General features: G+C 57.3%; 50 protein-coding genes, 4 tRNA genes and 1 pseudogene (2 of these 55 only partly in view). 36 read left to right on the forward strand and 19 right to left on the reverse strand.

Annotated elements, in window-relative coordinates:
* The 6 genes from katB to yjiA all read left to right on the forward strand — a co-directional run.
* A protein-coding gene (gene katB, locus AOC04_RS00280) for a catalase KatB (RefSeq protein WP_060690645.1) crosses the window boundary here: on the forward strand, positions 1-1208 show its 3' portion. 334 nt of this gene lie to the left of the window's left edge; the window shows 1208 of its 1542 coding nt (coding positions 335-1542); the start codon falls outside the window, past its left edge; its stop codon occupies positions 1206-1208.
* Positions 1209-1344: 136 nt separating this feature from the next.
* Positions 1345-1857 (forward strand): ankyrin repeat domain-containing protein, encoded by a 513-nt coding sequence (locus tag AOC04_RS00285; RefSeq protein WP_418054957.1) that lies wholly within the window; start codon positions 1345-1347, stop codon positions 1855-1857.
* Positions 1858-1902: 45 nt separating this feature from the next.
* The gene (gene radA, locus AOC04_RS00290) at positions 1903-3270 is read left to right on the forward strand and encodes a DNA repair protein RadA (RefSeq protein WP_060690647.1); all 1368 of its coding nucleotides are present in this window, start codon (positions 1903-1905) and stop codon (positions 3268-3270) included.
* Positions 3271-3485: 215 nt separating this feature from the next.
* Entirely contained in the window at positions 3486-5552 is a 2067-nt protein-coding gene (locus AOC04_RS00295; protein ID WP_060690648.1) for a carbon starvation CstA family protein, read from the forward strand.
* Positions 5553-5567: 15 nt separating this feature from the next.
* Positions 5568-5765, forward strand: coding sequence for a YbdD/YjiX family protein (locus AOC04_RS00300; protein ID WP_007937254.1), 198 nt, complete (start codon positions 5568-5570; stop codon positions 5763-5765).
* A 91-nt stretch (positions 5766-5856) separates the two neighbouring features.
* Entirely contained in the window at positions 5857-6819 is a 963-nt protein-coding gene (gene yjiA / locus AOC04_RS00305; RefSeq protein WP_060690649.1) for a GTPase, read from the forward strand.
* Between the two features lie 168 nt (positions 6820-6987).
* Here yjiA and glyA read toward each other — a convergent pair whose 3' ends face one another.
* Together glyA and AOC04_RS00315 are read right to left on the reverse strand one after the other, a co-directional pair.
* Positions 6988-8241 (reverse strand): serine hydroxymethyltransferase, encoded by a 1254-nt coding sequence (glyA, locus tag AOC04_RS00310; protein ID WP_060690650.1) that lies wholly within the window; start codon positions 8239-8241, stop codon positions 6988-6990.
* A 118-nt stretch (positions 8242-8359) separates the two neighbouring features.
* Positions 8360-12232 (reverse strand): sensor domain-containing protein, encoded by a 3873-nt coding sequence (locus AOC04_RS00315; protein ID WP_060696829.1) that lies wholly within the window; start codon positions 12230-12232, stop codon positions 8360-8362.
* 281 nt (positions 12233-12513) lie between these two features.
* Here AOC04_RS00315 and ettA point away from each other — a divergent pair, with 281 nt between their 5' ends.
* Together ettA and gdhA are read left to right on the forward strand one after the other, a co-directional pair.
* Positions 12514-14181 (forward strand): energy-dependent translational throttle protein EttA, encoded by a 1668-nt coding sequence (gene ettA, locus AOC04_RS00320; RefSeq protein WP_003443957.1) that lies wholly within the window; start codon positions 12514-12516, stop codon positions 14179-14181.
* A 298-nt stretch (positions 14182-14479) separates the two neighbouring features.
* Positions 14480-15817 carry an NADP-specific glutamate dehydrogenase gene (gene gdhA, locus AOC04_RS00325; RefSeq protein ID WP_060690651.1) on the forward strand — a complete coding sequence of 446 codons (1338 nt, stop codon included), beginning with the start codon at positions 14480-14482 and terminating at the stop codon, positions 15815-15817.
* On the opposite strand, the gene AOC04_RS00330 is transcribed toward gdhA, so the two are convergent.
* The 4 genes and pseudogenes from AOC04_RS00330 to AOC04_RS00345 all read right to left on the reverse strand — a co-directional run bounded on the left by AOC04_RS00330 (position 15814) and on the right by AOC04_RS00345 (position 19200).
* Positions 15814-16308 carry a GreA/GreB family elongation factor gene (locus AOC04_RS00330; RefSeq protein ID WP_060690652.1) on the reverse strand — a complete coding sequence of 165 codons (495 nt, stop codon included), beginning with the start codon at positions 16306-16308 and terminating at the stop codon, positions 15814-15816. The two genes, gdhA and AOC04_RS00330, sit on opposite strands and share 4 nt — an antisense overlap.
* Before the next feature lie 157 nt (positions 16309-16465).
* Positions 16466-16764 (reverse strand): annotated as a pseudogene (locus tag AOC04_RS00335) (chorismate mutase).
* 15 nt (positions 16765-16779) lie between these two features.
* On the reverse strand, positions 16780-18633 hold the full coding sequence (locus AOC04_RS00340; protein WP_060690653.1) for an Lnb N-terminal periplasmic domain-containing protein: 1854 nt from the start codon (positions 18631-18633) through the stop codon (positions 16780-16782).
* Between the two features lie 78 nt (positions 18634-18711).
* Positions 18712-19200, reverse strand: coding sequence for a DUF3015 domain-containing protein (locus tag AOC04_RS00345; RefSeq protein WP_003443943.1), 489 nt, complete (start codon positions 19198-19200; stop codon positions 18712-18714).
* A gap of 271 nt (positions 19201-19471) precedes the next feature.
* On the opposite strand from AOC04_RS00345, the gene AOC04_RS00350 reads away from it, so the two are divergent.
* Both AOC04_RS00350 and AOC04_RS00355 read left to right on the forward strand, forming a co-directional pair.
* Positions 19472-21910 carry a Lon protease family protein gene (locus AOC04_RS00350; RefSeq protein WP_060690654.1) on the forward strand — a complete coding sequence of 813 codons (2439 nt, stop codon included), beginning with the start codon at positions 19472-19474 and terminating at the stop codon, positions 21908-21910.
* Between the two features lie 182 nt (positions 21911-22092).
* Positions 22093-22410 (forward strand): PA4575 family protein, encoded by a 318-nt coding sequence (locus tag AOC04_RS00355; protein WP_060690655.1) that lies wholly within the window; start codon positions 22093-22095, stop codon positions 22408-22410.
* A gap of 9 nt (positions 22411-22419) precedes the next feature.
* On the opposite strand, the gene AOC04_RS00360 is transcribed toward AOC04_RS00355, so the two are convergent.
* Positions 22420-24252 carry a hypothetical protein gene (locus AOC04_RS00360; RefSeq protein ID WP_060690656.1) on the reverse strand — a complete coding sequence of 611 codons (1833 nt, stop codon included), beginning with the start codon at positions 24250-24252 and terminating at the stop codon, positions 22420-22422.
* 143 nt (positions 24253-24395) lie between these two features.
* On the opposite strand from AOC04_RS00360, the gene AOC04_RS00365 reads away from it, so the two are divergent.
* Both AOC04_RS00365 and AOC04_RS00370 read left to right on the forward strand, forming a co-directional pair.
* Positions 24396-24884 (forward strand): TIGR00645 family protein, encoded by a 489-nt coding sequence (locus AOC04_RS00365; protein ID WP_003443930.1) that lies wholly within the window; start codon positions 24396-24398, stop codon positions 24882-24884.
* Positions 24885-25032: 148 nt separating this feature from the next.
* Positions 25033-25650: an FKBP-type peptidyl-prolyl cis-trans isomerase gene (locus tag AOC04_RS00370; protein WP_003443927.1), complete on the forward strand. Its 618-nt coding sequence runs from the start codon at positions 25033-25035 to the stop codon at positions 25648-25650.
* A 62-nt stretch (positions 25651-25712) separates the two neighbouring features.
* Here the strand turns inward: AOC04_RS00370 and AOC04_RS00375 are convergent, their stop codons facing one another.
* From AOC04_RS00375 to AOC04_RS00385, 3 genes are all read right to left on the reverse strand, one after another.
* Entirely contained in the window at positions 25713-25985 is a 273-nt protein-coding gene (locus tag AOC04_RS00375) for a PA4570 family protein (RefSeq protein WP_060690657.1), read from the reverse strand.
* A 198-nt stretch (positions 25986-26183) separates the two neighbouring features.
* Complete coding sequence (locus AOC04_RS00380; protein WP_060690658.1) at positions 26184-26525, reverse strand: zinc ribbon domain-containing protein YjdM; 342 nt, start codon at positions 26523-26525, stop codon at positions 26184-26186.
* 118 nt (positions 26526-26643) lie between these two features.
* Positions 26644-27612, reverse strand: coding sequence for a polyprenyl synthetase family protein (locus tag AOC04_RS00385; protein ID WP_060690659.1), 969 nt, complete (start codon positions 27610-27612; stop codon positions 26644-26646).
* A 241-nt stretch (positions 27613-27853) separates the two neighbouring features.
* Here AOC04_RS00385 and rplU point away from each other — a divergent pair, with 241 nt between their 5' ends.
* The 5 genes from rplU to AOC04_RS00410 all read left to right on the forward strand — a co-directional run bounded on the left by rplU (position 27854) and on the right by AOC04_RS00410 (position 31620).
* Positions 27854-28168: a 50S ribosomal protein L21 gene (gene rplU, locus AOC04_RS00390; RefSeq protein ID WP_003443915.1), complete on the forward strand. Its 315-nt coding sequence runs from the start codon at positions 27854-27856 to the stop codon at positions 28166-28168.
* 34 nt (positions 28169-28202) lie between these two features.
* The gene (gene rpmA, locus AOC04_RS00395; protein ID WP_003443913.1) at positions 28203-28478 is read left to right on the forward strand and encodes a 50S ribosomal protein L27; all 276 of its coding nucleotides are present in this window, start codon (positions 28203-28205) and stop codon (positions 28476-28478) included.
* A gap of 197 nt (positions 28479-28675) precedes the next feature.
* On the forward strand, positions 28676-29902 hold the full coding sequence (gene cgtA / locus AOC04_RS00400) for an Obg family GTPase CgtA (protein WP_060690660.1): 1227 nt from the start codon (positions 28676-28678) through the stop codon (positions 29900-29902).
* 123 nt (positions 29903-30025) lie between these two features.
* Positions 30026-31144 (forward strand): glutamate 5-kinase, encoded by a 1119-nt coding sequence (gene proB, locus AOC04_RS00405; protein WP_060696830.1) that lies wholly within the window; start codon positions 30026-30028, stop codon positions 31142-31144.
* Positions 31145-31158: 14 nt separating this feature from the next.
* Positions 31159-31620, forward strand: coding sequence for a CreA family protein (locus AOC04_RS00410; protein ID WP_060690661.1), 462 nt, complete (start codon positions 31159-31161; stop codon positions 31618-31620).
* 276 nt (positions 31621-31896) lie between these two features.
* Here AOC04_RS00410 and rpsT read toward each other — a convergent pair whose 3' ends face one another.
* Entirely contained in the window at positions 31897-32175 is a 279-nt protein-coding gene (gene rpsT / locus AOC04_RS00415; protein WP_003443902.1) for a 30S ribosomal protein S20, read from the reverse strand.
* A gap of 250 nt (positions 32176-32425) precedes the next feature.
* Between rpsT and murJ the strand changes: the two genes are divergently transcribed.
* The 6 genes from murJ to ispH all read left to right on the forward strand — a co-directional run bounded on the left by murJ (position 32426) and on the right by ispH (position 39812).
* Entirely contained in the window at positions 32426-33964 is a 1539-nt protein-coding gene (gene murJ, locus AOC04_RS00420) for a murein biosynthesis integral membrane protein MurJ (RefSeq protein WP_060690662.1), read from the forward strand.
* Positions 33965-34082: 118 nt separating this feature from the next.
* The gene (gene ribF / locus AOC04_RS00425; RefSeq protein ID WP_060690663.1) at positions 34083-35033 is read left to right on the forward strand and encodes a bifunctional riboflavin kinase/FAD synthetase; all 951 of its coding nucleotides are present in this window, start codon (positions 34083-34085) and stop codon (positions 35031-35033) included.
* Positions 35030-37861 carry an isoleucine--tRNA ligase gene (gene ileS / locus AOC04_RS00430; RefSeq protein WP_060690664.1) on the forward strand — a complete coding sequence of 944 codons (2832 nt, stop codon included), beginning with the start codon at positions 35030-35032 and terminating at the stop codon, positions 37859-37861. The genes ribF and ileS overlap by 4 nt, the downstream gene beginning before the upstream one ends.
* Positions 37854-38369, forward strand: coding sequence for a signal peptidase II (gene lspA, locus AOC04_RS00435; RefSeq protein WP_060690665.1), 516 nt, complete (start codon positions 37854-37856; stop codon positions 38367-38369). Before ileS ends, lspA begins: the two co-directional genes overlap by 8 nt.
* Positions 38362-38799 carry an FKBP-type peptidyl-prolyl cis-trans isomerase gene (gene fkpB / locus AOC04_RS00440; RefSeq protein ID WP_060690666.1) on the forward strand — a complete coding sequence of 146 codons (438 nt, stop codon included), beginning with the start codon at positions 38362-38364 and terminating at the stop codon, positions 38797-38799. Before lspA ends, fkpB begins: the two co-directional genes overlap by 8 nt.
* A 65-nt stretch (positions 38800-38864) precedes the next feature.
* A complete protein-coding gene (ispH, locus tag AOC04_RS00445; protein WP_060690667.1) occupies positions 38865-39812 on the forward strand; it encodes a 4-hydroxy-3-methylbut-2-enyl diphosphate reductase in 948 nt (315 codons plus the stop codon).
* On the opposite strand, the gene AOC04_RS00450 is transcribed toward ispH, so the two are convergent.
* Positions 39809-40324 (reverse strand): GspH/FimT family pseudopilin, encoded by a 516-nt coding sequence (locus AOC04_RS00450; RefSeq protein WP_060690668.1) that lies wholly within the window; start codon positions 40322-40324, stop codon positions 39809-39811. The two genes, ispH and AOC04_RS00450, sit on opposite strands and share 4 nt — an antisense overlap.
* Before the next feature lie 241 nt (positions 40325-40565).
* Between AOC04_RS00450 and pilV the strand changes: the two genes are divergently transcribed.
* The 5 genes from pilV to thiO are packed head-to-tail and all read left to right on the forward strand — an operon-like array spanning position 40566 to position 43830.
* Positions 40566-41030, forward strand: a complete 465-nt coding sequence (pilV, locus tag AOC04_RS00455) for a type IV pilus modification protein PilV (protein ID WP_060690669.1) — start codon at positions 40566-40568, stop codon at positions 41028-41030.
* Complete coding sequence (locus AOC04_RS00460; RefSeq protein ID WP_060690670.1) at positions 41027-41722, forward strand: PilW family protein; 696 nt, start codon at positions 41027-41029, stop codon at positions 41720-41722. Before pilV ends, AOC04_RS00460 begins: the two co-directional genes overlap by 4 nt.
* Positions 41723-41730: 8 nt before the next feature.
* Complete coding sequence (locus AOC04_RS00465) at positions 41731-42273, forward strand: pilus assembly PilX family protein (RefSeq protein ID WP_060690671.1); 543 nt, start codon at positions 41731-41733, stop codon at positions 42271-42273.
* A gap of 37 nt (positions 42274-42310) precedes the next feature.
* Positions 42311-42685 (forward strand): type IV pilin protein, encoded by a 375-nt coding sequence (locus AOC04_RS00470; RefSeq protein ID WP_418054938.1) that lies wholly within the window; start codon positions 42311-42313, stop codon positions 42683-42685.
* Between the two features lie 32 nt (positions 42686-42717).
* The gene (gene thiO / locus AOC04_RS00475) at positions 42718-43830 is read left to right on the forward strand and encodes a glycine oxidase ThiO (RefSeq protein WP_060690673.1); all 1113 of its coding nucleotides are present in this window, start codon (positions 42718-42720) and stop codon (positions 43828-43830) included.
* Positions 43831-43892: 62 nt separating this feature from the next.
* Here the strand turns inward: thiO and AOC04_RS24055 are convergent, their stop codons facing one another.
* Positions 43893-44123, reverse strand: a complete 231-nt coding sequence (locus AOC04_RS24055; protein WP_073509463.1) for a PP0621 family protein — start codon at positions 44121-44123, stop codon at positions 43893-43895.
* Between the two features lie 119 nt (positions 44124-44242).
* Positions 44243-45256 (reverse strand): outer membrane protein assembly factor BamD, encoded by a 1014-nt coding sequence (locus AOC04_RS00480; RefSeq protein ID WP_060690674.1) that lies wholly within the window; start codon positions 45254-45256, stop codon positions 44243-44245.
* A 148-nt stretch (positions 45257-45404) separates the two neighbouring features.
* Here AOC04_RS00480 and rluD point away from each other — a divergent pair, with 148 nt between their 5' ends.
* The 7 genes from rluD (at position 45405) to AOC04_RS00515 (ending at position 50503) form a co-directional block, all read left to right on the forward strand.
* On the forward strand, positions 45405-46367 hold the full coding sequence (gene rluD / locus AOC04_RS00485) for a 23S rRNA pseudouridine(1911/1915/1917) synthase RluD (RefSeq protein WP_003443864.1): 963 nt from the start codon (positions 45405-45407) through the stop codon (positions 46365-46367).
* Positions 46364-47095 (forward strand): peptidoglycan editing factor PgeF, encoded by a 732-nt coding sequence (pgeF, locus tag AOC04_RS00490; protein WP_060690675.1) that lies wholly within the window; start codon positions 46364-46366, stop codon positions 47093-47095. Before rluD ends, pgeF begins: the two co-directional genes overlap by 4 nt.
* 124 nt (positions 47096-47219) lie before the next feature.
* The gene (gene clpB / locus AOC04_RS00495; RefSeq protein ID WP_060690676.1) at positions 47220-49787 is read left to right on the forward strand and encodes an ATP-dependent chaperone ClpB; all 2568 of its coding nucleotides are present in this window, start codon (positions 47220-47222) and stop codon (positions 49785-49787) included.
* Between the two features lie 301 nt (positions 49788-50088).
* Positions 50089-50164, forward strand: a tRNA-Asn gene (locus tag AOC04_RS00500).
* 9 nt (positions 50165-50173) lie between these two features.
* Positions 50174-50250, forward strand: a tRNA-Pro gene (locus AOC04_RS00505).
* Positions 50251-50255: 5 nt separating this feature from the next.
* A tRNA-Lys gene (locus AOC04_RS00510) sits at positions 50256-50331 on the forward strand.
* A 95-nt stretch (positions 50332-50426) separates the two neighbouring features.
* Positions 50427-50503: transfer RNA gene (locus tag AOC04_RS00515), tRNA-Pro, on the forward strand.
* A 213-nt stretch (positions 50504-50716) separates the two neighbouring features.
* Here AOC04_RS00515 and AOC04_RS00520 read toward each other — a convergent pair.
* Together AOC04_RS00520 and glsA are read right to left on the reverse strand one after the other, a co-directional pair.
* Positions 50717-52246: an amino acid permease gene (locus AOC04_RS00520; protein ID WP_060690677.1), complete on the reverse strand. Its 1530-nt coding sequence runs from the start codon at positions 52244-52246 to the stop codon at positions 50717-50719.
* Positions 52247-52274: 28 nt separating this feature from the next.
* Positions 52275-53219, reverse strand: coding sequence for a glutaminase A (gene glsA, locus AOC04_RS00525; RefSeq protein WP_060690678.1), 945 nt, complete (start codon positions 53217-53219; stop codon positions 52275-52277).
* Between the two features lie 174 nt (positions 53220-53393).
* On the opposite strand from glsA, the gene AOC04_RS00530 reads away from it, so the two are divergent.
* Positions 53394-54791 (forward strand): glutamate decarboxylase, encoded by a 1398-nt coding sequence (locus tag AOC04_RS00530; protein WP_060690679.1) that lies wholly within the window; start codon positions 53394-53396, stop codon positions 54789-54791.
* A gap of 85 nt (positions 54792-54876) precedes the next feature.
* Here AOC04_RS00530 and AOC04_RS00535 read toward each other — a convergent pair whose 3' ends face one another.
* From AOC04_RS00535 to AOC04_RS00545, 3 genes are all read right to left on the reverse strand, one after another.
* A complete protein-coding gene (locus tag AOC04_RS00535) occupies positions 54877-56178 on the reverse strand; it encodes an NAD(P)/FAD-dependent oxidoreductase (RefSeq protein WP_060690680.1) in 1302 nt (433 codons plus the stop codon).
* A gap of 63 nt (positions 56179-56241) precedes the next feature.
* A complete protein-coding gene (locus AOC04_RS00540; RefSeq protein ID WP_060690681.1) occupies positions 56242-56415 on the reverse strand; it encodes a DUF3094 family protein in 174 nt (57 codons plus the stop codon).
* 55 nt (positions 56416-56470) lie between these two features.
* A protein-coding gene (locus AOC04_RS00545) for an MOSC domain-containing protein (RefSeq protein ID WP_060690682.1) crosses the window boundary here: on the reverse strand, positions 56471-56962 show its 3' portion. Its footprint extends 36 nt past the window's final position; 492 of the gene's 528 nt are visible here — the last part of the coding sequence; the start codon falls outside the window, past its right edge; its stop codon occupies positions 56471-56473.

A 56962-nucleotide genomic window follows, 5' to 3' on the forward strand; every position in this document is an offset into this window, starting at 1 on the left:
CGCCGGTGTTTGTACGTTTTTCGGCCGTGGTGCATGGCAACCACTCGCCGGAAACCCTGCGTGACCCGCGAGGTTTTGCCACCAAGTTTTACACCGCAGACGGCAACTGGGACCTGGTAGGCAATAACTTCCCGACCTTCTTTATCCGCGATGCAATCAAATTTCCGGACATGGTGCATGCCTTTAAGCCGGACCCGCGTACCAACCTTGACGACGACTCACGGCGCTTCGACTTCTTCTCCCACGTGCCGGAAGCGACCCGCACCCTGACCGAGTTGTACTCCAACGCCGGTACGCCGGCCAGCTACCGTCAAATGGACGGCAATGGTGTACACGCCTACAAACTGGTGAACGCCAAGGGCGACGTGCGCTATGTGAAGTTCCACTGGAAAAGCCTGCAGGGGCTTAAAAATCTGGATCCCGGGCAAGTCGCCCAGGTTCAGGGCCGTGACTACAGCCACCTGACCCATGATCTGGTCACGCATATCAACCAGGGCGATTTCCCCAAGTGGGATTTATACGTGCAGGTGCTCAAGCCTGAAGAGCTGAAATCGTTCGATTTCGACCCTCTGGATGCAACCAAAATCTGGCCGGGCATACCTGAGCGCAAAGTCGGGCAGATGGTGTTGAACCGTAATCCGGCCAATGTGTTTCAGGAAACCGAGCAGGTAGCGATGGCACCGGCCAATCTGGTGCCGGGTATCGAGCCTTCCGAAGACCGCCTGCTGCAAGGCCGGGTGTTCTCGTATGCCGATACGCAGATGTACCGCCTCGGTGCCAATGCCATGCAATTGCCGATCAATGCCCCGCGTACTGCCGTGAATAATAGTAACCAGGACGGCGCGATGAATATCGGCCATACCAGCACCGGGGTGAATTATCAGCCGAGCCGCTTGATGCCGCGCGAAGAGCCACAAGCTGCGCGTTACAGCGAATTGCCGCTGTCGGGTACTACCCGGCAGGCGAAGATTGAGCGTGAGCAAAACTTCAGGCAGGCGGGTGATCTTTACCGCTCGTTCAGCAACAAAGAGCGTCAGGACCTGATTGCAAGCTTCGGTGAGTCGCTGGCCACAACTGACGATGAAAGCAAGCACATCATGCTGTCGTTTCTGTACAAGGCTGACCCTGAATACGGCACCGGCGTGACCAAAGTGGCCAAGGGTGACCTGAGCCGCGTCAAGGCACTGGCCGCCAAACTGGTCGACTGACAGTCAGGAAAATCTTTGTGGGAGCTGGCTTGCCAGCGATAGCATCAACAAGGTCTGAAATTAAAACTGTGTTGCCCGCATCGCTGGCAAGCCAGCTCCCACTGTAAGGGGATTAATTATGCGTGTTGTCGTTTCTATGGCTCTGCTTATTGTCAGCGGGCTTGCCCTGGCCGCCGAACCCGATGTACAGGCCGAACTCCAGAACTACTACTTCGACGCGGCACGCCGTGGTGACGTGCCGATGCTCGATACCTTTATCGAGTCCGGCTACACCCTCAACGTACAAGACAGCAAGGGCTACACCGCGCTGATCCTTGCGGCCTATAACGGTCAGGGTGAGGCGGTTGAGCACTTGCTGAAGGCCGGCGCGAACGCGTGTGTACAAGACAAACGCGGCAATACAGCCCTGATGGGCGCAATTTTCAAGGGCGAAGTGCAGATCGCCCGACGGTTGCTGGCCACGGAGTGCAACCCGGATCAGCGCAACGGCGCCGGCCAGACCGCTGCCATGTATGCCGGGCTGTTCAAACGGGCTGAATTGCTCAAGGACTTGTCACGCAAGGGGGCCGACCTGAGTGCCGAAGATGCATTGGGCAACAGTGCCGCCCGGCTGGCCAATGGCGAAATCCGCATGCCGGTATCGCACTAACCCGGGTTCGCTGGGCTATCATCGCGGTTTTTCCGTGGAGTTCAGATGGCCAAGCCCAAGCGCATATACGGCTGCACCGAGTGCGGCGCAACTTTCCCCAAGTGGGCCGGGCAGTGCGGTGAGTGCGGCGTCTGGAACACCCTGGTTGAAACCATTGTCGAAAGTGGTGCCGCCGCCCCACCCAGCGGGCGCACCGGCTGGACCGGGCAACAAGCCCAGATCAAAACCCTGGCTGAAGTCAGCATCGCTGAAATCCCGCGCTTCTCCACCGCTTCCGGCGAGCTGGACCGGGTGCTTGGTGGCGGTCTGGTGGACGGTTCGGTGGTGCTGATCGGCGGTGACCCCGGTATCGGTAAATCGACCATCCTCCTGCAAACCTTGTGTCATATGGCCACGCGCATGCCTGCGCTGTATGTCACCGGCGAGGAATCGCAGCAGCAAGTGGCGATGCGTGCCCGACGCCTGGGCTTGCCGCAGGATCAGCTCAAGGTCATGACCGAGACCTGCATCGAAAGCATCATCGCTACCGCCAAGCTGGAAAAACCCAAGGTCATGGTGATCGACTCGATCCAGACCATCTTCACCGAGCAACTGCAATCTGCCCCCGGCGGCGTTTCGCAAGTGCGTGAAAGTGCGGCATTGCTGGTGCGCTACGCCAAGTCCAGCGGCACCGCGATCTTCCTCGTGGGCCACGTGACCAAAGAGGGCGCGCTCGCAGGTCCAAGGGTGCTGGAGCACATGGTCGATACCGTGCTGTATTTCGAGGGCGAATCCGACGGTCGTTTGCGTTTGTTGCGGGCGGTAAAAAACCGCTTCGGTGCGGTCAACGAACTGGGCGTGTTCGGCATGACCGACAAAGGCCTGAAAGAAGTCTCTAACCCGTCTGCGATTTTCCTTACTCGCGCGCAGGAAGAAGTACCGGGCAGTGTGGTCATGGCCACCTGGGAAGGCACCCGCCCGATGCTGGTGGAGGTTCAGGCGTTGGTGGACGACAGCCACATGTCCAACCCGCGCCGGGTCACCCTCGGTCTGGACCAGAACCGGCTGGCCATGTTGCTGGCGGTCCTGCATCGACATGGCGGAATTCCGACCCACGATCAGGATGTATTCCTCAACGTGGTGGGCGGGGTCAAGGTGCTGGAGACCGCGTCAGATCTCGCATTGATGGCCGCCGTGATGTCCAGCCTGCGCAACAAACCATTGCCCCATGATTTGCTGGTGTTCGGTGAAGTGGGGCTGTCGGGTGAAGTGCGGCCGGTGCCGAGCGGTCAGGAGCGTCTGAAGGAAGCAGCCAAGCACGGTTTCAAACGTGCCATCGTGCCCCAGGGCAACGCGCCCAAAGAGTCGCCGCCGGGGCTGAAGGTGATTGGCGTGACCCGTCTGGAGCAAGCGCTGGATGCGTTGTTTGAATAGGCGTTCGAATGGCTGACAGAGTCGGCAGGGGTTGAGCGCGCAATCGGCTCAATAGCCCGGGTCAGACGGCGGCGCCATGTTGCGCAAAAGGCCAGCGTCGCCAGCCACAAATCCGCAAAAGAAGGCTCTAGACCAAGGTAAGGGGCTGGTCTTTAAAGCTGGGGGCGCTAAACTCCGGGGGCAATCTTTCTTGTCCAACTGGCCGGAATATAAAAATGAATAATAAAAATAGCCTGCTACGCCACATCCCGTGGCTGGTGCTGGCAATTGTAGGAGCCTGCGCCCTTGGCGTAGTGGCCTTGCGCCGAGGCGAGGCGATCAACGCCTTGTGGATCGTAGTGGCCTCCGTTGCCATCTATCTGGTCGCTTACCGTTATTACAGTCTGTTTATCGCCACCCGGGTGATGCAACTGGACCCACTGCGTGCAACACCGGCCGTGGTCAATAACGACGGTCTGGACTACGTACCGACCAACAAACACATTCTTTTCGGTCACCACTTTGCCGCCATCGCTGGCGCCGGCCCTCTGGTCGGCCCTGTACTGGCCGCGCAAATGGGCTACCTGCCGGGCACGCTGTGGCTGATTGCCGGTGTGGTACTGGCCGGTGCGGTACAGGACTTCATGGTGCTGTTCATGTCCACCCGCCGCAACGGTCGCTCCCTGGGTGATATGGTGCGCGAGGAAATGGGCAAGGTGCCTGGCACCATCGCACTGTTTGGCTGCTTTCTGATCATGATCATCATCCTCGCGGTGCTGGCACTGATTGTGGTCAAGGCCCTGGCCGAGAGCCCGTGGGGCATGTTCACGGTAATGGCAACCATCCCGATCGCGATGTTCATGGGCATTTATATGCGCTACATCCGTCCGGGCCGCATCGGGGAAATCTCGATAGTCGGTGTGCTGCTGTTGCTCGGCTCCATCTGGCTGGGAGGCCAGATTGCGGCCAGCCCTGAGTGGGCGCCGGTCTTCACGTTCACCGGTACGCAAATCACCTGGATGCTGATCGGTTACGGCTTTGTAGCTGCGGTGTTGCCGGTGTGGCTGGTGCTTGCGCCCCGCGACTACCTGTCCACCTTCCTTAAAATCGGCACCATCATGGCGCTGGCGATCGGCATTCTGGTGACCATGCCCGAGCTGAAAATGCCGGCCCTGACCCAGTTTGTTGACGGTACCGGTCCGGTCTGGAAAGGCGCGCTGTTTCCCTTCCTGTTCATCACCATTGCCTGCGGCGCGGTGTCGGGTTTCCACGCGCTGATTGCCTCGGGTACTACCCCGAAACTGCTGGATAACGAATGCAACTCCCGCTACATCGGCTACGGCGCGATGCTGATGGAGTCCTTCGTGGCCATTATGGCAATGGTTGCCGCATCGGTGATCGAGCCTGGCGTGTACTTCGCCATGAACAGCCCGGCGGCCATTGTCGGCGGTGACGTGGTGACGGTGGCCCAGACGGTCACCAGCTGGGGCTTTGCAATTACCCCGGACGCACTGACTGCTCTGGCCCATGACATCGGTGAAACCACCGTTCTGGCCCGTGCCGGCGGCGCACCTACCCTGGCAGTGGGGATCGCGCAGATCCTGCACAACGTGTTGCCGGGCGAAAACACCATGGCGTTCTGGTATCACTTCGCCATTCTGTTTGAAGCCCTGTTCATTCTGACCGCCGTGGATGCGGGTACGCGTGCCGGACGTTTCATGCTGCAGGATTTGCTCGGCAGCTTCGTACCTGCACTCAAACGCACCGAATCATGGACTGCCAACTTGTTGGCAACCGGCCTGTGCGTGGCAATGTGGGGTTATTTGCTGTACCAGGGCGTCATCGATCCGCTCGGCGGCATCAACACCTTGTGGCCGCTGTTCGGTATCTCCAACCAGATGCTGGCAGGGATTGCGTTGATGCTGGCGACAGTCGTGCTGATCAAAATGAAGCGCCAGCGCTACATTTGGGTGACCATGATGCCGGCGATCTGGCTGCTGATCTGCACCACCTACGCGGGCTTTATCAAGCTGTTCGACGCCAACCCGGCGGTGGGCTTCCTGGCCCTGGCGAAAAAATACAGCACCGCACTGGATGCTGGCCAAGTGATTGCCCCGGCGAAAAACATCGACCAGATGCAGCACGTGATCATCAACGCTTACACCAACGCCGGTCTGACCGTGCTGTTCCTGTTCGTGGTGTTCAGCATTCTGTTCTATGCCGTGAAAGTCGGTGCGGCGGCCTGGGGCCGTAAAGAACGTACGGATAAAGAAGCGCCGTATCACTCCGTACCGGATGCATGACAGAGGATTGCAATCATGTTCAATGACCTGAGTCGCCTCGGTAAATACCTCGGTCAGGCCGCGCGCCTGATGGTCGGCATGCCCGACTACGACAACTACGTCGAGCATATGCAAACCAAACACCCGGACAAGCCGGTAATGAGCTATGAGGCGTTCTTTCGGGAACGCCAGGAGGCGCGTTACGGCGGCAAGGGCGGGCCCAAGTGCTGTTGACCCGCTAAGGGCGGGTTGTATCTGACTGTGGGAGCGGGCTTGCCTGCTCCCACAGTCGTTTTGGCAGCCTCATTTTTCAAGGAGACTCTGCATGTCCTCCCCCATTCCCGTCACCATCCTCAGCGGGTTTCTCGGTGCCGGTAAAACCACGTTGCTGCGCCATCTGCTCAAGGCCGAACACGGGCTGAAAATTGCCGTGATCGAGAATGAATTCAGCGATGCCGGGATCGATACCCAATTGCTGGGCGATGAACCGGTGCAAGTCATGACCCTGTCCAATGGCTGTGTTTGCTGCACCATCCACACGGACCTGACCAAGGCTCTGTACCTGCTGCTTGAACGTCTGGACAGCGGTGAAATTGCCTTCGACCGGTTGGTCATCGAATGCACAGGCCTGGCTGATCCGGCCCCGGTGGCACAAACCTTCTTTATTGACGAAGAGCTGCGTGAGCGTTATCTGCTGGACGGCATCATTACGTTGGTGGATGCCGCCCATGCCGACGTCCACCTGAGCCAGACCATCGCCCAGGCGCAAATCGGCTTTGCCGACCGGTTATTGGTGAGCAAGCGGGATCTGGTGGATGAAGCTACTTTTGACGCACTGTGCCAGCGTTTGACCCGGATCAACCGTCGGGCGCCGATCCGTGTGGTGGAGCACGGCAGGATTGAGCTGGCCGAACTGCTGGATGTGCGCGGGTTTAATCTGAACGCCGATTTGGGTGGCGGGTTGAACTTGCGTCCGGTACAGCCCGCGGCTTCTGTGGATCGTATTTCCAGCCTGGTACTGCGCACCGACAAGCCGCTGGATATCGACAGCCTCAGCGGGTTCATGAACGAACTGCTGGAAGAGCACGGCAAACAACTGCTGCGTTACAAAGGCGTGTTGAATATTGCGGGTGAAGACCGGCGCCTGGTGTTTCAGGGCGTGCTCAAGCTTTACGGTTTTGACTGGGACACCGAGTGGGCCCAAGGCGAGCCCCGAGAAAGCGTGATGGTATTTATTGCCGATGATTTACCGGAAGCCAAAATCCGCGAAGGTTTTGCACGGCTCTGACACCGCGCCGTCATATTTTTGCAGGAGCGAGCTTGCTCGCGAGCTGTTTATGGCTTCAAGAAGCTCGCTCCTGCAGGGGACGTGTATCCATAAGGGGTTTCGTGTATCCGCAGGGCGCCCACAAAAAAGCCCGGCTTGAAAGCCGGGCTTTTTTTCAGCTGTTTACTATCAGTTGCCGTAAACAGGCAGCTTGGCGCAAATGGCTTTTACCTTCTCGCGAACAGCATCAATAACGGCTTCGTTGTTGATGTCGTCCAGGATGTCGCAGATCCAGCCAGCCAGTTCGCGGCACTCTTCAACCTTGAAGCCGCGAGTGGTGACAGCCGGAGTACCGAAACGCAGACCCGAGGTGACGAACGGGGAGCGTGGATCGTTAGGTACGGAGTTTTTGTTCACGGTGATGAAGGCTTTGCCCAGAGCGGCGTCAGCGTCTTTACCGGAGATGTCCTGCTTGATCAGCGACAGCAGGAACAGGTGGTTTTCAGTACCGCCCGATACCACGTCAAAACCGCGCTCGATGAACACCGAAGCCATGGCTTGAGCGTTCTTGACCACTTGTTGCTGGTAAGCCTTGAACTCAGGCTGCAAAGCTTCCTTGAAGCACACGGCCTTGGCCGCGATAACGTGCTCCAGCGGGCCGCCCTGGGAACCCGGGAAAACGGCCGAGTTCAGCTTCTTCTCGATGTCGGCGTTGGCTTTGGCCAGGATCAGGCCGCCACGTGGACCGCGCAGGGTTTTGTGAGTAGTGGTAGTCACTACGTCAGCAAATGGAACCGGGTTCGGGTAAACACCAGCTGCAACCAGACCGGCTACGTGAGCCATGTCGACGAACAGGTAGGCGCCGACCTTGTCTGCGATAGCGCGGAAACGCGGGAAGTCGAGGATCTGCGAGTAGGCAGAGAAACCGGCCACGATCATTTTTGGCTTGTTCTCAACGGCCAGACGTTCAACTTCGTCGTAGTCGATCAGGCCATTGGCGTCGATACCGTACTGGATGGCGTTGTACAGCTTGCCCGAAGACGAAACGCTGGCGCCGTGGGTCAGGTGACCACCGTGGGCCAGGCTCATGCCGAGAATGGTGTCGCCGGCCGACAGCAGGGCCAGGTACACAGCGCTATTGGCCTGGGAGCCAGCGTGCGGCTGAACGTTGGCGTAATCGGCGCCGAACAGTTCTTTTGCACGGTCGATGGCCAGTTGCTCAACCACGTCGACGTATTCGCAGCCGCCGTAGTAACGCTTGCCCGGATAACCTTCGGCGTACTTATTGGTCAGAACCGAGCCTTGAGCTTCCATGACCGCTGGGCTGGTGTAGTTTTCCGAAGCGATCAGCTCAATATGTTCTTCCTGGCGCTGAGCTTCTTGCTCCATGGCGGCAAAAAGGTCGGCGTCGAACTTGGCAAGTGTCAAATCACGGCTGAACATGGCGGTCCTCAAGGATCGGGGGCAGAAAAGGAGGGCATTCTAACTCAATGGGTTTTATCTGGCATATGAAAGCGATTCACGGCGTTCCTGAACAAACTGCAAGCAGCAAAGGGTGACGTCAAATGTGTAACTCGTCACTTGCCGCGTGCATCTGCTTGGCCAGCAGCAGCTTCTCTAACTGACGTGCCGGCATCGGTCGTCCCAGCAGATAGCCCTGGACTTCGTCGCAGCCATGCTCGCGCAGGAAGTCCAGCTGTTCGTGGGTCTCGACGCCTTCGGCGATGACCGCCAGGTTCAGGCTGTGGGCCATCGCAATAATGGCCCGGGCGATCTGGGCGTCCTGCTCGCCGCAGGGCAGACCGTCGACAAAGGTACGGTCGATCTTCAACACGTCGATCGGGAATTGCTTGAGGTAGTTGAGCGAGGAATACCCGGTGCCGAAGTCGTCGACGGCAATACTCAGGCCGAGATTTTTGAGGCTGGCCAGAATTTGCAGGGCTTCGCTGACTTCACGCATCAGGATACTTTCGGTCAGTTCGAGCTCCAGGCAGGCCGGGGGCAACCCGGTGTCCTTGAGGATATTGGCAATCCGCGTACCCAGCTGGCCGTCCGAAAACTGGCGCGCCGAAATATTGACCGACACTTTGGGTACGCGCACTTTGGCCTGATGCCAGTGTTTGAGCTGGCGGCAGGCCTCGGTCAGGACCCAGTCCCCGACATCGACCACCAGCCCCAGTTCTTCGAGCACCGGGATAAAGTCGCCCGGCGGCACCAGCCCGCGGCGCGGGTGATTCCAGCGCAATAGCGCTTCAACCCCGGTCAGGCGCTTGCCGTCGCCGCTGAACTGGGGCTGGTAAAAGAGGATGAACTCTTCCTGCTCCAGTGCATGGCGCAAATCGCTTTCCAGCTCCAGACGCTCCAGGGCGCTGGCGTTCATGTCGGCCTGATAGAACTGGAAGTTATTCTTGCCGCGCTCTTTGGCGTGGTACATCGCCGTGTCAGCGTTCTTCATCAACTGACTGAGTTCGTTGCCATCTTGCGGGCTCAGGGCAATACCGATACTGGCCGTGACGAAGAACTCACGGCTTTCGAGGACAAAGGGTTGTACCAGGCTGGCAAGGATTTGTTCGGCCACGCTGATGGCCCGGTTCAGGGCCAATTGACGTGTGGTGCGGGGTTGCAGGAGCAAGGTGAACTCATCACCGCCCATGCGCGCGACGGTATCGTCGTCGTCAACACAGGCCAGCAGGCGGATCGCCATGTCTTTGAGCATGCGATCGCCTGCGGCGTGGCCCAAGGAGTCATTGATCGGTTTGAAGCGGTCGAGGTCGAGGAACATTAACACCACCCACGATTTGTTCCGGTCGCCCTGTTGCAGTGCGGTGTGCAAGCGGTCCTGGAACAATGTGCGGTTGGGCAGGTGGGTCAGGGCATCGTAATAAGCCAGCCGGTGGATGCGCTGTTCACTGGCTTTGCGTTCGCTGATGTCACTGAAAAAACACACATAGCTGGCCAGATCGCCTTCATCGTCCAGCACTGCGGTAATCCCGACCCACGCTGGGTAGTGTTCGCCGTTGCGGCGCTTGAGCCACACCTCACCTTCCCAGGAACTGTGCTGATTGAGCTGCTTGATCACGTAACGCAGATGCGCCTGCTGCTGTTCATCCACCGTTAGCATGCTTGGCAATTGGTCGAGCACTTGCGCCACGGCATAGCCGCTGACCCGGCTGAAGGCTTCGTTGGCTTGAACGATATAGCCGGCAGGGTCGGTTATCAGGATTGCCGAGGTGGAGTGTTCGAATACTGTGGCGGCCATGCGCAGGTCTTTTTCCGCGCGGCGCTGCTGACTGATGTCGCGGCCCACCCCCAGGATGCCTTCAAACGTATCGTTCTCATCCCACACCAGTACCAGACGCAACTCCATGGGGATTTTGCGTCCGTCGGCCCGCAAACAGTCGAGCAGGAATAACTGGCTTTGTAGTTGGCTGCGCAGAGCCGTCAGTTGCTCGGGGTTGTCCAGTGCGGCAGTGACCCGCTCCAGCAGGCTGGAGATATTGGCAAGCTGTTGCGGGTTGGCGATGGTCGATTGCCAGCCATTGTCGAAAACCCAGGCCGCGTCGTAGCCGAGCACGGTCTGTATGGAAGGGCTGACATAATTCAGGCGCAGTAAACGGTCAGTTGAGAAAATGACATCGCTGATGCTCTCAGCCAGCATCCGGTAGCGCTGCTCGCTGTCGCGCAGCGATTCGCTGGCTTCGATCTGGTCCGTAATATCTTTGGCAACCCCGACAATTCGCGTGACCTGGTCCCCTGTTCCAAGGGCCAGCGCCTGTTCGCGGATTTCAAAACTGCGCCAGGCGCCATTGCGATGACGAAAGCGCAGCTGGCATTGCAGCCGATGCAGATACTCGCCGTCACGTTGCTGCAGGCGTAGTTGGTGATAGTGCTCTGCGTCGTCGGGATGCAGCAGGAACTCCCAGAAATACGGCCCCATTTGCTGCAACTCGCAGGCGTTATAGCCCAGGGTGTGGCCCAGGTGATAGTTGCTGAAAATCATCATCTGGCTGATGACATCCTGCACATAGAGGTGGTCCGGTACGGTACGTACCACGTCGGACCAGAAGCTTTCGCGTTCCTGCAAGGACAGCTCGATCAGCTTGCGATTGGTAATGTCGGTAATGCTCAGGATGACCGCGTGATAGTCCTGGCGAGTATCGGGCAGGCGCAGCACCAGCCATAAATGCAGGTCTTGCCCCCGGGCGTCGGCCAGTTTGATTTCCAGCTCAAGCTGCTGCAGTTGGTCGAGTACCGCCTCTACCAACGGATAACCGATGGCCGGGCCGGTTTGCGGACAGTCGCTGATCAGTTTTAACCACGCGCCGTCCTCTGATTCGACCTCCAGCAATTGCATGGCGACCTGGTTCACTTCAGTGATGCGCAATTGTTCAAGTAACTGGTGAGGGTGATGCGGCTGGTTGTTCAGCCATTGCTTGAGCGTGTGGCTGTCGCGAATTTTTTCGCGCTCGAGAAACCCCGGCAAGCTGGACAAGTCGAGTACGCAGAGGGCAACTCCGGTGCCTTCGAAAATATCGTGATAACGACGGCGCCCTTCGTGCAGTTGGCGTTGGCGGCGGCGCATATTGAACAGGGCGACCACCGGCAGCATGGAAAACAACAAGCCGAGCAGACTTTTGCCAATCAGTCCGGGGAGCAAGTGCTCAGCCGCCAGCCTGTCATTGAACAGCCCGCGCAACTGCCAGTCGCTGTTGCTCAAGGGAGTCAGCAGTACTGTGTCATCGACGTCCTGAGGATCGACGGCCGATACCGGAGCAAGAGGGGGGGCGCTGCGGCTCAGCGTTCTGCCGGTCTGTGTGTTTTCGATCAGCCATCGGGGGCGGTTGTTGACGGTATTGCGTGCCAGGTCTTGTAGCAGATCCGGATTCATGCGCAGCAACCAGTAACCGTTGGTCGTACCGCCAGGGTGGCGCAACATCAGATAGGCAACAGTGCCATCACTGTTGTTGCTGTAATAGTAGCCGGCTGTGCGCTTGTGCAACCGGGTGCTTTTTATCCAGTCGGCAAGGTAGGCGGCGTCGGGACTGACCCCCGTACTGTCGAGCAGCACTTGGCCGGTGGCGCTCAACAAGGCCAGGCTTTGCAGGGCCGGCAAGGATTGGCGCAGCCGGGTGAGCAGTTCCTGTAGCTGGTGCGGGGCTTTGGGTTGCGCGTAGGTGGGTAGCTGGTTGAGGGCCGTTTCAGCCCTGAGCGCCATGCTCAGATTGATATTGTCGGCCAGGTCTGCGCTGTAATTGATACTCGATAAGCGCTCCTGCTGGATCGTGTGCCGGAACTGTTCAACCAATAGCCAGAACAGCATTGCCAGCAGTATCAGGACCAGCGTGGCCAGCGCGCCTTTTAACGTGCCGCGCACAGGTGTGCCAAGGAATTGGCCTGGTATGCGGGTCAGTGTTGGCGGGGTGACATTGGGCAAGCTGTGATCCTGCGATTTGGCAAACAAGGCGCGCGCGCACTATAAGCCGGACGCCCAGAGGGCGCCTAGCATGCCTTGGGTTGTGGCAAAGTGCCAGCCCTGCGCTTTGCGCTGGTTTGCCCTGATCAACGCATTCAGGTAGCTTTGCCGGTTATTCGAGCGCCTACACTCAGGCTTTTACGATCAGCAGGTATTGATGCACATCAGTCCCTGACTTTCTTCTATGGCCTGATCGGGCAATGCTCGCGCCTTATTCATCAGTCACTGACGCTAGGTTCTCCATGGCTCAATACGTTTTCACCATGCATCGGCTGAGCAAAGTTGTTCCGCCGAAGCGGGAAATCCTGAAAAACATCTCCCTGTCGTTTTATCCGGGCGCCAAGATTGGCGTGCTCGGTTTGAACGGTTCGGGTAAATCCACCCTGTTGAAAATCATGGCTGGCGTAGACACCGAGTTCGACGGCGAAGCTCGCCCGATGCCGGAACTGAACATCGGTTATCTGCCGCAAGAGCCACAGCTGGACCCGAACAAGACCGTACGCGAAGTGGTTGAAGAAGCCGTTAGCGTGATCAAGGATGCGCAGGCGCGTCTGGATCAGGTTTACGCTGAATACGCCGACCCGGACGCCGACTTCGACAAGCTGGCTGCAGAACAGGCCAAGCTGGAGTCGATCCTGCAAGCCAGTGACGGTCATAACCTTGAGCGCCAGCTGGAAGTGGCTGCCGATGCTCTGCGTCTGCCCGCCTGGGATGCCAAGGTTGAACACCTGTCCGGTGGTGAAAAGCGTCGTGTGGCCCTGTGCCGCCTGCTGCTGTCGGCTCCCGACATGCTGCTGCTCGACGAACCGACCAACCACCTGGACGCAGACTCCGTGGCCTGGCTGGAGCACTTCCTGCACGACTTCCCGGGTACCGTGGTTGCGATTACGCACGACCGTTACTTCCTGGATAACGTGGCTGGCTGGATTCTGGAACTTGACCGCGGTGCGGGCATTCCTTACGAAGGCAACTATTCGGGCTGGCTTGAAGCCAAGTCCGATCGTCTGGCTGCTGAATCCAAGCAGCAGTCGGCCCATGAAAAGGCCATGAAAGACGAGCTGGAATGGGTCCGTAAAGGCGCCAAGGCCCGTCAGTCAAAATCCAAGGCCCGACTGCAACGCTTCGAAGAACTGCAATCGCAGGAATTCCAGAAGCGCAGCGAAACCAACGAAATCTACATCCCGGCCGGTCCGCGCCTGGGTGACAAGGTTATCGAATTCAAGAACGTCTCCAAGGGTTACGGCGATCGCGTGCTGATCGACAACCTGTCGTTCTCCATGCCTAAAGGCGCCATCGTTGGCGTGATCGGCGGTAACGGTGCCGGTAAGTCGACCCTCTTCCGCATGCTGATGGGCAAGGAACAACCGGATTCGGGCAGCATTGAAATCGGCGAAACCGTGCAGCTGGCATGTGTGGACCAGAGCCGCGATGACCTGGATGGCAGCAAAACTGTGTTCCAGGCCATTTCTGATGGTTCCGATGTGATCCGCATTGGTAACTACGAAATCCCGTCGCGTACCTATGTCGGTCGTTTCAACTTCAAAGGTGGCGATCAGCAGAAGTTCGTCAAGGACCTGTCCGGTGGTGAGCGTGGTCGCTTGCACCTGGCCCTGACCTTGAAAGAGGGCGCCAACGTGCTGCTGCTCGACGAACCGTCCAACGACCTTGACGTCGAGACCCTGCGTTCGCTCGAAGAAGCGCTGCTGGACTTCCCGGGCGCTGCCATTGTGATCTCTCACGATCGGTGGTTCCTTGACCGCGTCGCGACTCACATCCTGGCGTACGAAGATGACTCGCAAGCGGTCTTCTTTGAAGGCAACTACACCGAGTACGAAGCTGATCGTAAAAAGCGTCTCGGCGAAGCGGCCAACCAGCCGCACCGTGTACGTCACAAGAAACTGGCCCAGTAAGGCCGGTTAGCAAGAAAAAACGGAGCCCCTCGGGGCTCCGTTTTTTTGGCTTTCTGGTTGTGCCCGGTGGTCGTGCCTCGTCAGTGGCTACGTGAAATCCACGGGGATAATCTGGTGCAGAACTGGGTACAAGAATCACTTTTATGGTGCGCAATTACTCGTTTAACTGGGTTAATTTATATAAAAGCACCATTTAAATTCATAACTGCGACATTTTGCGCTGTCGCGGTGCGGCATGAGTTGATAAAGTTCTGGCCAATCAGCGCCTAACGACAACAAATTTGCCGAGACTTTTCCCATGATCGAATCCGTCGACCACTTCCTTGCCCGCCTGAAAAAACGTGACCCGGACCAGCCTGAATTCTATCAGGCCGTAGAAGAAGTTCTGCGCAGTCTGTGGCCGTTCCTTGAAGCCAATCCCCATTACCTGAACTCAGGCATTCTCGAGCGCATCTGTGAACCCGAGCGCGCGATTGTGTTCCGCGTGTCATGGGTTGATGACGAAGGCAAAGTGCGGGTCAACCGCGGTTTCCGGATCCAGATGAACAGCGCCATTGGCCCTTACAAAGGCGGTTTGCGCTTCCATCCGTCGGTAAATCTGGGGGTTCTGAAGTTCCTGGCCTTCGAGCAAACCTTCAAAAACTCCCTCACCTCGTTGCCAATGGGTGGCGGTAAAGGTGGCTCGGATTTCAATCCAAAAGGCAAAAGCGATGCTGAAGTCATGCGCTTCTGCCAGGCCTTCATGAGCGAGTTGTATCGTCACATCGGTTCTGATGTCGACGTGCCGGCGGGCGACATCGGTGTGGGCGCGCGTGAAATCGGCTTTATGTTTGGTCAGTACAAACGTCTGAGCAACCAGTTCACGTCGGTATTGACCGGCAAGGGCATGAGCTACGGCGGCAGTCTGATTCGCCCGGAAGCCACCGGCTTCGGCTGCGTGTACTTCGCCCAGGAGATGCTCAAACGCAGCGGCCAGCGCATTGACGGCAGGCGTGTCGCGATTTCCGGTTCCGGCAACGTGGCCCAGTATGCGGCCCGTAAAGTGATGGACCTGGGTGGCAAAGTGATCTCGTTGTCGGACTCTGAAGGCACGCTCTTTTGCGAAGCCGGCTTGAGCGATGAGCAGTGGGAGGCGCTGATGGAGCTGAAAAACGTCAAGCGCGGACGTATCAGCGAACTGGCCGGCCAATTTGGCCTGGAGTTTCTGCCTGGCCAACATCCGTGGGGGCTGGTGTGTGACATCGCGCTGCCATGTGCCACCCAGAACGAACTGGACGCCGATGCGGCCCGTGCATTGCTGAGCAACGGCTGCGTATGCGTTGCTGAAGGCGCGAACATGCCGACCACCCTTGAAGCGGTGGATATGTTTATCGACGCGGGTATTTTGTTTGCCCCGGGCAAGGCTTCAAACGCCGGTGGTGTGGCAGTAAGCGGCCTGGAAATGTCGCAGAACGCCATGCGCCTGCTCTGGACGGCAGGCGAGGTGGACAGCAAATTGCACAACATCATGCAGTCGATTCACCATGCCTGCGTGCACTACGGTGAAGAGAACGGCCGTATCAACTACGTGAAAGGCGCCAACATTGCAGGCTTCGTCAAAGTCGCCGATGCAATGCTGGCCCAGGGCGTGGTTTAAGCCGGATCAATCCTGATGATTTCGACCTGCAGATCCCCTGCGGGCCGAAACCACAGCACTTCATCCCCCTGTTGCGCGCCCAACAGCGCGCGCCCCAGCGGCGACCCCCAATTGATCAGCCCCTGGCCTGCATCGGCCTGATCCTCGCCGACCAGTTGTACGCGTTGTTCATTGCCCGAGTCATCGGCAAAGGTCACCCAACTGCCAATCTGCACCTTTTGCGTTGATGTCGCAGGGGCGACGACATGGGCGCTTTGTACGCGCTGGTTGTAGTAGCGCAGGTCGCGCTCGAGATCGGCCAGGCGTTGTTTGTCGGCGTCATCGCGTCGGGCTGACTCGGCACTGTGCTGGCGCTGCAACTCGCTGATTTTGGCTTGTAGCTGGTCAAGGCCGGCGGCGGTTACATAGTTGGGCTGATCGCTGATCTGGCGCTCAACGGGGGTATTAGCCTGTTCGGCGGCGGTGTCTTCGTTTACAAACGCGCGGCTCATGACGATGTCCCTCCGGGGGTGTGGGATTTAGAGCCGCAGAGGGAGTCAGGGTTCAGATTGGTTTGCCGGGTAACTTGTAGGAGCGAGCTTGCTCGCGAGCTTTTCAATCCAACAACGTACAGCTCGCGAGCAAGCTCGCTCCTACGGTTTTATTTATTCAGTCAGCCAGCTGCAACGCTGAGTGCTCTGCCAGTTCCTGCTGGATAAAGGCAGCAATCATGGCGCGGTAGACGCTTTCGGTCACATCCGGGTTGGCGCCCAGTTGTTCTGCCAAGGCTCGGGCCTTGGTGATGACCTGTTCAACCCGCAGGGGAGCTTTCACCGCGTCGCTGTCTTTTTAAAGCCGGCGGCCTGGGACACATAAGCACCGCGCTCGGCGATCAGTCCGACGATCTGGCGGTCCAGGCGGTCAATGTTCTCGCGCACTTGTTCAAGGGAATCACAGGTTACGGCCATGTTCTTAAACTCCATTTAATAGTGATACCACTTCAGTTCCAGCATCACTTCGTTTACCGGAGCGCTAAGGTGGCTGAACTCCCGTTGTGCCGTCAATCGCAGGCCGAGGTTGCGTGACACTTCCCATTGCTGATTCAGGCTCAGGCTGCGTCGGATTTCGCCGTTGGTGAAGTAGTCGCTTTTGGCTTCCAGGCTCAGATTGCCCACTGTATTGCGCCACAACACGCCGGTGTTGAAACCCGCTGCAGGCGATACAAAGGCTGCGAAGTCATTGTTGTGCTCCACGCGCACGGTGCCCAGGGCAAACCCCAGTACATTCTCTCCCAGTTGCCAGGTACCGCCTGCGCCACCATTGACGTGGCTGACCAGGGTTTCGTCGCCGTGCTTGCCGAGGACGCGCTCGAGCCCGCCGCCCACTTGCCAGGACCAGGGCTGGAGCAAGTCGTTACGTGGGGTCAATGAGCGGATATTGGCCAGATCCAGCTGCTGGACCTGCCAGTGATTGCCTTCGTACTGGCGCAGCTTGAGTTGCAGGATTTCAATCTGCGCTCCCAGCGGAAAGCCCGGCGCGTTGTCGTTCAAGTCGTGATAGGCCATGCGCAGGCCGTACTCGGCAAATGCCTTGTCGTCCCGGCTGCCGGCGCCCAGCTGCCAGGTGCGTGACTCGTGCCCGTTTTCCGGCAGTTCGGGTTTCTCGACTTCAAGCCCGGGGGCGGGATTCTGGTTGATCGCCCGGAGCAGTTCGAAGCTGCGCTGTGAGCGTGCGCTGTCTCGTTCAAGGCCATTGGCCCGGTAGCGCTCAATGCGATATGCCGCGTCAATGATCAGCGCCTGACGCTCTTTGGGCAGCGCCTTGAATTGCGGGTTCTGCAGCTGGGCCTGATCGGCACTGACCTGCAGTACCCATTGCTGCTCTTCAGGGTCCAGCACCTTGGCGCGATCCAGCAGTTCACGCTCGCGGGACGGGCGATACTCGATGCTTTCCACCAGCCCGGCTTCCTTCACTGCTTTCACGGTGTCGGTGGGGATTGCGGTCAGCGGGAATTGCGTAGTCAGTTGCAAGCCGGGACGCGCGACTTGCAGCAGTTCCAGAAGGCGGTACGAGCAGTTCTCGTCGAAGAAGAAATAGTCGAACTGGATTTGTTTGAGTTCCCACACATGTTCGACCATGCGTTGAGTTTCTTCGGGCGTCAGATTCAGGCGGTATTCCCACAGGTCGCGGTTCTCAAGACTGCGGTACTCCGAGAGTTTTTCCTGGTAGGGCACCAGCGCAAACAGACCGGGATACCCCCCGGCCAAACCTTTCCAGGCATACAGAATGCTGTTGTCGGAACCTTCAATGTAGGCGCCGAAGTTGATCGCATAGCTGAGCAGCGCGGTCTTGTTGCTCTGTACATCGGCCTGGTCGATACGCAGCAAGGTGTGGCCGAACATGGAGGACGGGCTGTTGAGGTAGGCCGCCGGGAAAATCATCACCGTGCTGTGGGGGGCCACGTCTTTAAACCACTGGGTGAACTCTGCGCACTCGGCCTTGGGCAGGTCGGTCAGGTTCAGTTGGGCCTTGAGCCAGCGGGTGCGTGCCGGGTATACGCACTGCGGGTGCTTGTCGCCCAGGCTCAGGGGGGCATACAACGCATCCAGGGTAGCGCGCAATTCGGCATCCGGATGGTGGGCACCGTCTTTGGCGAGAAAGAATTTGTCGTCGCTGACATAGCTGCGCCAGCCGCCCAGCTTGCGGGCTTCATAGTGCCCCAGGGAGATCCAGAAAGGATCGTTGGCCAGCTGCTGCAAACGTTGATCGTCGATATGGGGTGCGGCATACAACGGGGCGCAGGCACAGAGCGCCAGATAGGCAAGGCGTTTGAGCATGGTGGGCAACTGTTGTCAGACGAATAGAAGTGAAGCAGGAGAATACCCGCTCCGGGAGGAGCGGGCGGGTCTCATTTACTACGCAGCAGTTGCGTATTTCGCCAGGCGTGCATCGCCTTTGAGGATAGCGAGGGTGTTGGTGTGCACATCGTCAGCGGTTACGTCGGCTTTGCTGAAGATTTGCTGGAAGTGCTCGTGGGTGACTGCCGCGAAATGGTCGCGGTCTTCAGGGGCGACACCCAGCACCACCGCGTAGGTGGTCAGTGCTTCGCCATTGCCTTTGGCCATGTCTTCGGACAGCTCGTTCATCATGCCATTCATGGCAATCCACGATTTGCCGCCGTAGGTCAGGGCGTCCTTGGTCGTACAGCCGTTGGTCCCGGAGGTCATACCGAAGGTAGCGTTACCGGAGGTGCCGTTGGTGGTTGAGGCGAGGAAGTGAGCCGGTGTGCCGCGCTGACCTTCAAACAGCATGTTGCCCCAACCGCAGTTCGGGCCACCCGGTGCTTGCGCCATGGCATTGAGGGAAACAACAGTAAAGAGAGTACCGAGAAGAATCCGTTTCATAAGCTTTGTTCTCTATGTGTGTGCAACCAATGGACAAGGGTTCTGGCCCTGAAGCGCCAGTACGGACCAGTTATTACTCCAGCCGCGTAACACGTAGGAGTCTAGGCACGATCGGCCGGTTCCGTGAATTTTTGTAAAATATTCATCGAGCGGGAGTATTTATAGCCCGTAAACGCAGGGGTCTGATCTTTCGCGTGCTGTGCGCCTTGCCAGTGGGATACGGCCAGCGCCAGAATGCTGCCATCTGCCCCGCCTGATGTAAGGAAGCCCGATGCCTGATCCTGTAGCTGCCAGCTTGCGTCTAGCGCCTGACGCGCTAACCCGTCCGTTCTCCGCTGAACAGTTCAGCTTCTCCAACACCAATGATCTGGAGCCTTTTCGCGGCATTCTCGGCCAGGAGCGAGCGGTCGAAGCCCTGCAATTTGGCGTGGCCATGCCGCGCCCGGGTTACAACGTATTTGTCATGGGCGAGCCGGGGACCGGTCGCTTTTCGTTCGTCAAACGCTATCTTAAGGCCGAGGGCAAACGCCTGAAGTCACCCAGCGACTGGGTGTATGTGAACAACTTCGATGAGCCGCGCGAGCCGCGCGCGCTTGAGTTGCCTGCGAGTACTGCCGGTGCATTCATCACCGACATCAACGGCTTGATCGACAACCTGCTGGCGACCTTTCCGGCAGTGTTTGAACACCCGACCTACCAGCAACGCAAAAGCGCAATCGATCGCGGTTTCAACCAGCGTTACGACCGTGCGCTGGATGTCATTGAGCGTCTGGCGCTGGAAAAAGGCGTGGCGCTGTACCGCGACAGCAGCAACGTGGCCTTTACCCCGATGAGCGAGGGCAAGGCGCTGGACGAAGCTGAGTTTTCGCAATTGCCCGATGAAGAGCGTGAGCGCTTCCACGAAGATATTTCCGGGCTTGAGGAGCGTCTAAACGAAGAGTTGGCGAGCCTGCCGCAGTGGAAACGCGAGTCGAACAACCAGCTGCGTCACCTGAACGAAGAAACCATCACCCTGGCGTTGCAACCTCTGCTGGCGCCTCTGTCGCAGAAGTACGCCGAAAATGGTGCGGTCTGCGGCTATTTGCAGGCCATGCAGGTGTATCTGCTGAAGACTGTGGTCGAGCAACTGGTGGACGACAGCAAAACCGATGCCCAGGCCCGCAAGCTGCTTGAAGAGCAGTACCTGCCGAGCCTGGTGGTTGGCCAGCCCATGAGCGGCGGCGCGCCGGTGGTGTTTGAACCACACCCGACCTACGACAACCTGTTTGGCCGGATCGAATACAGCACTGATCAAGGCGCGCTGTACACCACGTATCGGCAGTTGCGTCCCGGTGCATTGCACCGTGCCAATGGCGGCTTTTTGATTCTCGAAGCCGAGAAAATGCTTAGCGAGCCCTTTGTGTGGGATGCGCTCAAGCGTGCCCTGCAATCACGCAAACTGAAAATGGAGTCGCCGCTGGGCGAGATGGGCCGTCTGGCCACCATCACCCTTAACCCGCAAGTGATCCCGTTGCAGGTCAAGGTCATCATTATCGGTGCCCGCCAGTTGTACTACACGCTGCAGGATCTGGATCCGGACTTCCAGGAGATGTTCCGGGTACTGGTGGATTTCGATGAAGACATCCCGATGGTCGACGAAAGCCTGGAGCAGTTCGCCCAGTTGCTGACCACGCGCACCTCGGAAGAGGGTATGGCGCCGTTGACCGCTGATGCCGTGGCGCGTCTGGCAACCTACAGTGCGCGTCTTGCCGAGCACCAGGGGCGGTTGTCGGCGCGTATCGGGGATCTGTTTCAGTTGGTCAGCGAGGCGGATTTCATTCGCCACCTGGCCAACGATGCAATGACTGATGCCGGGCACATCGAGCGTGCGCTCAAAGCCAAGGCCACGCGCACCGGGCGCGTTTCGGCGCGGATTCTTGACGACATGCTGGCGGGGATCATTTTGATCGACACCGACGGTGCGGCGGTCGGCAAGTGCAACGGGCTGACCGTACTTGAAGTGGGGGACTCGGCGTTCGGCGTACCTGCGCGGATTTCTGCCACGGTGTATCCGGGTGGCAGTGGCATTGTCGACATCGAGCGTGAAGTAAACCTCGGACAGCCGATTCACTCCAAAGGGGTGATGATTCTGACCGGGTATCTGGGCAGCCGTTATGCCCAGGAATTCCCGCTGGCGATCTCGGCGAGCATCGCGCTGGAGCAATCCTACGGGTATGTCGATGGTGACAGTGCCTCGCTGGGTGAGGCGTGCACGCTGATTTCGGCGCTTTCCAAAACCGCGCTCAAGCAGTGCTTTGCAATCACCGGTTCCATCAACCAGTTCGGCGAAGTGCAGGCGGTGGGCGGAGTCAACGAGAAGATTGAAGGCTTCTTCCGACTCTGCGAGGCACGTGGTCTGACGGGCGAGCAGGGCGCGATCATCCCGCAAGCCAACGTAGCGACCTTGATGCTGGACGAAAAGGTGTTGCAGGCGGTGCGCGATGGCAAGTTCCACGTTTACGCGGTGCGTCAGGCGGATGAGGCGTTGAGCCTGTTGGTCGGCGAGCCGGCCGGTGAACCGGATGCCGAAGGTCAGTTCCCGGAAGGCAGCGTCAATGCGCGGGTGGTCGAAAGGTTGCGGGCGATTGCCGAGATGATCAACGACGAAGACCTCAAGGACGCCGAAAAGGAACTGCTTGCCGAAGTTCTGGCGGCGAAAAAACCGGCTTAACTCTGGATCAACTGCAGGAGCGAGCAAGCTCGCTCCTGCAGAGGTCAGGGCATCCGTTGGTCTTGGCAGCTTCTCCTGTCAGATTCTTCCTCTATTCTCAAAGCAGGACTTCCACTGTCGTCACTGGAATGATGCAGCCCGTAGTGTGCGGCTGATGACAGAATCTACCGAGGGTCGCCGCCATGTCGCGCAACCTTTGCCTTACCCGCCAATGCTTGGGCCTGGTTACCCGTATTGAATGCAGCATTCGACCGCTGGCAGGCAATACCGGGATGTGGACGCTGCTGTTTGCTGCCGGGCTGGCAGGCGAGCAGCCGACTACGATCAAGTCCCAAGGCCCGTTCCCCGGCCCTTTTGTGGCTGAAACCATTCTGGAATCAATCGTTGAAAGCCTGACGCTGCATGGCTATCGGCTTGCCGATGACCCGCAGATCTGGTGCCTGCACGTGCAGGCCCAGTTGCGCCAGATCAACGGTGGTCGCTGTCACGCCTCCCGCTAAGTCGCTGAATCAGCGGGGCGGGGTGACTTCGGGGACTTTGTCGAGCTTGACTTCAAAACCGTACTCGACAGGCAGCAGGTCTTTGCGGGCATAGCTTTCGAGCTGGGTGGGCTGCCCATAGAAGTAGTGCACGTCAAACAGCGCCGGGCCATTAGGTTCGGCGCTGTGGCTTACGGCGAGTACTTCCTTGAGGTAGTTGCCGGTGTCGTCTTTGGCGTAAAAGCGCCAGGCCTCGGAAGGGAACAGCTTTTGATCAACAATCAGTGCATTGCCTTTGAGTTCGAGGCCTTTAGGCAGTTGCGCCGTGTTCAGGGTCTGTTTGTCGATGGCAGCGATAAACATCGGCATCGAGCCGACGGCATAAGCCGGTGTTTCGGGGAACAGATTGAGGTCATAGGTAATAACCCCGGTATGCGGGTCAACATCGAAGGCCTCGGTGGGCAGTTCCAGGGGCTCGCTGCGCTTGCCGTTCTCGTCTTCGGCGAAGAAGGTGACAGGGGCGTCGGCTGTGTCCGGCAAGGCGCCCAGCAGTTCGTCATTGAAGGTTGGCGGGTGGCTGAACTCAAGGGTTGCGGCGCTGGCGTCATCCACAGACTGGTTGATCACCACGCTCTTTGTCAGCTGTTCAGGCTCCAGGCTGGCATCTTTGAGGTAGTTGGCGGCCTGATCGTCATACACCACGACCGATAGCGGCAGGGGTTGAATATCTTTGCCCACGACCGTCTTGTCGAGCCTGCGCACAGGCAGGTCGAGGCTTTTACGGGTGATATTGGCGGTGGAGAAATCGAGCACGCTGATGTCGAGGTTTTCGACATTGCCGTTGAAATACACCTTGCTGTAGTGATGGGTGTGGGTGTCGTCAAAGGCCTTCTGTTCGCTATCCAGTTGTTGCCCGAAAGCCTCGCTCCACGCGGTTTGCTTGAGCATTTGCGCCAGTTGTAGCTCATAGAAGGCCAGTTGCTCGGCGTTTTCATTGATCGAGCCTGCGCGCGACAGGAATTGCCCGGTGTGGTCGCGGGCTTGAATGATCAGCGGATTAAGTTGTGTGTCGCGCACTTCTTCGGCCAGCGCGGCACTGTTGTTGATATCGACTTCGGCGAAGTTTTTGCCCAGCGCCAGCAGGGTCACACTGATCGTGCCGTCGGTGCGGGTTTTACCCACGTCCTTGCTGTTCAGGTGGAAGTTCACCACTTTGCCGGGGGCGATCACTTCCACCTTGCCGTGCAATATCAGGGGCTGCGGTTGCTGCATGTTTTCAGTTTCAACCCCGTCGATATAGGGGTAGGTGACCGTCAGATCGTCCGGGTTGCTCATATTGGCGCTGGACGGGCTGAGCTGGATGCCGGGATCGGTTTCAGACCACTCGGCCTGAAACGGCACCAGTTGTTTGTTGCTCAGGGTCACGGACTGCCATTCAAGCGCATGGGGGAACGGAAACTCAGAGTCGCTGTTTGCCGGAAACGGGAATACGGGTTCAAGGTCGGTCAGATAATCCGAGCTGGAGTTTTTGCGCACTACAAACAGCCCGTTGATGTAGGTATCGCTCAGCGCCTGGCTGCTGGGGTAGTGCTTGAGCAGGGCCAGGTCGTCATCGCCATATTCGGTTTCGAGCGGTTTTTCCTCAAGCTTGACCCGGGCCCGCTCGAGCAGCAGCAAGGAGCCTCCCAGGTCTGCTACGGCATCTTTGAGTTGCTGGTCCTTGATGCTGTCGAGGCTTTTTTCGAATGCTGCGCTGCGCTCTTCCAGACTGGCCTGCTGGTGTTTGTCATCTGGCGAGCAGCCGCCCGTAATAAGCAAAGCTATTGAAAGCCCGAGACAGCCCAAGGGAAATCGCAGATCCATTGTTCAGTTTTCCTGTCCGAAAGCGGTGCTGAGGAGGTCGACACTAGCAGAAAATTTATTTTACAGGCTGTTTCCGGGGCTTTATCGCTATTGATTTGTCGCTGATATACTCGCGCCCATTTTTTTACTTCCTGTGAGTTTCAATGGAACGCTTTATCGAAAACGCAATGTACGCCTCACGCTGGATTCTGGCCCCGATTTACTTTGGGCTCTCGCTGGGCTTGCTGGCCCTGGCGTTGAAATTCTTCCAGGAAGTGTTTCATGTAATTCCCAACGTGTTCGCGCTATCTGAGTCGGACTTGATCCTGGTCATCCTGTCGTTGATTGACATGGCCCTAGTTGGTGGCTTGCTGGTAATGGTGATGATTTCGGGCTACGAAAACTTTGTCTCCCAGCTGGATATCGATGACCACAAGGAGAAGCTTAGCTGGTTGGGCACCATGGACTCGACTTCGTTGAAGATGAAGGTTGCAGCGTCGATCGTGGCCATCTCTTCGATCCATCTGCTGCGGGTGTTCATGGATGCGCGCAACATCGAGCCTCAGTACTTGATGTGGTACGTGATCATTCATATGACCTTCGTGGTATCCGCGTTTGCCATGGGCTATCTCGACAAACTGACCAAGCACTGATTTGTCGTGACGTGCGTTACATGACGGCGGGCTGCGAAGGCTTTGGGGGCTGTGGTAGTCTGCTCGCCCTTTTTTGGTTCTGGGCGGTTGAGAGGGGGCTGTTTTTAAAAATGGCTTTTTCTGGATCGCCCTACAGCGGAGCAGTGTTATGTCCGAAGTAAATCTGTCGACCGACGAAACCCGCGTTAGCTATGGCATTGGCCGTCAGCTGGGCGACCAACTGCGCGACAACCCGCCACCGGGCGTTAGCCTGGATGCAATCCTGGCTGGCTTGACCGATGCTTTCGCCGGTAAAGAAAGCCGTGTTGGTCAAGAAGAGCTGAGTGCCAGCTTCAAGGTAATCCGCGAGCTGATGCAAGCTGAAGCGGCTGCCAAGGCAGAAGCTGCTGCAGGTGAAGGCAAGGCTTTCCTGGCTGAAAATGCCAAGAAAGACGGCATCACCACCCTGGCTTCGGGTCTGCAATTTGAAGTAGTGACTGCAGGTGAAGGCGCCAAGCCTTCGCGTGAAGACACTGTACGTGTTCACTACCACGGCACCCTGATTGACGGCACTGTGTTCGACAGCTCCTACGATCGTGGTCAGCCAGCCGAATTCCCGGTCGGCGGCGTCATTGCCGGCTGGACCGAAGCCCTGCAACTGATGAACGCCGGCAGCAAATGGCGCATCTACGTGCCGAGCGAATTGGCCTACGGCGCCCAAGGCGTTGGCAGCATCGCTCCGCACAGCGTGCTGGTATTCGACGTTGAGCTGCTGGAAGTTCTGTAAGACTTCGGTGCTTTAACGGTGACCGCGGGTTTGCACGCAAGCCTGCGGTCACACAAGGCTCATCATATTTCCAGTTTGTCGTGATGCTCTTGAGTATCGGTCGTGCCTATGGGGCGCAATGCCCGGGCATAGCAAAACAGAAACAGATTTCGCACCAGCTCTTTGAGCACCACCGGTTCACTTGAATTGAGCCCGTTGAAATCCAGGTCGCCCTGATCCTGTAGCTCGTTAAGCGCTTCTTCTTCCAGCACCGCACAGACTTCCCCGGTTTCCCGATGCAGGATTCGCAGATAGGGATGTGGACGGTCCAGCCAGGCATCAATTAAATAAGTCATGGTCGTCATCTCCTTGATGAATACCAATGAGAATAATTCTTATTCAATTAATAGCAAGTGCCTATTGGCGGATTTGTTTTTTTTTCGGATAAAAACTGCTGCGGGTCAAAGTTGGTGGCTTTTTGATGTTGCGCGGGGGGAGGGGGGCGAAGAGGCCAGCACCTTCCTGCGCGAAACGCAGGAAGGAAGCAAGCAGGATCAGACTTTGCGAACGAACTCGGACTTGAGTTTCATCGGGCCGATGCCGTCGATTTTGCAGTCGATATCATGGTCGCCATCGCACAGGCGGATGTTTTTGACCTTGGTCCCGACCTTGACCACCAGGGATGTGCCTTTGATTTTCAGGTCTTTGATCACGGTGATGGTGTCACCGTCGGTCAGGACAGTGCCTGCGGAGTCTTTATAGACTTTTACATCGCTGGCTTCTTCGGCGTCGCCATTGGCGGACCACTCATGGGCGCATTCCGGGCAGATCAGCTGGGCGCCGTCTTCGTAGGTGTATTCGGAATTGCATTTTGGGCAGGGTGGCAACGTGCTCACTAAAGCTCCTTAAGAGTCAGGATGGCTAAAAGGCACGCATTATATAGGGTTTTGTTGGTGGGCGGTGGTTAGGGGTGTAATGAACGTGTGGGAGCTGGCAAGCCAGCTCCCACACGGTTTAGTGCGTGCGGGCGACCGCGAACTCGCTCAGTTCAACCAGTGCGTCGCGGTATTCGCTGGGCGGCAGGCTTTCAAGGCAGGCAATGGCCCGGGCTACATAATCACGGGCCAGTTGTGCGGTGTAGTCCAGCGAACCGGATTCCTCCACGGCCGCGCGAATGCTCTCAAGATCCTCAATGCCGCCTTTCTGAATCGCTTTGCGAACCAGGGCAGCCTGCTCGGCCGTGCCTTCGCGCATGGTGTAGATCAGCGGCAAGGTCGGTTTACCTTCAGCCAGATCATCGCCCACGTTTTTGCCCAGGGTTTCGGCATCGCCACGGTAGTCGAGCAAGTCGTCGACCAGCTGGAACGCCACGCCCAGATGATCACCAAAGGTGCGCAGGGCTTCGCTTTGCTCTGGAGTGGCACCGGCCAGGGCTGCTGCGCTGTGGGTAGAGGCCTCGAACAGCATCGCGGTTTTGCCGCGAATCACTTCCATGTAGGTTTCTTCGGTGGTGCTGGCGTCGCGCACTTTGGACAGCTGCAGGACTTCGCCTTCGGCAATGATGCGGGTGGCTTGCGACAGGATTTTCATCACTGGCATCGAACCCAGCTCGACCATCATTTCGAAGGAGCGCGAATACAGGAAGTCGCCAACCAGTACGCTTGGCGCGTTGCCCCACGTTGCATTGGCGGTCTTGCGGCCACGGCGCATGCCGGACATGTCCACCACGTCGTCGTGTAGCAGGGTTGCGGTATGCAGGAACTCGATGGTCGCGGCCAGTAAGCGCAAGTCGTCGCCTTCGCGGCCCAGTGCCTTGCCGCACAACAACACTAATAAAGGACGCAGGCGTTTGCCGCCGGCCGAAGTGATGTAGTCGCCGATTTTTGAGACCAGCGGGACGCGTGAAGTCAGCTGTTTCTTGATGATGTCGTCGACGGCGCTAAAATCGTCCGCCACCGCGCGGTAGAAAGCTTGGGGTTGCATCAGCGACAGGTGCTCCAGAAGGGTTGCGCGGCATGCTAGGTCGGGGGGCAGGGCCTGTCAAGGCGCGATGGGCGGCCCCTTGCAACCCTGACGTGGCTTGCGTACAATCGCGCACCCTGAACTTCCTGGGCAGCACCTGCCTTACGCAATTGCACTTGGGCCGTTCCAGCCCCATGCAGCCATGCCAGCCAATACCTTTACCTATAAAGAGCTGGGTGAGCAGGATTATCGGAGAAATACCATGTCGTACGCAGTAATCGTTACTGGTGGCAAGCAATACAAAGTAGCACCAGGTGAATACCTGAAGATCGAGAAACTGGAAATCGCCACTGGCGAATCCGTAACTTTTGATCGCGTTCTGTTGGTCGCCAATGGCGACGACGTAAACATCGGCGCTCCAGTTGTTCCTGGCGCCACTGTTGTTGCTGAAGTGATTTCCCAAGGTCGTCACGACAAGATCCGCATCATCAAGTTCCGTCGTCGTAAGCACCACATGAAGCGTATGGGCCACCGCCAGTGGTACACCGAGATCAAAATCACCGGTATTCAGGCTTAATTTCAGCCTAATTCCTCACTAGGAGAATTGACTCATGGCACACAAAAAAGCTGGTGGTAGTACCCGTAACGGTCGCGACTCAGAAGCCAAACGCCTTGGCGTGAAGATGTATGGCGGCCAGGCTATCATCCCGGGCAACATCATCGTGCGTCAGCGCGGTACTCAGTTCCACGCTGGCTACGGCGTTGGTATGGGTAAAGATCACACCCTGTTCGCGAAAGTGGAAGGCGTGATCAAGTTCCAGGTTAAGGGCGCCTTCGGTCGTCGCTATGTAAGCATCGTTCCGAAGACTGCAGTCGTCGCGGCGTAAAAGCTTGGTAGCTGGAAGAGCCCTGTCTTGCGACGGGGCTTTTTCGTTTGTGGGGTGAGTCTCTTGCAAAACTGTTTGTATGGGCTGCTGGCGCTGGATTTAACGGTCGTTGATTGAGGTCGCTGCGCTCATTTTTGCAAGAGTCTTATGTCTTGGTTTTTATCGGCTCGTCCTGATGACGAGAGGCGCGTTTTGTTATGAAGTTTGTTGATGAAGTATCGATCAAAGTAAAAGCTGGCGATGGTGGTAACGGTTGCATGAGTTTCCGTCGCGAGAAATTCATCGAAAACGGTGGTCCGAACGGTGGTGATGGGGGTGATGGCGGCTCGATCTATATGGTCGCCGACGAAAACCTCAATACCCTGGTTGACTACCGCTACACGCGTCACTTTGATGCCCAGCGCGGTTCGAACGGCGGCAGCGCCGATTGCACCGGTCGTAAAGGCGAAGACATGATTCTGCGTGTTCCGGTCGGTACGACCGTAATCGACGCCGGGACTCAGGAAATCATCGGCGACCTGACCAAGGCCGGCCAGCGTTTGCTGGTTGTGCACGGCGGTTGGCACGGTCTGGGTAACACCCGTTTCAAGTCCAGCACCAACCGGGCTCCGCGCCAGACCACGCCGGGCAAGCCGGGTGAGCAGCGCGACCTGAAACTGGAATTGAAAGTACTGGCTGACGTAGGTCTGCTTGGTTTGCCGAATGCGGGTAAAAGTACCTTTATCCGTTCGGTATCGGCGGCCAAGCCTAAAGTGGCGGATTATCCGTTCACTACCCTGGTGCCAAACCTGGGTGTGGTCAGCGTTGATCGCTGGAAGAGCTTCGTGATTGCCGATATTCCTGGCTTGATCGAAGGCGCATCTGATGGTGCGGGCCTGGGCATTCGTTTCCTCAAGCACTTGGCGCGTACGCGTTTGCTGCTGCATCTTGTGGACATGGCGCCAGTTGAGGGTACCGAAAGCGCTGCTGATACTGCTGAAGTCATCGTCAACGAGCTGACCAAGTTCAGCCCGTCGCTGGCTGAGCGTGATCGCTGGCTGGTGCTGAACAAGTGCGATTCTTTGCCAGAAGACGAGCATGACGCTCGAGTAAAAGAAGTTGTCGATCGTCTTGAGTGGACCGGTCCGGTGTATGTGATCTCGGCCATTGCCAAGATTGGCACCGAGAAGCTTTGCCACGACATCATGCGTTACCTCGAAGATCGTGCCGATCGTCTGGCCAACGACCCTGCCTACAAGGCTGAGTTGAATGAGCTTGATCAGCGCATCGAAGATGAGGCGCGTGCCCAGTTGCAGGCGCTGGATGATCAGCGTGCCCTGCGCCGCAGCGGCGTGAAGAGCGTCCACGACATCGGTGAAGATGACTGGGACGAAGAAGATGTTGATGATGAGGATGGTCCGGAAATCATTTACGTCCGCGACTGATTCCTTGCAGTAAACTGAAGCGCCGCTCAATCGAGCGGCGTTTTGGCATCTACGTAACGGTAATCAAAATAATTCCATGGGCAGCACTCGGTCGTGCTGCTCTCAGGCATAGGTTGGATGATGATGCGGAGCAAGGTGACGGGTGCGCGGCGTTGGGTCGTAAAGATCGGCAGCGCATTGCTGACAGCGGATGGCAAGGGGCTGGATCGCGCGGCGATGGGCGTCTGGGTCGAGCAAATGGTGGCCCTGCACGAGGCAGGCGTGGAGCTGGTGCTGGTGTCTTCCGGTGCTGTCGCGGCCGGGATGAGTCGCCTTGGCTGGACAGTCCGACCCAGTGCGATGCATGAGCTGCAGGCGGCTGCGGCCATTGGTCAAATGGGGTTGGTGCAGGCCTGGGAGTCGAGCTTCGCCGAGCATTCCCGGCACACCGCGCAAATTCTGCTGACCCATGATGACCTGTCTGACCGCAAGCGTTACCTGAATGCCCGCAGTACATTGCGTACCCTGGTTGCGTTGGGTGTGATCCCGGTTATCAATGAAAACGACACCGTGGTTACTGACGAAATCCGTTTTGGTGACAACGATACGCTGGCAGCGTTGGTGGCCAATCTGGTTGAGGCTGATCTGTTGGTCATTCTGACCGACCGCGATGGCATGTTTGATGCTGATCCGCGTAACAACCCCGATGCGAAAATGATTTACGAGGCGCGCGCCGATGACCCGGCGCTGGATGCTGTGGCGGGCGGTACTGGCGGAGCGCTCGGTCGTGGCGGCATGCAGACCAAGTTGCGTGCGGCACGCCTGGCGGCACGTTCGGGGGCGCATACGATTATTGTTGGCGGGCGTCTGGAGCGAGTGCTGGATCGCCTGAAGGCCGGTGAGCGTCTGGGCACATTGCTGTCGCCAGAGCGTGGCATGCTGGCTGCGCGCAAGCAGTGGCTGGCCGGGCATCTGCAGACCCGCGGTACGCTGGTACTGGATGATGGCGCTGTAGCTGCGTTGTCCAAGGGCAATAAAAGTTTGCTGCCTGTGGGTGTCAAAGCGGTGCAGGGTGGCTTTCGGCGTGGCGAAATGGTGGTTTGTGTGGCGGCGGACGGTCGCGAGATTGCCCGTGGTCTGGCCAACTACAGTGCTGGTGAAGCGCAGAAAATTATTGGGCAGTCGTCAGATGCGATTGTCAGTTTGCTGGGTTACATGGCGGAGCCGGAACTGGTTCACCGCGATAACCTGATCCTGGTCTGATTTTGAGGTGTGACATGCGCTTGATTAGCGGTTTGTTGGGGTTGATGTTGGCGATGCCGTTGCTGGCCTCTGCCGAAGAAATCGGTACGGTGTCGACGGTCTTCAAGTTTGTCGGGCCCAATGATCGCATTGTGGTCGAGGCTTTCGATGATCCCAAGGTGGATGGGGTTACCTGTTATCTGTCGCGTGCCAAGACTGGCGGCATGAAAGGCGGCCTGGGGCTGGCTGAGGATCGTGCCGAAGCCTCCATCGCGTGCCGCCAGACGGGGCCTATCAGCTTCAAGGGTGATTTGAAGGATGGTGATGAGGTGTTCAAGGAGCGCACGTCGCTGGTGTTCAAGACCATGCAGGTGGTGCGATTCCTCGACAAAAAGCGCAATACACTGGTTTATCTGGTGTACAGCGACCGCCTGATTGAAGGCAGTCCGCAGAATGCGGTGACGGCAATCCCGATTTTGCCTTGGCCGCACGAGTAATTTCTTCCAATAAAAAAGCTGCGATGGGGGTAGTGCCTTTCGCGGCTTTTTTTGTGCCTGCCAAATGGCGTGGCCGTCGTGGGCTGTCATGGGTCTGTAGTCGCTGACGAGCGTAGCGAGGCTGTGATCGGCTGCGTGGCCGTCGTGTTGTGCGCGCGCCAGGCGCTCGATCGCAGCCTTGCGACGCTCGTCAGTGGTGACGGGTCAGGAGTTCTGGCATAAATCGCAGGCAATAAAAAACCGACCCTGAGGTCGGTTTTTTAAAAAGCTTATCGCTTAAGCGGCTGTCGCAAGGTTCAGTGCCTTGACGTGGCCATTCAGGCGGCTCTTATGGCGAGCAGCTTTGTTCTTATGGATGATGCCTTTATCGGCCATACGGTCGATAACAGGAACAGCCAGAACATAAGCAGCTTGCGCTTTAGCAGCGTCTTTTGCGTCGATGGCTTTAACTACATTCTTGATGTAGGTACGAACCATGGAACGCAGGCTGGCGTTGTGGCTGCGACGCTTCTCAGCCTGTTTTGCACGTTTTTTGGCGGAAGGTGTGTTGGCCACCGTCGAGCTCCTCGAAAGACTTTTGGGAAATAACAAACAAAATAGGCCGCGAATCATGCCGATGACGACAACTCTTGTCAAGGGCGATTGATACGATCCGCTGAGTGGTGGATCGAGGGAGACGGGAGATTTATTTCCGGCGCTTGACCTGTAAACTCGCGAGCTTGGCTCTGTGCTGTTGCGGCGCGCAGTATCGCATAAGTGGGCGCTTTGTTCGCCTGCTCTTTATCTATAGGCAAAAACTCTTTCAATGAATTTGCTCAAATCGTTAGCTGCCGTCAGCTCTATCACCATGATTTCAAGGGTTTTAGGCTTTATTCGGGACACCATCATTGCGCGTACCTTTGGTGCCGGAATGGCCACGGATGCGTTCTTTATCGCCTTCAAATTGCCCAATCTGCTGCGCAGAATCTTCGCCGAGGGGGCTTTCTCTCAGGCCTTTGTGCCGATTCTGGCCGAGTACAAAAGCCAACAAGGCGAAGAAGCTACGCGCACATTTGTTGCCTACGTGGCGGGATTGCTGACTTTGGTGCTGGCCATCGTGACCATCCTGGGGATGATTGCCGCGCCCTGGGTGATTTGGGCGACGGCGCCGGGGTTTGCTACCACTCCGGAGAAGTTCGAGCTCACTTCTGACATGTTGCGGGTCACATTCCCCTATATTTTGCTGATCTCGTTGTCATCCCTGGCAGGCGCGATCCTCAATACCTGGAACCGCTTTTCGGTACCGGCCTTCGTGCCAACCCTGCTCAACGTCAGCATGATCATTTTTGCGTTGTTCCTGACACCATACTTCGATCCGCCTGTCATGGCCTTGGGCTGGGCTGTTCTGGTCGGTGGTCTGGCGCAGTTGCTGTTTCAACTGCCCCACCTGAAAAAAATCGGCATGCTGGTGCTTCCGCGGCTCAATCTGCGTGATACCGGTGTATGGCGGGTCATGAAACAAATGCTGCCGGCCATTCTGGGTGTATCGGTCAGTCAGATTTCGCTGATTATCAACACGATCTTTGCCTCGTTCCTGGTCGCCGGGTCGGTGTCCTGGATGTACTACGCAGACCGATTGATGGAGTTGCCTTCAGGGGTTTTGGGTGTGGCGCTGGGTACCATTCTGTTGCCGACGCTGTCAAAAACCTACGCTAACAAGGATCGTCATGAATACTCGCGGATCCTCGATTGGGGCCTGCGCCTGTGCTTTGTTCTGGTATTGCCGTGCTCCCTGGCATTGGCGATCCTCGCTGAGCCGTTGACGGTGTCGCTGTTTCAGTACGGTCAGTTCAGTGCGCTGGATTCGGCCATGACTCAGCGGGCCTTGATTGCATACTCGTTCGGATTGCTCGGGATTATTTTGATTAAAGTCCTGGCTCCGGGGTTTTATGCCCAGCAAAACATCCGCACGCCGGTAAAAATTGCCGTATTTACGCTGGTCATTACTCAGTTACTCAACCTGATATTCATTGTGCCGTTGCAGCACGCAGGCCTGGCGCTGGCCATCAGTGTCGGCGCCTGCATCAATGCCGGCTTGCTGTTTTGGCAGATACGCAAGCAGAAGCTGTTTGTCGTCCAGCCGGGCTGGGGCAAATACTTGTTCAAGCTGTTGCTGGCCGTAGGTGTGATGTCTGCTGTTTTACTGGGCTTGATGCAGTTGATGCCTGCCTGGGATCAAGGTCATATGCTGGAGCGCTTCATGCGTTTGGGCGGGTTGGTGGTTGCGGGCGTACTGGTTTATTTCGGCATGCTATTGCTGCTGGGCTTGCGTTTGAAGGATTTCGCCCGCAAGTCTCTAATGTGAGGTAATTGCAGGTCAGACGTCTATTTTGTTGAATTGACCTGATTTGCCTTGCGCTGTTGCCTGTCGTACCGGGCTGGGTGTGGTTATAATCGGCCACTTTATGAGCAAGAAGCGCGTTATGCAGCTGGTTCGAGGCCTTCACAATCTGCGGCCCCAACATCGGGGCTGTGTCGCCACTATTGGCAACTTTGACGGTGTACACCGTGGTCACCAGGCTATCCTGGAGCGGCTGCGTGAGCGTGCACTGGAGTTGGGCGTGCCCAGCTGCGTGGTGATTTTTGAACCGCAGCCGCGCGAGTTCTTCGCCCCCGAGACCGCTCCGGCGCGTCTGGCCCGCCTGCGCGACAAGCTGCAGCTGTTGGCTGACGCAGGGGTTGATCGGGTGTTGTGCCTGGCGTTCAATCAGCGCTTGTGCAAACTCAGTGCCGCCGAGTTCGTCGATACCATTCTTGTCGACGGCCTTGGCGTACAGCACCTGGAGGTCGGCGACGACTTCCGTTTTGGCTGTGACCGGGTCGGCGATTTTGATTTCCTGCAACAAGCTGGCGTCATGCAAAAATTTACCGTCGAAGCTGCGCAAACCGTGGAGCTAGATGGTGTACGGATCAGCAGCACCAAGGTGCGTGATGCCTTGGCCAGTGCTGACTTCGGTCTTGCAGAGCGCTTGCTTGGCCGCCCGTTTCAAATTGCCGGCAGGGTCTTGCACGGGCAGAAGCTGGCGCGCCAGCTGGGTACGCCAACTGCCAATATTCAGCTTAAGCGTCGTCGTGTGCCGTTGACCGGGGTTTATCTGGTCAGTGTTGAAATCGATGGAAAAACCTGGCCGGGCGTCGCCAATATTGGCGTCAGGCCAACCGTAGCAGGGGATGGCAGCGCCCATCTTGAAGTACATCTGTTGGATTACGCCGGCGACTTGTATGGCCGGCGTTTGACTGTGGCATTCCACCACAAGCTGCGTGATGAGCAGCGTTTCGCCTCCCTGGAGGCGCTCAAGACGGCGATCAATGCGGACGTCGCCGCCGCCCGAGCCTATTGGCTGGGTCAACCGCTTAAAAAGAGCCTGAAATGACCGACTACAAAGCCACGCTAAACCTTCCGGACACAGCCTTCCCAATGAAGGCCGGCCTGCCACAGCGCGAACCGCAAATTTTGCAGCGCTGGGACAGCATTGGCCTGTACGGGAAGTTGCGCGAGATTGGCAAGGATCGTCCGAAGTTCGTACTTCACGACGGTCCTCCGTACGCCAACGGCACAATCCACATCGGTCATGCGCTGAACAAGATTCTGAAGGACATGATCATCCGCTCGAAAACCCTGGCGGGTTTCGATGCGCCGTACGTGCCGGGCTGGGACTGCCACGGGCTGCCGATCGAGCATAAGGTTGAAGTGACCCACGGTAAGAACCTGAGCGCGGATAAAACCCGCGAGCTTTGCCGTGCCTACGCCGCCGAGCAGATCGAAGGCCAGAAGTCCGAATTCATCCGTTTGGGTGTTTTGGGTGACTTCGCCAATCCGTACAAAACCATGGACTTCAAAAACGAAGCCGGTGAAATCCGCGCTTTGGCCGAAATCGTCAAAGGCGGTTTCGTGTTTAAAGGCCTCAAGCCTGTGAACTGGTGTTTCGACTGCGGTTCGGCCCTGGCTGAAGCGGAAGTTGAATACCAGGACAAAAAATCTGCGGCCATCGATGTGGCATTCCCGGTCGCCGACGAAGCCAAGCTGGCCGAGGCCTTCGGCCTGGCTACATTGAGCAAGCCGACCTCGATCGTGATCTGGACCACCACACCGTGGACCATCCCGGCCAACCAGGCACTTAACGTGCACCCGGAGTACACCTACGCGCTGGTCGACGTGGGCGACAAGCTGCTGGTGCTGGCTGAAGAACTGGTCGAGTCGAGCCTGGCCCGCTACAACCTGCAGGGTTCAGTCATTGCCACCACTACCGGTGCTGCACTGGAGCTGATCAACTTCCGTCACCCGTTCTACGATCGCCTGTCGCCGGTTTATCTGGCCGAGTACGTCGAACTGGGCGCAGGCACCGGCGTGGTTCACTCCGCCCCGGCTTATGGCGTCGACGACTTCGTGACCTGCAAAGCTTATGGCATGGTCAACGATGACATCATCAACCCGGTTCAAAGCAACGGCGTTTACGTACCGTCGCTCGAATTCTTCGGTGGCCAGTTCATCTGGAAGGCCAACCAGAACATCATCGACAAGCTGATTGAAGTCGGCTCGCTGATGTTCACCGAAACCATCAGCCACAGCTACATGCACTGCTGGCGCCACAAGACGCCGCTGATCTACCGCGCCACCGCGCAGTGGTTTATCGGTATGGACAAACAGCCGACCGAAGGCGACACCCTGCGTGTCCGGGCGCTCAACGCCATTGAAGACACCCAGTTCGTTCCGGCCTGGGGTCAGGCGCGTCTGCACTCGATGATCGCCAACCGTCCGGACTGGTGCATCTCGCGTCAACGCAATTGGGGCGTGCCGATCCCGTTCTTCCTGAACAAGGAAAGCGGCGAGCTGCACCCGCGTACCGTCGAAATGATGGAAGAAGTAGCCAAGCGCGTTGAAGTTGAAGGCATCGAAGCCTGGTTCAAGATGGACGCTGCCGAGTTGCTGGGCGACGAAGCGCCGCTGTACGACAAGATCAGCGATACCCTGGACGTCTGGTTCGATTCGGGTACCACGCACTGGCATGTGCTGCGCGGCTCGCACCCGATGGGTCACGAGACCGGCCCACGTGCCGATCTTTACCTCGAAGGCTCCGACCAGCATCGTGGCTGGTTCCACTCGTCGCTGCTGACCGGTTGTGCCATCGATAACCACGCGCCATACCGCGAGCTGCTGACCCACGGCTTCACCGTGGATGAAGCCGGGCGCAAAATGTCCAAGTCCCTGGGCAACGTGATTGCACCGCAAAAGGTCAACGACACCTTGGGCGCCGACATCATGCGTCTGTGGGTCGCTTCGACTGACTATTCAGGTGAAATCGCGGTTTCTGACCAGATCCTGCAGCGCAGTGCTGACGCCTACCGACGTATCCGCAACACCGCGCGCTTCCTGCTCTCGAACCTGACCGGCTTCAACCCGGCCACCGACATTCTGCCCGCTGATGAAATGCTGGCCCTGGATCGTTGGGCGGTTGACCGTGCATTGCTGCTGCAGCGCGAACTGGAACTGCATTACGGCGAATACCGTTTCTGGAACGTGTACTCCAAAGTGCACAACTTCTGCGTGCAGGAGCTGGGCGGTTTCTACCTCGACATCATCAAGGACCGTCAGTACACCACTGGCGCCAACAGCAAGGCCCGTCGTTCGTGCCAGACCGCGCTGTTCCATATCTCCGAAGCGCTGGTACGCTGGATCGCGCCGATCCTGTCGTTCACTGCCGATGAGCTGTGGCAATACCTGCCGGGCGAGCGCAACGAATCGGTCATGCTCAACACCTGGTACGAAGGCCTGAGCGAGATGCCGCAAGGCACCGAGATGGACCGCGCCTACTGGGAGCGGATCATGGCGGTCAAGGTTGCGGTTAACAAAGAGATGGAAAACCTGCGTGCGGCCAAAGCCATTGGCGGCAACTTGCAGGCCGAAGTCACTCTGTTCGCCGAAGATGATCTGGCTGCAGACCTGTCCAAGCTGAGCAACGAACTGCGTTTCGTACTGATTACTTCCACCGCCGGTGTTGCGCCGTTTGTACAGGCGCCGGCAGATGCAGTTGTGACCGAAGTGGCAGGCCTCAAGCTCAAAGTGGTCAAGTCGGCACACGCCAAATGTGCCCGTTGCTGGCATTGCCGCGATGACGTCGGTGTGAACCCGGAGCATCCGGAAATCTGCGGTCGTTGTGTCGACAACATCAGCGGCGCCGGCGAGGTACGTCACTATGCCTAATACCAGCAATGCCGGGCGCTTCGGGCGCCTGGGCTGGCTTTGGTTGACGTTGCTGGTCCTGGTCATTGACCAGGCCAGCAAGACCTACTTCGATAGCTCCCTGCAGATGTACCAGCGCATCGTGGTGATCCCCGATTTCTTCAGCTGGACCCTGGCTTACAATTCGGGCGCGGCTTTCAGCTTTTTGGCTGATAGCTCGGGGTGGCAGCGTTGGCTGTTTGCCCTGATTGCCGTGGTGGTCAGTACGGTACTGCTGGTATGGCTCAAGCGTCTTGGACGTAATGACACCTGGCTGGCAATTGCGCTCGCACTGATTCTGGGTGGCGCGCTTGGCAACCTGTATGACCGCATTGCCTACGGCCATGTGATCGATTTCATTCTGGTGCATTGGGAGCATCGACTGTTCCCTGCGTTCAATGTCGCCGATAGTGCGATTTGTGTAGGGGCAGTGATGCTGGCGCTGGATATGTTCAAAAGTAAGAAGTCCGGAGAGTCCGCTCATGACTGAGCAACGTATTGGCCAGAACACAGAAGTCACCTTGCATTTCGCTCTGCGTCTTGAAAATGGCGACACCGTCGACAGCACGTTCGATAAGTCACCCGCCACTTTCAAGGTTGGTGATGGCAGTCTGTTGCCGGGTTTTGAAGCCGCTCTATTCGGCTTCAAGGCCGGTGACAAGCGCACTCTGGAGATCCTTCCGGAAAATGCGTTCGGCCAGCCGAACCCGCAAAATGTACAGATAATTCCACGTTCGCAATTCAAGGACATGGAGCTGTCTGAAGGCTTGCTGGTGATCTTCAATGACGCGGCAAACACCGAGCTTCCGGGTGTGGTCAAAGTTTTTGATGACGAGCAAGTGACTATCGATTTCAACCACCCGCTGGCAGGCAAGACCCTGACCTTCGACGTGGAAATCAAAGACGTCAAAGCGCTGTAATTCAGTGCCCGGCGAAAGCCGGGCCTGATTGGCATTATTTTTCTGCGCGTCCCACGAGGCCTAGCATGCATATCAAACTCGCCAACCCCCGTGGCTTCTGTGCTGGGGTGGATCGAGCGATTGAAATCGTCAATCGCGCTCTGGAAGTATTCGGTCCGCCTATCTATGTTCGCCATGAAGTGGTGCACAACAAATTTGTCGTTGAAGACCTGCGCTCCCGTGGCGCTATCTTTGTCGAAGAACTGGATCAGGTACCGGACGACGTTATCGTCATCTTCAGTGCCCACGGTGTTTCCCAGGCCGTGCGTACCGAGGCTGCAGGCCGTGGCCTTAAAGTGTTCGACGCGACCTGTCCGCTGGTTACCAAGGTGCACATCGAAGTTGCGCGTTATAGCCGTGACGGTCGCGAGTGCATTCTGATCGGCCATGCCGGTCACCCTGAAGTCGAAGGCACAATGGGTCAGTACGATGCCAGCAATGGCGGCGCTATTTACCTGGTCGAAGATGAAAAGGATGTTGCCAACCTGAATGTCATCAACCCGGAAAAACTGGCGTTTGTGACTCAAACCACCTTGTCGATGGACGATACCAGCCGGGTCATCGATGCTCTGCGTGCCCGTTTCCCGGCTATTGGCGGGCCGCGCAAGGATGACATCTGCTACGCCACGCAAAATCGTCAGGATGCCGTCAAACAGCTGGCTGACGAATGTGATGTGGTGTTGGTGGTGGGCAGCCCTAACAGTTCCAACTCCAACCGCTTGCGTGAGCTTGCCGAGCGTATGGCAACCCCGGCCTACCTGATCGATGGCGCCGAAGACCTGCAACAAAGCTGGTTTGAAGGCGTTGAATCCATTGGTATCACTGCTGGTGCTTCGGCGCCTGAAGTGCTGGTGCGGGGTGTGATTCGCCAATTGCACGCATGGGGCGCAACGGGTGCTGATGAATTGGCCGGCCGGGAGGAGAACATCACATTCTCCATGCCTAAAGAGCTGCGCGTTCGCTTGCTGCTTTAAGCACATAACGCTTGCGCCGCCTGATCGCGGCGCAAGCTGATACGCCCACTTTTGGCCAGCACCACCTGATAATGGCTCATCGCAGTCCGGGCCTGGCAAATATGCAACGTCCCGGCCTGAAACGCTCCACCGGTGAGCAAAGGCTCACCCAGCGGGTTAAACCGAACATAATTCTTTACGGGTGTATTACCGGCAATCGGTATGCGAATGTTGCCTTGCCTTTCGGACAGCACCGGGTTGTCCGGGTCGAGATAGCCCCGACCGCTTAGATCCAGAGTCACCTTCCAGCCTCTGCTCCAGTCTTCTTCCATCGCATGCACGATCACATATTGATGCCGTAACAGTGCCTGCGCGCGAGCATTGCGCAGGCTGCTTGCCAATTGCTCAGCCACACTTAGACGCCGTTGCTGTTCTACCAGTGCGTTGTAAGCCGGGCTCGCGACTTGAGTGGTTAGCGCAACGATCAGCAGGGCGAATAACAGCTGGATCAGACTCATCCCTTGTTGATTCATGATGTCCTCCCTGATGCACCATGCATGCGCCTTTTGATGTATAGATCGGGAAGAGGGTGGTCGTGCATGGCAACAGTTTCATCATGTTTTAGCCTTAATACGTATCCCGTTGCGCACCTGATTCAATGAACAATCCCTTTGCTTTCACAGCATATTCCTACTCGTAGAGCTGTTTCTCGAGGCTAGTCTTTGAGTATGGCGACGCAGGACGTGTCGCCAGGCAACGCTTAAGGATGGCGCCATGTATCGATCTGAAAAAACACACCAGGCCGGAATGACCTTGATCGAGGTGCTGATTGCGACGTTGATCCTGTCCGTCGGTGTGTTAGGGCTGGCTGGTGTTCAACTCAATGCTCTCAAGCACACCGACAGTGCATTGATGACGACCCAGGCCAGTTTTATTGCCTACGACATGCTTGATCGGATTCGTGCAAATTCTGCCGCGAGCTACAGCTTTTCAGGGCTGGATCAGCGCACGGGCGCTATAAGCATGAGTGGTGTGCAGGGGCAGGACCTGAGCGATTTCAAGCGCCATATCCGACAGTTCGGCGGTGCCAGTGCCAAAGGCGATATCGCGCTCAGTGGTAATCAAGTGAGTATTACCCTGAAGTGGGATAACTCGCGCGCGACCCATCGGCCCGGTTCGTTTCGGACTTTTACGCTGATCAGTCAAATTGCCCCGCACGTTGCCGGTAGCGCGTCATGAGACGTTCTGAGGCGGGGCTGGGCCTGATTGAACTGATGGTGTCACTGGTCCTGGGCATGTTGGTGGTGCTGGGCCTTACCGAAGTTTTTTTAAGTGTTCGCGCTACTTACAGCACCCAGCAATCATCGGCGCTACTACAGGAAGATGCGCGTTACGTGCTCAGCAAGATCGCTCAGGAAATTCGGATGGTCGGCATGTTCGGCTGTCTGCCCAGTGATCGCATCATTGATGCACCCTCAGCATTCCAGCGACCTATCTCCTGGCAGGGCCCTCCAGGCTCCCGGTCGTTACATATGGTGAGTGCAGACGTAGGGCTTCAAGGGGGGAAGCCTGACTGGACTGTCGTGTCTGACTGTACAACTTCTGCGCAGGCGTACAGCGGTACGCGATCGTCATTGGCTCCCGGAGAAATAGCCTTTCCTGTGCGTGAACTGTTTTACCGTTTCGAAAACGGGCAGTTAAAGTCAGGGCCCAATAAAACCGTGCTACTCGATAATGTAGCTGCGTTTGATGTGAGCTTTGGTGTAGCCGATCCCTCCAACCCGCATTCAGTCACGCGCTATGAAGACAGTCCGGGCGATGTCGCCAGTATCCGTAGCGTGCGTATTGCCCTGACATTGCGAGACCCCGGGGGGCGAGTAAAAGATCAGGGCTATCACCTGATGGTGGCTCTGCGTAATCGACTGGTTTAGGGCGCACTATGCCTGTTTCTTCGAGTACTCAGAGCGGCATGGCGCTATTGGTCAGCCTGGTTTTCTTGCTGTTACTCAGTCTGCTTGGTCTGGCCTCAATGGACAGTGCAGTACAGCAGGAAAAAATGACCGGCAGTGTCCTGCACGCCAATCACTCATTCCAGGCTGCAGAAACTGCCCTGCGTAGCGGTGAGTCATGGGTTTCTGTGCATTGGTCGGGCGTGTCCGACTGTCGTTCGCCTGTTCGATGTGCCCCGCCGGCAGAGGTGCGCACTCAGAAATCTTCCGGCATGCACTCGATATCCGGAATTCACTGGCTACCGGTTGTGGATGGCCTTTACGGCGTGCAGAGCCTTGGTTTGAGTATCACTCCGACCCACTTGCCCGTAACGACTTCGACCCGCTTGTACCGTGTTACGGGCATTGGTATGCATGGCCAGTCACGCACTGTCCTGGAAAGTATTCTTGCTCATTATCAGGACCTGGATGGCGAAGGCGCAGAGACAGGCCCCCTGCAATTGAACAGGGTCATGTGGCGGCAAATCCAGTAGGGAGTGAGTGATGTCCAGGCATGGAGCAGGCTTTACTTTGATCGAACTGATTGTGGTGGTAGCCGTCGTCGGCATTCTTGGTGGATTGGTTTATCCGGCTTACAGCGACTCGGTAAAGCGTGCCTATCGCTCTAAAATCGTGGTCTTGCTGTCGGAGCAATCCCAAAGTCTGGAGCGTTTTTATACGGAAAAAGGTTTATACAGTGGGGCGCAAAACCTTGGTTCGGGCAATGAGCAGTATCTGATTACCCATGATCTCGCGGATCATGCTTTCTTGCTGACGGCTACCCGCAGAGAGGGTTCGTCCATGGCGGGCGATGTGTGCGGGAACTTCTCCTTGGCCCACACCGGTGTTAAAGCGATATCCCAGGCCGCTCCGGACCTGACAGTGCAGCAGTGTTGGGGGCGTTAATAATATATTTTTATTTCGGGCTGAGTTGATAGATGGCTAAGCAACAACGAGTGGTGATTGTGGGGGGCGGCGTTATCGGGCTGCTGACAGCGTTCAATCTGGCAGCTGAAGTCGGGCAGGTAACGCTGGTTGATCAGAGTGCTGTCGGACAAGAGTCTTCCTGGGCAGGTGGCGGGATTGTTTCTCCACTTTATCCGTGGCGCTACAACCCTGCCGTTACAGCCCTGGCTCACTGGTCACAGGATTTTTATCCACAGTTGGCAGGGCGATTATTCGCCTCGACAGGCATCGATCCCGAAGTTCACACCACCGGCTTGTACTGGCTTGACCTTGAAGACGAGGCGCAAGCACTGGCGTGGGCCAAGCGCGAGGGGCGCCCGTTACGCACGGTTGAAATTGCGGCCGTTAACGAGGCGGTACCTGTATTGGGGGCCGGCTATTCGAGGGCCATTTACATGGCAGACGTAGCCAATGTGCGTAATCCCCGGCTTGTGAAGTCACTCAAGGCAGCGTTGCAAGCAATGCCCAATGTCACGATTCACGAGCAATGCGAGGTGTTGGGGTTTATCCGTGAGGGTGAAAATATCTGCGGAGTGAACACGGTTCAGGGTGAAATGCGCGGTGATGAGGTGGTGTTGGCGGCGGGAGCCTGGAGTGGTGAGCTGCTCAATAGCCTGGGCCTTGAATTGCCCGTGGTCCCCGTCAAAGGACAGATGATTCTGTATAAGTGCGAGCCTGATTTTTTGTCTTGCATGGTGCTGGCTAAAGGGCGCTATGCGATTCCTCGACGTGACGGTCACGTCTTGATTGGCAGCACGCTCGAGCACGAAGGCTTCGATAAAACCCCGACTCCAACTGCCCTTGAGAGCCTGAAGGCGTCCGCGATTGAGTTGGTTCCGGCTTTGGCTGATGCGCAGCCTGCAGGGCACTGGGCCGGGTTGCGCCCGGGCTCACCTGAAGGTATTCCCTATATCGGGCGGGTCGCAGGTTTTGGCGGGTTGTGGCTCAACTGCGGGCACTATCGCAATGGGCTGGTACTGGCCCCGGCATCCTGTCAGCTGTTCGCCGATCTGTTGTTGGGGCGTAGACCGATCATCGATCCGGTGCCTTATGCGCCACAAGGACGTATCCAGGGCATGGCTTAAAGCCTGTGGGTGGTTGGTTGCTATCGTCGGCAAGCGGGCCCCACAAGTTCGGCATGTCGACGTTACCCCCGGGGCTTCGGTCCTTGCTCCAGATGGTTTTGGGTGCAATACCACTCTTGCTGTTGGCTCAGAGCCCGGTCTCGGGGCAGATGTACGCCGCAGTGGGCGCAACGCACCATGGGTTGAGCGCCCGGGTCGACCGGTTTTTTAGTTGCTGCCGGCCCGGCTTTGTACTTGCGCCAAAGCCATACGCCAGCAGCAATCAGAGCAGCCCAGATCAGTAAACGAAGCATGGTTATCCGCTATTAGAGAAAAGTTGCGCCAGTTTAGCCAAGGTATTGGCAGGCGCACAGGGTCAAATCAAACATAAAAAAAGAGCCCCTCAGGGCTCTTTTTTACGTGGACCGAATGATCAATCGAACAGGCCAAGGGTCATGTAGCTGAACCAGGAGCGGCTTTTATCTTCCGGCTCTGGTTCTGGAATTACATTGCCGTCAGCATCTTTAGGCTTCAGGTCAGCCGGGATTGCGTCTTTGGCGTCCTGATACTGTTTCTTGATATCCAGATTGGCACGGGTTTCACCCGGTGGCAGCGGTGTGCTGGATTCAATCATGCCCAGTGTGGCCTTGCTCAGCCATGAGCGGTTATCCGAGTCGGAAACCTGTGGCACAAACTGACCGTCAACCAGGCTTGGGTGGTTCGGGTAGTTGTCTTTCAGCACTTCGAGGCTGGTGTTGGCGAGTTCGTCGAGGTGCATGCGCTGATAAGACTCGACCATCACCGCGAGGCCGTCGCCGACCGAAGGGGTTTCCTGGAAGTTTTCGACAACATAGCGACCACGGTTTGCGGCGGCTACATATGCCTGACGGGTCAGGTAGTAATCGGCTACGTGGATTTCATATGCCGCCAGCAGGTTACGCAGATAGATCATGCGTTGCTTGGCGTCAGGGGCGTAGCGGCTATTCGGAAAGCGGCTGGTGAGCTGCGCGAATTCATTGTAGGAGTCGCGTGCTGCGCCCGGGTCCCGCTTGGTCATGTCCAGCGGCAGGAAGCGCGCCAGCAGGCCCACGTCCTGGTCAAACGAGGTCAGCCCTTTTAGGTAGTAGGCGTAATCAACGTTTGGATGCTGTGGATGCAGGCGAATGAATCGCTCGGCAGCGGACTTGGCGGCTTCCGGTTCGGAGTTTTTATAGTAGGCGTAGATCAGTTCGAGCTGGGCCTGATCGGCATAGCGTCCGAACGGATAGCGCGACTCTAAAGCCTTCAGCTTGGCGGTAGCACTGGTATAGCTGTGGTTATCCAGGTCGGCCTGCGCCTGCTGGTACAGCTCGACTTCGCTCAGGTTGTCGTCAACGACTTCTTTAGTCGACGAGCAGGCGGCGGTCAGTGCGAGGATGGCGATCAGCAGCAGGTGTCTCACTTGCATGGCGGCTTGCGTCCCTATGACGGCCGCTGTCTTGGGCGGGTCCGTCCTGTTATGATGAGCGCCCCGTGAAAAGCCTCGGGGCAAAAGACGCCGTATTTAACCACAAGCGCGCAGCCGAAACCAAAGGCTTGGCGCGGTCCTGATGAGCATGTCCGAGAAAATTCAACTTCGCGAAGAGGTGCCGTCCGAACTGGGTGGCCAACGCCTCGATCAAGTCGCCGCACAATTATTCGCTGAGCACTCGCGCTCGCGCCTTTCCGCCTGGATCAAAGACGGCCGCCTCACTGTGGACGGAGCGGTCATACGCCCCCGTGACATTGTGCATGGTGGCGCCATCCTGGAGTTGACTGCCGAGCAGGAAGCCCAGGGTGAGTGGGTCGCCCAAGACATCCCTCTGGATATCGTTTACGAAGACGATGACATTCTGGTTATCAACAAGCCTGCAGGCTTGGTGGTACACCCGGCTGCCGGGCATGCCGACGGCACTTTGCTCAATGCGCTGCTGCATCACGTACCGGACATTATTAATGTGCCGCGTGCGGGGATCGTGCACCGTCTGGACAAAGACACCACCGGTCTGATGGTGGTCGCCAAGACCATCCAGGCGCAGACGCAGCTGGTGACCCAGTTGCAGAGCCGCAGTGTCAGCAGGATCTATGAGTGCATTGTTATTGGTGTCGTTACTGCCGGGGGCAAGATTGATGCGCCCATCGGCCGTCACGGCCAGCAACGTCAGCGTATGGCGGTAATGGAAGGCGGCAAGCAGGCGGTGAGTCATTACCGCGTGCTTGAGCGTTTCCGTTCCCACACCCATGTGCGGGTCAAGCTGGAAACCGGTCGTACGCACCAGATTCGTGTGCACATGTCCCACATCAACTTCCCGTTGGTCGGAGACCCTGCCTATGGCGGTCGCTTCCGTATCCCGCCGGCAGCCAGTGTGACGATGGTCGAATCCCTGAAAAACTTTCCGCGTCAGGCTCTGCATGCGCGCTTCCTTGAGTTGGATCATCCGACGACCGGTAAGCGCATGAGCTGGGAATCGCCACTTCCGGATGATTTTGTCTGGTTGTTGACGTTGCTCAAGCAAGACCGTGAGGCATTTGTCGGGTGAATACCTTCCTGATTCCTGACTGGCCAACGCCGGCAGGCATCAGGGCCTGTGTGACCACCCGTGCGGGCGGCGTCAGTCTGGCGCCGTTCGACAGCTTCAATCTGGGCGATCATGTCGACGACGATCCCGTTGCCGTCGCACATAACCGCCAGCGCCTGACCCATATTTTCGATGTGCAGCCCGCTTGGCTTAGCCAGGTTCACGGGGTTGTGGTCGTGCCTGCCAATCCCGCACGGATCGACGAAGCCGACGGTAGCTGGACAGATTCGCCCGGTATCGCCTGTACGGCGATGACGGCAGACTGTTTGCCTGCGCTGTTCTGCAATCGTGCCGGAACCCGTGTTGCTGCTGCCCATGCCGGTTGGCGCGGGCTGGCGGCAGGCGTCCTTGAAGCGACGGCTCAAAACCTCGATGTTGAGCCCCGGGATATTCTGGTGTGGCTGGGCCCGGCTATTGGTCCCAAGGCCTTTGAAGTCGGGGCCGAGGTGCGGGAAGTCTTTATCAAGGACATGCCTGAGGCTGATGCCGCCTTTGTTCCCAGCATCAATCCAGGGCGCTTTATGGCTGATATCTATGAACTGGCGCGCCTGCGCCTGGCTCGCATGGGTATTACAGCGGTCTATGGTGGCGGTTTCTGCACCGTAACCGATCCGCGTTTCTTTTCTTATCGGCGCAGTCCTCGTACTGGCCGTTTCGCATCGCTGGTCTGGATCGAAAAGACCGCCTAGCTGATCTGCGTCATTTCTTGCTGGCTTGAAACTCCCGGAATTGCCCGCATCTACTATGGTATCTGGCAGGTTTCTTCATTCAGGAGTTTCCATCCCTCCGGCCTGCTCATAAGGAAGGTGACGAATGCGTATAGATAGATTAACCAGTAAGTTGCAATTGGCCTTGTCCGATGCTCAGTCATTGGCCGTCGGTCACGACCACCCGGCCATTGAACCAGCGCACTTGATGCAGGCATTGCTGGATCAGCAGGGCGGTTCGATCAAACCACTGCTGATGCAGGTTGGCTTTGATGTGAACAGCCTGCGCAAAGAACTGACCAAAGAGCTCGATCAACTGCCAAAAATCCAGAATCCTACTGGCGATGTGAATATGTCGCAGGATTTGGCTCGTCTGCTTAATCAGGCAGACCGTTTGGCGCAGCAAAAAGGCGACCAGTTCATCACCAGTGAAATGGTGTTGCTGGCGGCGATGGATGACAACAGCAAGCTGGGTAAATTGCTGTTGGGCCAGGGTGTGAGCAAAAAAGCCCTGGAGAATGCCATCAATAACCTGCGCGGTGGCGAAGCGGTCAACGACCCTAACGTCGAAGAGTCGCGTCAGGCGCTGGATAAATACACCATCGACCTGACCAAGCGTGCCGAAGAAGGCAAGCTCGACCCTGTGATTGGGCGTGACGATGAAATCCGTCGCACCATTCAAGTATTGCAGCGCCGGACTAAAAACAACCCGGTCCTGATCGGCGAGCCTGGTGTGGGTAAAACGGCGATTGCCGAAGGTTTGGCGCAGCGGATCATCAATGGCGAAGTGCCTGACGGTCTTAAAGGCAAACGCCTGCTATCGCTGGACATTGGTGCGTTGATTGCCGGTGCCAAATTCCGCGGTGAATTTGAGGAACGTCTGAAAGCGTTGCTCAACGAGCTGTCGAAACAGGAAGGGCAAATCATCCTGTTTATCGATGAACTGCACGTCATGGTCGGTGCCGGTAAAGGCGAAGGCGCGATGGACGCGGGCAACATGCTCAAGCCTGCGCTTGCCCGTGGCGAGTTGCACTGTGTCGGTGCAACCACGCTCAACGAGTATCGCCAATATATAGAGAAGGATGCTGCGCTTGAGCGCCGCTTCCAGAAAGTGTTGGTGGAAGAGCCGTCCGAGGAAGACACCATCGCCATCCTGCGGGGCCTGAAAGAGCGCTATGAAGTTCACCACAAGGTGGCGATCACCGACGGTGCAATCATCGCCGCGGCCAAGCTCAGCCATCGCTACATCACTGATCGCCAATTGCCGGACAAGGCGATTGACCTGATCGACGAGGCTGCCAGCCGCATCCGCATGGAGATCGATTCCAAGCCTGAAGTGCTGGACCGTCTGGAGCGTCGCTTGATTCAACTGAAAGTTGAAGCGCAGGCGCTGAAGAAAGAAGAGGATGAGGCGGCGAAAAAACGTCTCGAGAAATTGCAGGAAGAAATCGGGCGCCTTGAGCGTGAGTATTCCGACCTGGAAGAAATCTGGACCTCGGAAAAAGCCGAAGTGCAGGGTTCTGCCCAGATCCAGCAACAGATCGAGCAAGCCCGTCAGGAACTCGAAGTGGCACGCCGCAGTGGCAATCTTAACCGCATGGCCGAGTTGCAGTACGGGGTGATCCCCGACCTGGAGCGCAGCCTGCAGATGGTCGACGAGCACAGCAACAAAACTGAGAATCAGTTGTTGCGCAGCAAAGTGACCGAAGAGGAAATCGCTGAAGTGGTGTCCAAGTGGACCGGTATTCCGGTCTCCAAGATGCTCGAGGGCGAACGCGACAAGCTGATGAAGATGGAAAGCTTGCTGCATGAGCGTGTTATCGGTCAGGACGAGGCGGTTGTTGCCGTGTCCAATGCGGTCCGTCGCTCACGTGCTGGTCTGAGCGATCCAAACCGCCCAAGCGGCTCTTTCATGTTCCTGGGCCCAACCGGTGTGGGTAAAACCGAGTTGTGCAAGGCGCTGGCCGAATTCCTCTTTGATACTGAAGAGGCGATGGTGCGAATCGATATGTCCGAGTTCATGGAGAAACACTCCGTGGCTCGACTGATTGGTGCCCCACCAGGCTATGTAGGCTACGAAGAGGGTGGTTACTTGACCGAAGCCGTACGGCGTAAGCCTTATTCGGTAATCCTCCTGGACGAGGTCGAGAAGGCGCACCCGGATGTGTTCAACGTGCTGCTGCAAGTACTCGAAGACGGTCGCCTGACTGACAGTCACGGTCGCACTGTGGACTTCCGCAACACGGTGATCGTGATGACTTCCAACCTGGGCTCTGCACAGATCCAGGAACTGGTCGGCGATCGCGAGGCGCAGCGTGCTGCGGTAATGGATGCGGTCAGTACGCACTTCCGTCCGGAGTTTGTGAACCGGATCGACGAAGTGGTGATCTTCGAGCCTCTGGCCCGTGATCAGATCGCCGGCATTGCCGAGATCCAGTTGAGTCGTCTACGCAGCCGTCTGGCAGAACGCGACCTGAGCCTGGAACTGGACAAGGATGCTCTGGAAAAACTGATCGCGGTTGGTTACGACCCGGTTTATGGCGCACGGCCACTGAAACGTGCGATCCAGCGCTGGATCGAAAACCCGTTGGCCCAGCTGATTCTTTCGGGTCAGTTCATGCCTGGCACTACCGTGACAGCGAGCGTGAAAGACGACGAAATCGTCTTCTCGTAAGCCTTGGCGCCAGTGATTTAAGGAAGGCCTCGCATTGCGAGGCCTTTTTTTTCTTAGGGTGTTGATCTGTAAGGAAAACGCTTGTAAGATGCGCCCCGCAGTAAGTCACCCGCAACGGCAACTTGGCCCAAACCGAGAAGCCCGCTAGAAGAGCTAAATCATTGTCTTCTAACGAAAAATAAGGGTTGACAAGGGTTTGAAAGGTTGTAAAATGGCCCGCCTCAGAGACGCCAACGTAGAGATGCGCTGAAGTCAACGAGAGTTGTAAAGAGTTACAAAGTTGTAGATTGAAATATGTAGTTCCGCGATAGCTCAGTTGGTAGAGCAAATGACTGTTAATCATTGGGTCCCTGGTTCGAGTCCAGGTCGTGGAGCCATTTTCAAGCCGGGGTATAGCGCAGTCCGGTAGCGCGCCTGCTTTGGGAGCAGGATGTCAGGAGTTCGAATCCCCTTACCCCGACCATTTTTGGGTCGTTAGCTCAGTTGGTAGAGCAGTTGGCTTTTAACCAATTGGTCGTAGGTTCGAATCCCACACGACCCACCATTTTTGGCTTCAGTTAATTCTGGGGCTAGATCTTAAGATCAGAGGCCAAAAGCACTGATCGCAGAAGGCGCCTCTTGAAGGTGCCTTTTTTTTACCGGGGTATAGCGCAGTCCGGTAGCGCGCCTGCTTTGGGAGCAGGATGTCAGGAGTTCGAATCCCCTTACCCCGACCATTTTCAGCCCAGCAGTAGCGGGTGCGAAAATAAGGCGCTGATGACATTCTCATCGGCAGCCAATAAAAAAAGCGACCTTCGGGGCGCTTTTTTTATGCCTGCAGAAAACTGGACAGGTTGGCATCGTTCTTTGCGGGAGCTGGCTTGCCAGCGATGAAGGCAGCTTATCAGCGACCTCCCGCATCACAACGGCGAACCTTTCTTGCCCCAAGCCTATGAAGCGCTTTTCGCCTTGTTGTCGGCGTCTTGCAGGTCCTGCAGAGCCGCAGAATATTGATCGGCTTCAGCCTTTGGCACCATCTGCCATGACGGTTTGCGCAGCGCATAAAAAATAAAGGGCGGTACGCCAGCAATCACGAGCCCGGCGAGCAAGACCCCCGCGTATTCGAAAAACGGCATGCTGCTGAAGTTATTTGGCGGAATAAAGCCAAAGATCAGTGCCACGCAGGTCGAGAACAGCCCCAGATAGCACCACCCATGCAGCCCCTTGAGCACATAGCCGCGTTTAACGTTGGGTTGGGTTTTGCGCAGCTTCATGGCCGCCATAAACATAAAGACGTAGATGATCAGGTACATCAGTGCCGCCATCGCACTAATCATCCAGAACGCATCCGACACGTTGTCGATAAAAATGTAGATGCTCGACAGCAGGGTCACGATCACTGCCTGCAGGTACAGAATGTTTTTCTGTACCCCCTTGCTGTTCACTTTTTGCAGTGAGGGCGGAAGCATGCCCGCCTTGCCGACAAACAACAGGCCTGTCGATGGCCCTCCGGTCCAGGCAAGTACTCCCCCCAGCGCGCCAATCACCAGCATGATGGCCATGATTTTAGTTGCCCATGGCATGCCGAAGCCTTCAAAAAAGGCGGCATAGGCTTGAATCACACCGGCAGTCAGACTGGTTGAGTCGGCAGGAACCACCAGAGATATCGCCACTGTCGGTGGAATAAACACCAGCAGGATCAGCACAAACGCCAACAAAATTGCGCGGGGCATTTCTTTTTGCGGGTTACGCAGCTCTCTCGCGTGAATCGCATTCATCTCAATACCGGCGAATGCCAGAAAGTTACCCACAATCAATACCAGCCCGGAAATTGAACCTGTGAACTCGCGCCACAAATCACCGTGCAGGTTATGCGAGCCGGTTTTAACCGTGCTGTGGGTGTCAAAAATCGCCGGAATCAAGGCGTCCCACGTCAGCGGGGTAGCGGACTTGTGCCCCAGCACCAGCCATGCCACACCCAAAATGACCAGCAAGGCGGCGGGCAATGCGGTTCCCAGCAACATAAACCAGGACGTCAACTTGGACAGGGTGGTCATCCCGTTGAGCGTGATAAACGTCGACAGCCAATACAGCACAATGATGACTGCGGCGGTAAAGACCCCGCTTTTGGCCAGTTCCGGGTTAATCAGATAGGCCAGGGTACTCGCGCCGAACCCCAGAACGATCGGATACCAGACCACCACCTGCACCCACATGAACCACATGATGAAGAACCCGGAGCGGTCGCCATATGCCTGGCGCACCCAGCCATAGATGCCGCCGTTCCATCCGGTGCCCAGCTCGGAGGCCACCAGTGATACCGGGATGAAAAACAAAAGTGCCGGAATGACGTAGAGAAAAATCGAACCTAGGCCATAAACCGCCATGCTGGGCAGTGAACGGATGCTGGCGACGGCCGCGACCATCATGAAACAGATGGTGAGCCATGAAATATAAGTTTTAGCGTTACTGGCAGCCATAAGTGCCTCCCTGCTATTCAAGCGAGTATTAGTGCAGCAGGCTCAGATTGAGCGTGCGGCTTAGGTATTCAGCGGCCAGTTGACCGCGAACGCTATTCCCCGCCACATCCAGCGGCGGAGCAAAGGCGGCAATGGCGCAGACCCCGGGCACCACGGCCAGAATGCCGCCGCCAACCCCACTTTTACCCGGCAGACCGACCTTGTAATACCAGTCACCAGTGGTGTCATACAGACCGTTCAGGGTCATTTCGCTGAGGATGGGGGCTACGTTTTTGGCGGCTACCACCCGTTTCCCGGTGAGCGGATTAACCCCACCGTTGGCCAGTGCCACGCCCATTGTCACCAGGTCATGGCAAGTAATCGCGACCGAGCATTGACGGGTGTAGACATCGCACACCTCCATGGGGTGGGCATGCATGTAGCCGTAACTTTGCAGCAGCCACGCAATGCCACGGTTGTGTTGATTGGAATTGGCCTCGGACGTGTAAACCTCTTCGTTGACCGTCAGATCGCGTCCGGCAAAAGCGTTGTAAGTCGCCTGGATGTGATCCCAGCGAGCCTGTGCCGTATCGGCCCTAATCAGGCTGACCGTGGCCATCGCCCCGGCATTTACAAAGGGATTGAGCGGTCGGCCTTTATGCAGTTCCAGAGCGACAACCGAGTTGAAGGGCTCGCCCGTCGGATCGCAACCGATTTTGCTGCGCAAGGCTTGGGGCCCCACCTCATCCAGCACATGGGCTAGGGTGAAAACCTTGGAAATCGATTCGATGGCGAACGCGTAACCGGTGTCTCCCGCCTCGGCATGGGAGCCATCACAAAACATGATGCTGATACCGAATAAATGGGATGGAACATCCGCCAGGTAGGGGATGTAGCTGGCGTTCTTGCCGTGGTGGTTGCTGGCAAATCGCTGCAGGGCCTCGTTTACCGCCTGTATGACATTGCTGTCGACGGTCGTGGGTGTGTGTTTCATCGCGCTCGCTCCGTGAGTGCTTTATGGAACGAGGGACTATAGGACGGAAACTTGAGACCCGCCCGACCCGCAGAGGCGAAACCCGAAGGCTTGTCTATGCTGGCTGGGTCATTGCTGAGTCAGTCGAAAGGGAGGTCGGCCCAGTAGCTGTTTCATTACTCAAGGAGAGTTCACATGGCACTGCACCGCATCAAACGTAACAAGGATACCGATCCAGTCTTTGGCTCTTCGGCCCTGGCCCACGCTGCCGCGATCAAGCTCTTCCCGGAGTCCGAGCAGGCGGCGCGGGAGGTTTACCAGCTGGTCCATGACGAGTTGTATCTGGACGGCAACGCCCGCCAGAACCTCGCCACCTTCTGCCAGACCTGGGAGGAAGACGAAGTCCACAAGCTGATGGACTTGTCCATCGACAAGAACATGATCGACAAGGATGAGTATCCGCAGTCGGCCGAGCTGGAGAACCGATGCATCCACATGCTGGCCGACCTGTGGCATTCGCCTGCTGCGGCCAGCACCCTGGGCACCTCGACCGTCGGTTCCAGCGAGGCCTGCATGCTCAGTGGCCTGGCTGCGCTGTGGCGCTGGCGTGCAGTACGCAAAGCCGCCGGCAAGCCGACTTCAACCCCAAATATGGTGTGCGGCCCGGTGCAGGTCTGCTGGCATAAATTCGCCCGTTATTGGGACATTGAGATCCGTGAAGTGCCGATGTCGGAAGGTCATTGGTTTATGACTCCCGAAGACATGCTTGAGCGGGTCGATGACAATACCATCGTGGTGGTCCCGACCTTCGGTCAGACCTTTACCGGTCTGTACGAAACGGTATTGCCATTGTCAGATGCTCTGGATGATCTGGAAAAACGCACCGGCCTGAGCGTTGATATTCACGTTGACGGTGCCAGTGGCGCGATGCTGGCGCCGTTCTGTGCCCCCGATATTTTGTGGGACTTCCGTGTACCGCGGGTCAAGTCCATCAGCACCTCCGGCCACAAGTTCGGGCTGGCCCCGCTGGGCGCGGGTTGGGTCGTTTGGCGCGATGCGAAGGAATTACCGGAAGGCCTGATTTTTCACGTCAACTACCTGGGTGGCGACATGCCCACTTTCGCCCTGAACTTCTCCCGGCCGGCCGGGCAGATTATTGCCCAGTACTACAACTTCTTGCGCCTGGGGCGTGAGGGTTATGAGCGTATTCATTCGGCGTGTTACGAGACAGCGCAATTTCTGGCCCGGGAGCTGGTCAAGGTCGGCCCGTTCGAGATGCTCTACAACGGTGACCCGCAGTTGGGGATTCCGGCCCTGACCTGGCGTTTGAAGCCCGGTGCAAAAACCAATTACTCACTCTACGACCTGGCAGATCGCCTGCGCATACGCGGTTGGTTGGTGCCAGCCTATAGCTTGCCTGCCAACGTAGAAAACGTCGTGGTGCAGCGGATTTTGGTGAAGCAGGGGATGTCGATCGACATGGCCAAATTACTGTTGGCCGACTTTACGCGTGATATTCAGTTCTTCGATGAGCATCAGCCCCACGGCTTTAAAGGCCGTGAGGCTGAAGCAGGTAATCACGCCGGGCGCTAAACCCTGGCTACTGTAGGAGCGAGCTTGCTCGCGAGCTGTTCGAAAAAGCTCTAGAGCAAGCTCGCTCCTGCAGGATTTGTGGAGGTCAGTGCAGTTTCAGGCGTGGCTCGGTACCACGTCCGATCCTGCTGCCGAGCATCAGCATCAAGGTGCGGAACGTCCCGTACAGCGCCATTTGGTGCATGCGGTACAGCGAGATGTAAAACATCCGGGCCAGCCAGCCTTCCAGCATCACGGTTCCCATCAGGCTACCCATCAAGTTACCCACAGCCGAAAAACTCGACAGTGAAATGAGCGAGCCGTAATCGCGGTAGTGATAATCAGGCAGCTGTGACTTGCCTTCAATCCGCAATTTTAACGACTTGGCCAGCAGCGAAGCTTGTTGATGAGCCGCCTGGGCACGTGGCGGAACCATCTTGTCGGTACCGGGTTGCGGGCAGGCAGCGCAATCGCCAAAGGCAAAAATGTTGTCATCGCGGCTGGTTTGTAGCGTGGGGCGAACCACCAGCTGGTTGATGCGATTGGTTTCAAGCCCGGCAATCTCATGCAGAAAACCTGGTGCGCGAATACCTGCGGCCCAAACCTTCAGGCTTGCAGGAATCACCTGACCATCCTTGGTAATCAAGCTGTCAGCAGTCACTTCGCTCACCGCTGAGTTGGTCAGAACGGTAACCCCGAGCTTCTCCAGGGTTTTATGCACAGGTCCGCCAATGCGTTCCGGCAATGCGGGTAAAACCCGTGGTCCGGCTTCGATCAGGGTGATGTGCATGTTTTCGGGCTTGATGCGGTCCAGGCCGTAAGCCGCCAATTCGTGTGCAGCGTTATGCAGTTCGGCCGCCAGCTCAACCCCGGTCGCACCTGCGCCGACGATGGCCACGCTGATCTGCTCGACCACGTCGGTTTGTCCGGCATGTGCACGCAGATAGTGGTTAAGCAATTGCTGATGAAAGCGCTCGGCTTGCTTGCGGGTGTCCAGAAACAGGCAATGCTCAGCCGCGCCCTTGGTCCCGAAATCGTTGGTGGTGCTGCCCACTGCAATCACCAGCGTGTCGTAGCCCAGCTCTCGTGCAGGTACCAGTTCCTGGCCATCTTCATCGAGGGTTGCCGACAATGAGATCTTTTTCCCTTCACGATCTAGCCCGCTCATGCGGCCGAGCTGAAACTCGAAGTGGTTCCATTTGGCCTGGGCGACGTAATTGAGTTCGTCTTCCGAAGAGTTCAGCGATCCGGCCGCGACCTCATGCAGCAGTGGTTTCCAGATATGGGTCAGGTTGGTATCGACCAGCATCACGCTGGCTTTACCACGTTTGCCCAGAGTCTTGCCCAGGCGGGTCGCCAACTCCAGTCCGCCGGCGCCGCCGCCGACGATAACAATACGATGGGTCATAGGTATCACTCACAAGGCTTAAAAAATTCTGTGGTTCAGTGACCCGGGCGAGCGCAATGCAGCTCAAAGCACCAGATAACTCAGGAGGCGGCTCAACAGGCCCATGCCAATCACCACGATCACTACCACCCCAAGGAGCAGCAAGGGCCGGAAAGGCCGGCGCTCAACCTGGTTTTGTGGCAGCAGCAGATACTCTTCGACATGCTTTTGATCATCCGGGTTCAGGCGGCTGGACATATTTGTGGCCTCGTCAGATAGACGTTGCGGGAGGTGTAAAAGCTACAGCGGTGAATCAACCGGGATTAAAAGGAGCATAGCCGCTGGGCAGCAATGGCTCGACCCGCAGTTCGTCGTCTAGACGAATGATCCCGCTTTCGATTACCCGGGCGGTGATCCCGCCGTGGCCACGCACTGCCTGAAAAGTGCCAGGGCCCAGACGTTGTTCCAGCCTGGCACAGGGCTGGCACCAGCCGGTGGTCTCGAAAATGGCCTGGCCAATCCTGAAGCGCCGGCCTTTGAGGCTGAACAGATTGATCCCGCTGACCATCAGGTTGCGCCGCAGATCCCGGGCCACTACCGGTTGGTCTTGCGGGCGCCCCATCAACGAGTTGATGACGGCCAGATGTTCCCACTGAATCAGCGTCACTTGCCGGGCATTGCGGGGCCCGGGGCGTGCATGATCGCCAGTCAGCCCGGCTTCGCGGCGGGCTTCCACGGCGTCGAGTTCCAGCATGTCTGCGCGGGACTCGGGGCGTACGCCGATCCACCGCACGCGGCCGGTTTG

This window comes from Pseudomonas versuta (assembly GCF_001294575.1).
In the GTDB taxonomy this organism is placed as follows: domain Bacteria; phylum Pseudomonadota; class Gammaproteobacteria; order Pseudomonadales; family Pseudomonadaceae; genus Aquipseudomonas; species Aquipseudomonas versuta.

What these genes read in the sequence shown, in the direction of transcription:
- AOC04_RS00285 (WP_418054957.1), top strand. Translation starts at nt 1,345, where the DNA reads ATGGCTCTGCTTATTGTCAGCGGGCTTGCCCTGGCCGCCGAACCCGAT.
- radA (WP_060690647.1), top strand. Translation starts at nt 1,903, where the DNA reads ATGGCCAAGCCCAAGCGCATATACGGCTGCACCGAGTGCGGCGCAACT.
- AOC04_RS00295 (WP_060690648.1), top strand. Translation starts at nt 3,486, where the DNA reads ATGAATAATAAAAATAGCCTGCTACGCCACATCCCGTGGCTGGTGCTG.
- AOC04_RS00300 (WP_007937254.1), top strand. Translation starts at nt 5,568, where the DNA reads ATGTTCAATGACCTGAGTCGCCTCGGTAAATACCTCGGTCAGGCCGCG.
- yjiA (WP_060690649.1), top strand. Translation starts at nt 5,857, where the DNA reads ATGTCCTCCCCCATTCCCGTCACCATCCTCAGCGGGTTTCTCGGTGCC.
- glyA (WP_060690650.1), bottom strand. Translation starts at nt 8,241, where the DNA reads ATGTTCAGCCGTGATTTGACACTTGCCAAGTTCGACGCCGACCTTTTT.
- ettA (WP_003443957.1), top strand. Translation starts at nt 12,514, where the DNA reads ATGGCTCAATACGTTTTCACCATGCATCGGCTGAGCAAAGTTGTTCCG.
- gdhA (WP_060690651.1), top strand. Translation starts at nt 14,480, where the DNA reads ATGATCGAATCCGTCGACCACTTCCTTGCCCGCCTGAAAAAACGTGAC.
- AOC04_RS00330 (WP_060690652.1), bottom strand. Translation starts at nt 16,308, where the DNA reads ATGAGCCGCGCGTTTGTAAACGAAGACACCGCCGCCGAACAGGCTAAT.
- AOC04_RS00340 (WP_060690653.1), bottom strand. Translation starts at nt 18,633, where the DNA reads ATGCTCAAACGCCTTGCCTATCTGGCGCTCTGTGCCTGCGCCCCGTTG.
- AOC04_RS00345 (WP_003443943.1), bottom strand. Translation starts at nt 19,200, where the DNA reads ATGAAACGGATTCTTCTCGGTACTCTCTTTACTGTTGTTTCCCTCAAT.
- AOC04_RS00350 (WP_060690654.1), top strand. Translation starts at nt 19,472, where the DNA reads ATGCCTGATCCTGTAGCTGCCAGCTTGCGTCTAGCGCCTGACGCGCTA.
- AOC04_RS00355 (WP_060690655.1), top strand. Translation starts at nt 22,093, where the DNA reads ATGTCGCGCAACCTTTGCCTTACCCGCCAATGCTTGGGCCTGGTTACC.
- AOC04_RS00360 (WP_060690656.1), bottom strand. Translation starts at nt 24,252, where the DNA reads ATGGATCTGCGATTTCCCTTGGGCTGTCTCGGGCTTTCAATAGCTTTG.
- AOC04_RS00365 (WP_003443930.1), top strand. Translation starts at nt 24,396, where the DNA reads ATGGAACGCTTTATCGAAAACGCAATGTACGCCTCACGCTGGATTCTG.
- AOC04_RS00370 (WP_003443927.1), top strand. Translation starts at nt 25,033, where the DNA reads ATGTCCGAAGTAAATCTGTCGACCGACGAAACCCGCGTTAGCTATGGC.
- AOC04_RS00375 (WP_060690657.1), bottom strand. Translation starts at nt 25,985, where the DNA reads ATGACTTATTTAATTGATGCCTGGCTGGACCGTCCACATCCCTATCTG.
- AOC04_RS00385 (WP_060690659.1), bottom strand. Translation starts at nt 27,612, where the DNA reads ATGCAACCCCAAGCTTTCTACCGCGCGGTGGCGGACGATTTTAGCGCC.
- rplU (WP_003443915.1), top strand. Translation starts at nt 27,854, where the DNA reads ATGTCGTACGCAGTAATCGTTACTGGTGGCAAGCAATACAAAGTAGCA.
- rpmA (WP_003443913.1), top strand. Translation starts at nt 28,203, where the DNA reads ATGGCACACAAAAAAGCTGGTGGTAGTACCCGTAACGGTCGCGACTCA.
- cgtA (WP_060690660.1), top strand. Translation starts at nt 28,676, where the DNA reads ATGAAGTTTGTTGATGAAGTATCGATCAAAGTAAAAGCTGGCGATGGT.
- proB (WP_060696830.1), top strand. Translation starts at nt 30,026, where the DNA reads ATGCGGAGCAAGGTGACGGGTGCGCGGCGTTGGGTCGTAAAGATCGGC.
- AOC04_RS00410 (WP_060690661.1), top strand. Translation starts at nt 31,159, where the DNA reads ATGCGCTTGATTAGCGGTTTGTTGGGGTTGATGTTGGCGATGCCGTTG.
- murJ (WP_060690662.1), top strand. Translation starts at nt 32,426, where the DNA reads ATGAATTTGCTCAAATCGTTAGCTGCCGTCAGCTCTATCACCATGATT.
- ribF (WP_060690663.1), top strand. Translation starts at nt 34,083, where the DNA reads ATGCAGCTGGTTCGAGGCCTTCACAATCTGCGGCCCCAACATCGGGGC.
- ileS (WP_060690664.1), top strand. Translation starts at nt 35,030, where the DNA reads ATGACCGACTACAAAGCCACGCTAAACCTTCCGGACACAGCCTTCCCA.
- lspA (WP_060690665.1), top strand. Translation starts at nt 37,854, where the DNA reads ATGCCTAATACCAGCAATGCCGGGCGCTTCGGGCGCCTGGGCTGGCTT.
- fkpB (WP_060690666.1), top strand. Translation starts at nt 38,362, where the DNA reads ATGACTGAGCAACGTATTGGCCAGAACACAGAAGTCACCTTGCATTTC.
- ispH (WP_060690667.1), top strand. Translation starts at nt 38,865, where the DNA reads ATGCATATCAAACTCGCCAACCCCCGTGGCTTCTGTGCTGGGGTGGAT.
- AOC04_RS00450 (WP_060690668.1), bottom strand. Translation starts at nt 40,324, where the DNA reads ATGAATCAACAAGGGATGAGTCTGATCCAGCTGTTATTCGCCCTGCTG.
- pilV (WP_060690669.1), top strand. Translation starts at nt 40,566, where the DNA reads ATGTATCGATCTGAAAAAACACACCAGGCCGGAATGACCTTGATCGAG.
- AOC04_RS00460 (WP_060690670.1), top strand. Translation starts at nt 41,027, where the DNA reads ATGAGACGTTCTGAGGCGGGGCTGGGCCTGATTGAACTGATGGTGTCA.
- AOC04_RS00465 (WP_060690671.1), top strand. Translation starts at nt 41,731, where the DNA reads ATGCCTGTTTCTTCGAGTACTCAGAGCGGCATGGCGCTATTGGTCAGC.
- thiO (WP_060690673.1), top strand. Translation starts at nt 42,718, where the DNA reads ATGGCTAAGCAACAACGAGTGGTGATTGTGGGGGGCGGCGTTATCGGG.
- AOC04_RS24055 (WP_073509463.1), bottom strand. Translation starts at nt 44,123, where the DNA reads ATGCTTCGTTTACTGATCTGGGCTGCTCTGATTGCTGCTGGCGTATGG.
- AOC04_RS00480 (WP_060690674.1), bottom strand. Translation starts at nt 45,256, where the DNA reads ATGCAAGTGAGACACCTGCTGCTGATCGCCATCCTCGCACTGACCGCC.
- rluD (WP_003443864.1), top strand. Translation starts at nt 45,405, where the DNA reads ATGTCCGAGAAAATTCAACTTCGCGAAGAGGTGCCGTCCGAACTGGGT.
- clpB (WP_060690676.1), top strand. Translation starts at nt 47,220, where the DNA reads ATGCGTATAGATAGATTAACCAGTAAGTTGCAATTGGCCTTGTCCGAT.
- AOC04_RS00520 (WP_060690677.1), bottom strand. Translation starts at nt 52,246, where the DNA reads ATGGCTGCCAGTAACGCTAAAACTTATATTTCATGGCTCACCATCTGT.
- glsA (WP_060690678.1), bottom strand. Translation starts at nt 53,219, where the DNA reads ATGAAACACACACCCACGACCGTCGACAGCAATGTCATACAGGCGGTA.
- AOC04_RS00530 (WP_060690679.1), top strand. Translation starts at nt 53,394, where the DNA reads ATGGCACTGCACCGCATCAAACGTAACAAGGATACCGATCCAGTCTTT.
- AOC04_RS00535 (WP_060690680.1), bottom strand. Translation starts at nt 56,178, where the DNA reads ATGACCCATCGTATTGTTATCGTCGGCGGCGGCGCCGGCGGACTGGAG.
- AOC04_RS00540 (WP_060690681.1), bottom strand. Translation starts at nt 56,415, where the DNA reads ATGTCCAGCCGCCTGAACCCGGATGATCAAAAGCATGTCGAAGAGTAT.